This is a genomic window from Streptococcus sp., assembly GCF_041802885.1.
In the GTDB taxonomy this organism is placed as follows: domain Bacteria; phylum Bacillota; class Bacilli; order Lactobacillales; family Streptococcaceae; genus Streptococcus.
In genome coordinates this window covers 1-47,944 of sequence record NZ_JBHCHN010000036.1, presented here as the reverse complement: position 1 = coordinate 47,944, position 47,944 = coordinate 1, and the positions used below count along the sequence as shown (strand labels likewise).

The 47,944-nt window shown below is 45.3% G+C and carries 37 protein-coding genes and 4 pseudogenes; 8 read left to right on the top strand and 33 right to left on the bottom strand.

All coding sequences use genetic code 11. The features are described 5' to 3' along the window. The 4 genes and pseudogenes from ACEYCN_RS05100 to ACEYCN_RS05085 all read right to left on the bottom strand — a co-directional run. Positions 1-569, bottom strand: a pseudogene (locus tag ACEYCN_RS05100) (DNA recombination/repair protein RecA); the annotation flags it as partial. 50 nt (positions 570-619) lie between these two features. Further along, positions 620-1,879 (bottom strand): competence/damage-inducible protein A, encoded by a 1,260-nt coding sequence (locus ACEYCN_RS05095; RefSeq protein ID WP_373713216.1) that lies wholly within the window; start codon positions 1,877-1,879, stop codon positions 620-622. Positions 1,880-1,978: 99 nt separating this feature from the next. Next, on the bottom strand, positions 1,979-3,049 hold the full coding sequence (locus tag ACEYCN_RS05090) for a hypothetical protein (RefSeq protein ID WP_373713215.1): 1,071 nt from the start codon (positions 3,047-3,049) through the stop codon (positions 1,979-1,981). Positions 3,050-3,066: 17 nt separating this feature from the next. Next, positions 3,067-3,606: a YiiX/YebB-like N1pC/P60 family cysteine hydrolase gene (locus tag ACEYCN_RS05085; RefSeq protein ID WP_373713214.1), complete on the bottom strand. Its 540-nt coding sequence runs from the start codon at positions 3,604-3,606 to the stop codon at positions 3,067-3,069. A 348-nt stretch (positions 3,607-3,954) separates the two neighbouring features. On the opposite strand from ACEYCN_RS05085, the gene ACEYCN_RS05080 reads away from it, so the two are divergent. Further along, entirely contained in the window at positions 3,955-4,872 is a 918-nt protein-coding gene (locus ACEYCN_RS05080; protein WP_373713213.1) for a DNA-binding protein, read from the top strand. Between the two features lie 19 nt (positions 4,873-4,891). Here the strand turns inward: ACEYCN_RS05080 and ACEYCN_RS05075 are convergent, their stop codons facing one another. From ACEYCN_RS05075 to argR, 8 genes and pseudogenes are all read right to left on the bottom strand, one after another. After that, complete coding sequence (locus ACEYCN_RS05075) at positions 4,892-5,455, bottom strand: DNA-3-methyladenine glycosylase I (RefSeq protein ID WP_373713212.1); 564 nt, start codon at positions 5,453-5,455, stop codon at positions 4,892-4,894. 406 nt (positions 5,456-5,861) lie between these two features. Beyond that, positions 5,862-6,453 (bottom strand): annotated as a pseudogene (gene ruvA / locus ACEYCN_RS05070) (Holliday junction branch migration protein RuvA). A gap of 15 nt (positions 6,454-6,468) precedes the next feature. After that, a complete protein-coding gene (gene mutL / locus ACEYCN_RS05065) occupies positions 6,469-8,406 on the bottom strand; it encodes a DNA mismatch repair endonuclease MutL (protein ID WP_373713211.1) in 1,938 nt (645 codons plus the stop codon). A gap of 33 nt (positions 8,407-8,439) precedes the next feature. Then, positions 8,440-8,616 carry a hypothetical protein gene (locus tag ACEYCN_RS05060; RefSeq protein ID WP_373713210.1) on the bottom strand — a complete coding sequence of 59 codons (177 nt, stop codon included), beginning with the start codon at positions 8,614-8,616 and terminating at the stop codon, positions 8,440-8,442. Between the two features lie 132 nt (positions 8,617-8,748). Then, complete coding sequence (locus ACEYCN_RS05055) at positions 8,749-11,394, bottom strand: Spy0128 family protein (protein WP_373713209.1); 2,646 nt, start codon at positions 11,392-11,394, stop codon at positions 8,749-8,751. Between the two features lie 186 nt (positions 11,395-11,580). Beyond that, positions 11,581-13,326, bottom strand: a complete 1,746-nt coding sequence (locus tag ACEYCN_RS05050) for an Ig-like domain-containing protein (RefSeq protein ID WP_373713208.1) — start codon at positions 13,324-13,326, stop codon at positions 11,581-11,583. 296 nt (positions 13,327-13,622) lie between these two features. Further along, positions 13,623-16,154, bottom strand: a complete 2,532-nt coding sequence (gene mutS / locus ACEYCN_RS05045) for a DNA mismatch repair protein MutS (protein WP_373713207.1) — start codon at positions 16,152-16,154, stop codon at positions 13,623-13,625. 8 nt (positions 16,155-16,162) lie between these two features. After that, positions 16,163-16,606 (bottom strand): arginine repressor, encoded by a 444-nt coding sequence (argR, locus tag ACEYCN_RS05040; RefSeq protein ID WP_373713206.1) that lies wholly within the window; start codon positions 16,604-16,606, stop codon positions 16,163-16,165. 110 nt (positions 16,607-16,716) lie between these two features. On the opposite strand from argR, the gene argS reads away from it, so the two are divergent. After that, positions 16,717-18,405, top strand: coding sequence for an arginine--tRNA ligase (gene argS, locus ACEYCN_RS05035; RefSeq protein ID WP_373713205.1), 1,689 nt, complete (start codon positions 16,717-16,719; stop codon positions 18,403-18,405). Between the two features lie 286 nt (positions 18,406-18,691). On the opposite strand, the gene ACEYCN_RS05030 is transcribed toward argS, so the two are convergent. The 6 genes from ACEYCN_RS05030 to ACEYCN_RS05005 all read right to left on the bottom strand — a co-directional run bounded on the left by ACEYCN_RS05030 (position 18,692) and on the right by ACEYCN_RS05005 (position 27,042). After that, positions 18,692-19,213: a hypothetical protein gene (locus ACEYCN_RS05030; protein ID WP_373713204.1), complete on the bottom strand. Its 522-nt coding sequence runs from the start codon at positions 19,211-19,213 to the stop codon at positions 18,692-18,694. A 134-nt stretch (positions 19,214-19,347) separates the two neighbouring features. Then, positions 19,348-21,606: a glycogen/starch/alpha-glucan phosphorylase gene (locus ACEYCN_RS05025; RefSeq protein ID WP_373713203.1), complete on the bottom strand. Its 2,259-nt coding sequence runs from the start codon at positions 21,604-21,606 to the stop codon at positions 19,348-19,350. A 30-nt stretch (positions 21,607-21,636) separates the two neighbouring features. Next, on the bottom strand, positions 21,637-23,154 hold the full coding sequence (malQ, locus tag ACEYCN_RS05020) for a 4-alpha-glucanotransferase (protein ID WP_373713202.1): 1,518 nt from the start codon (positions 23,152-23,154) through the stop codon (positions 21,637-21,639). Positions 23,155-23,437: 283 nt separating this feature from the next. Beyond that, the gene (locus ACEYCN_RS05015) at positions 23,438-24,274 is read right to left on the bottom strand and encodes a sugar ABC transporter permease (protein ID WP_373713201.1); all 837 of its coding nucleotides are present in this window, start codon (positions 24,272-24,274) and stop codon (positions 23,438-23,440) included. Continuing rightward, positions 24,274-25,632: a carbohydrate ABC transporter permease gene (locus ACEYCN_RS05010; RefSeq protein ID WP_373713200.1), complete on the bottom strand. Its 1,359-nt coding sequence runs from the start codon at positions 25,630-25,632 to the stop codon at positions 24,274-24,276. The genes ACEYCN_RS05015 and ACEYCN_RS05010 overlap by 1 nt, the downstream gene beginning before the upstream one ends. A gap of 162 nt (positions 25,633-25,794) precedes the next feature. Then, complete coding sequence (locus ACEYCN_RS05005; RefSeq protein WP_373713199.1) at positions 25,795-27,042, bottom strand: extracellular solute-binding protein; 1,248 nt, start codon at positions 27,040-27,042, stop codon at positions 25,795-25,797. A 265-nt stretch (positions 27,043-27,307) separates the two neighbouring features. Between ACEYCN_RS05005 and ACEYCN_RS05000 the strand changes: the two genes are divergently transcribed. From ACEYCN_RS05000 to ACEYCN_RS04990, 3 genes are all read left to right on the top strand, one after another. After that, positions 27,308-28,294 (top strand): LacI family DNA-binding transcriptional regulator, encoded by a 987-nt coding sequence (locus tag ACEYCN_RS05000; protein WP_373713198.1) that lies wholly within the window; start codon positions 27,308-27,310, stop codon positions 28,292-28,294. Between the two features lie 19 nt (positions 28,295-28,313). Next, positions 28,314-30,392, top strand: a complete 2,079-nt coding sequence (gene pulA / locus ACEYCN_RS04995; RefSeq protein ID WP_373713197.1) for a type I pullulanase — start codon at positions 28,314-28,316, stop codon at positions 30,390-30,392. 99 nt (positions 30,393-30,491) lie between these two features. Continuing rightward, positions 30,492-32,231: a GBS Bsp-like repeat-containing protein gene (locus tag ACEYCN_RS04990; RefSeq protein ID WP_373713196.1), complete on the top strand. Its 1,740-nt coding sequence runs from the start codon at positions 30,492-30,494 to the stop codon at positions 32,229-32,231. Positions 32,232-32,258: 27 nt separating this feature from the next. Here the strand turns inward: ACEYCN_RS04990 and nrdI are convergent, their stop codons facing one another. From nrdI to aspS, 4 genes and pseudogenes are all read right to left on the bottom strand, one after another. Further along, positions 32,259-32,717, bottom strand: coding sequence for a class Ib ribonucleoside-diphosphate reductase assembly flavoprotein NrdI (gene nrdI, locus ACEYCN_RS04985; protein WP_373713195.1), 459 nt, complete (start codon positions 32,715-32,717; stop codon positions 32,259-32,261). A gap of 8 nt (positions 32,718-32,725) precedes the next feature. Beyond that, entirely contained in the window at positions 32,726-33,604 is an 879-nt protein-coding gene (locus ACEYCN_RS04980) for a YitT family protein (RefSeq protein WP_373713194.1), read from the bottom strand. Positions 33,605-33,627: 23 nt separating this feature from the next. Next, entirely contained in the window at positions 33,628-34,569 is a 942-nt protein-coding gene (locus ACEYCN_RS04975) for a YitT family protein (RefSeq protein WP_373713193.1), read from the bottom strand. Continuing rightward, positions 34,562-36,310: pseudogene (gene aspS / locus ACEYCN_RS04970) on the bottom strand (aspartate--tRNA ligase). The gene ACEYCN_RS04975 and the pseudogene aspS overlap by 8 nt, the downstream one beginning before the upstream one ends. A gap of 295 nt (positions 36,311-36,605) precedes the next feature. Here aspS and ACEYCN_RS04965 point away from each other — a divergent pair. Beyond that, complete coding sequence (locus ACEYCN_RS04965; protein WP_373713217.1) at positions 36,606-37,013, top strand: helix-turn-helix domain-containing protein; 408 nt, start codon at positions 36,606-36,608, stop codon at positions 37,011-37,013. A gap of 12 nt (positions 37,014-37,025) precedes the next feature. Continuing rightward, complete coding sequence (locus tag ACEYCN_RS04960; RefSeq protein ID WP_373713192.1) at positions 37,026-37,352, top strand: hypothetical protein; 327 nt, start codon at positions 37,026-37,028, stop codon at positions 37,350-37,352. 225 nt (positions 37,353-37,577) lie between these two features. On the opposite strand, the gene ACEYCN_RS04955 is transcribed toward ACEYCN_RS04960, so the two are convergent. The 11 genes and pseudogenes from ACEYCN_RS04955 to ACEYCN_RS04905 form a co-directional block, all read right to left on the bottom strand. Beyond that, on the bottom strand, positions 37,578-37,940 hold the full coding sequence (locus ACEYCN_RS04955; RefSeq protein WP_373713191.1) for a hypothetical protein: 363 nt from the start codon (positions 37,938-37,940) through the stop codon (positions 37,578-37,580). Further along, positions 37,937-38,851: an aldo/keto reductase family oxidoreductase gene (locus ACEYCN_RS04950; RefSeq protein ID WP_373713190.1), complete on the bottom strand. Its 915-nt coding sequence runs from the start codon at positions 38,849-38,851 to the stop codon at positions 37,937-37,939. Before ACEYCN_RS04950 ends, ACEYCN_RS04955 begins: the two co-directional genes overlap by 4 nt. A gap of 134 nt (positions 38,852-38,985) precedes the next feature. Further along, positions 38,986-40,683 (bottom strand): sensor histidine kinase, encoded by a 1,698-nt coding sequence (locus ACEYCN_RS04945; RefSeq protein WP_373713189.1) that lies wholly within the window; start codon positions 40,681-40,683, stop codon positions 38,986-38,988. After that, the gene (locus tag ACEYCN_RS04940; RefSeq protein WP_373713188.1) at positions 40,680-41,417 is read right to left on the bottom strand and encodes a response regulator; all 738 of its coding nucleotides are present in this window, start codon (positions 41,415-41,417) and stop codon (positions 40,680-40,682) included. Before ACEYCN_RS04940 ends, ACEYCN_RS04945 begins: the two co-directional genes overlap by 4 nt. Before the next feature lie 47 nt (positions 41,418-41,464). Next, positions 41,465-42,394: pseudogene (gene msrB, locus ACEYCN_RS04935) on the bottom strand (peptide-methionine (R)-S-oxide reductase MsrB); the annotation flags it as partial. A gap of 188 nt (positions 42,395-42,582) precedes the next feature. Further along, on the bottom strand, positions 42,583-43,215 hold the full coding sequence (locus ACEYCN_RS04930) for a TlpA family protein disulfide reductase (protein WP_373713187.1): 633 nt from the start codon (positions 43,213-43,215) through the stop codon (positions 42,583-42,585). A 21-nt stretch (positions 43,216-43,236) separates the two neighbouring features. Beyond that, positions 43,237-43,470 carry a hypothetical protein gene (locus tag ACEYCN_RS04925; protein WP_373713186.1) on the bottom strand — a complete coding sequence of 78 codons (234 nt, stop codon included), beginning with the start codon at positions 43,468-43,470 and terminating at the stop codon, positions 43,237-43,239. 24 nt (positions 43,471-43,494) lie between these two features. Then, positions 43,495-44,220 (bottom strand): thiol-disulfide oxidoreductase-associated membrane protein CcdA2, encoded by a 726-nt coding sequence (gene ccdA2 / locus ACEYCN_RS04920; RefSeq protein WP_373713185.1) that lies wholly within the window; start codon positions 44,218-44,220, stop codon positions 43,495-43,497. Positions 44,221-44,403: 183 nt separating this feature from the next. Continuing rightward, positions 44,404-45,198: a formate/nitrite transporter family protein gene (locus ACEYCN_RS04915; RefSeq protein ID WP_373713184.1), complete on the bottom strand. Its 795-nt coding sequence runs from the start codon at positions 45,196-45,198 to the stop codon at positions 44,404-44,406. An 85-nt stretch (positions 45,199-45,283) separates the two neighbouring features. Continuing rightward, positions 45,284-46,519 (bottom strand): NAD(P)H-dependent oxidoreductase, encoded by a 1,236-nt coding sequence (locus ACEYCN_RS04910; protein ID WP_373713183.1) that lies wholly within the window; start codon positions 46,517-46,519, stop codon positions 45,284-45,286. 13 nt (positions 46,520-46,532) lie between these two features. Then, positions 46,533-47,138, bottom strand: coding sequence for an NADPH-dependent FMN reductase (locus ACEYCN_RS04905; RefSeq protein ID WP_373713182.1), 606 nt, complete (start codon positions 47,136-47,138; stop codon positions 46,533-46,535). A gap of 156 nt (positions 47,139-47,294) precedes the next feature. Between ACEYCN_RS04905 and ACEYCN_RS04900 the strand changes: the two genes are divergently transcribed. Then, positions 47,295-47,654, top strand: a complete 360-nt coding sequence (locus ACEYCN_RS04900; RefSeq protein ID WP_373713181.1) for a YbaN family protein — start codon at positions 47,295-47,297, stop codon at positions 47,652-47,654. Positions 47,655-47,944 lie beyond the last annotated feature (290 nt).

Genomic DNA, 47,944 nt, shown 5'->3' with positions numbered 1-47,944 from the left:
TTGCGCATGGCCTGGCTCATCATACGAGCCTGCAACCCTACGTGGCTGTCACCGATGTCACCATCGATTTCGGCACGGGGTACCAGGGCTGCTACAGAGTCGACGACAATGAGGTCAACTGCTCCTGAGTCAATCAGCTTGCTGGCGATTTCCAAACCTTGCTCACCAGAATCTGGTTGGGAGAGAAGGAGTTCGTCAATGTTGACACCCAAGGCCGCTGCATAGGCTGGATCCAAAGCGTGCTCAGCGTCAATAAAGGCTGCGATGCCGCCTTCTTTTTGCGCTTGCGCTACGGCATGGAGGGCTACGGTTGTTTTACCAGAAGACTCTGGTCCGTAGATTTCGATAATCCGGCCCTTTGGATACCCGCCAGCACCCAGAGCAATATCCAGAGCCAGGGAACCTGAACTCATGACTTGCACTTTCTGCTCGGCGCGCTCGCCCAGGCGCATGACTGCACCCTTACCAAAATCTTTTTCAATGTTCTTTAGCGCATCATCTAGCGCTTTGCGGCGTTCATCACCAAATTTTTGAGTGATTTCTTCAGTTTTCTTTGCTTTTTTTGCCAAAATAATTTCCTTTCTCAACGTGAGATATAGCTTATCTATTATATCAGATTTTAGCTTTTTAATAAAGCCCTGCGCACCAAGTTAAAGGCGTGGAGGGTTGCAATATAGCGGACGTCCGAACGGCTACGGCCGCCGATGACGATGCGGATAGAATGGGTTCCTTCCTTGGTAGCCAAGCCAATGAAGACAGTTCCTGCTGGCTGACCTTCTAGCTCCTCTGGGCCAGCAACGCCAGTCAAGCCAATTCCCAAGTCTGAGCCTATCAGGAGTCTGGCCTGCTCAGCCATTTTTTCAGCTGTAAAGGCACTGACGACACCCTCTTCCAGCAAATCTTCCAAAGGCATCTGCAGCATCTTAGCCTTTTCTTCTATTGAATAGGTGACAAAGCCGCCCTTGAAGACCTGGGATGCGCCTGGAAAATCCGCTAGACTGGATTGGAAGAGACCTGCGGTGAGACTTTCAGCGGCGGTGAGGGTCTGGCCCTTGTCTTTCAAGAGTTGGAAGACGACATTGGCCAAACTATTGTCCTCTCCATAACCATAAATCAAGTCCCCCAAGGGTTGGCCTTCGATGGTGGGGATAGCTGCAATGTGGGCTTCCAGCATATCCAGCTTAACATCTGCCGCTTCCTGGCTCTTGGCCTTGGTCGACAGGCGCAGGGTGACTTCACCTGTCTTGGCATAAGGAGCTAGGGTCGGGTCCGTCTGACCCTCAATCAGGTCCTTGAGAACCGTCACCAATTGGCTTTCCCCGATACCAAAGAAGCGCAGAACCCGCGAGTATAATTTGGTGTGGTTGGTGGAGAGGAGAGGGACTAGGTTTTCATTGACCATAGGCTTGAGTTCGCTGGGGGGTCCTGGCAAGACCACATAGGTCACTCCGTCTACTTCCTGCAAGCCACCGACAGCCAGGCCTGTGATGTTTTGAATGGCGGTAAACCCCTCTATGATTTGGGCCTGGCGCTCATTGTTGGGAGTTCTGGCATACTGAGGGCGGGTAGCAAAAAAGTCATCCAGCCGTTGACTGGCCTCTTGATCAAAAACCAGTTCACGATTCAAAAACTTGGCCAGGGTTTGCTTGGTCAGGTCATCTTCGGTTGGGCCCAATCCACCGCACAAGACCACCAGATTGCTGCGCTGGCGGGCGGTTTCCAAGACAGACAGGAGCCGCTCTTCATTGTCTCCCACGGCGGTATGGAAAAAGACATCAATCCCCAGCTCCGCGAATTTTTCGGACAAGAATTGGGCATTGGTATTGACAATCTGCCCCGTCAAAATCTCTGTCCCTACTGCTATCAACTCCGCTCTCATAGAACCTCCTACTTCATCTGTTCGGATTTTTTCTTTCATTGTAACAGAAAAAGGGAAAGAAGGGATAGAAAAAGAAGTTGATTCACTCAACTTCCACATTTATTTTTCAAAGACAAGGACGGAGGCATTTTCGATACCATATTGTTTCAAATCGTATTCTGTCTTTTTGTCATTGTCGTAGTTGTACTTGACTAATTTATTTTTAAAGAGGAAATAATAGTCTCCATTGTGCTGGGTAAAGGACGCGTCTTGATCAAAACCCTCTGCTAAGGAAATGGTTCGTTGACTATTGTCATCCAAGTTAACAAAGGTCCATTTGGCATCTTTGACATAGAGGGTATAGTGGTAGATGACTAAAAGGTTTCGCTCCTCGTCGTAGAAAATATCATGAGGGTAAGGTGTATCAACCTTAATTTGGCCTAACTCTCTGCTTTCTATATCATAGGTCACAATCGTATTTCCTGGACCTGGTTCACCATCATCCCGAAGACCTCTGCTTGGCTCTACGATATAAAGCTTGTGACCAACATTGACCATTCTAAGGAAACCTCCCCTATCTTGATCGGTATAGTCAATAGCAATGTCTTCTAATTTATTTAAGTTTTTGTCCAAAATCCAAAGACGATTCTCGTGTTGACCACTGTCTTTGTCCACACTCCCGATTAAAACATAGAGTTTATCGCCGATAGGAAGAATGCCATTCGTGAGTGTAAGTGCTGTTTCTGCCGAGAATTCTTTTTTCAGGACCTCTTTAAGGAGCTCATCATGCTTATAAAAGACGACCTTATCCGTAAATACATCCGTTCGATATAGAAATTCTCCATCAAAACCCATCGCATAAGCATCCCCATCATCAATCGTCTTAAATGAATGCTTCGTTTTATCATAACGATAAATTAAAGGAGAGCCCGGGTGGCTTGTTTCTGTTGTTTTCCCATAAACAGCCTCATCAGTCTCCTTTACATAGTCCCAACGGGGAACCCTATCATCCTTTAATTCAGTAGCTTCACCAATCTCCTTCAGTTTATCACCGTAAAAAGAGAAGGCAACGGATTTTTGCCGATTAAAGATAACAAAATCAGCACCTTTTGGAGATTCGGTTTGTTGACAACCAAATAAGAATAGTAGTGATAGACCCAGAATAGATTTTTGGATAATTTTTCCCGACATACAAAGGTTCTCCTCTATTAGTATTTGCGGTAAATGAGGGCTGTGTTTGGATGGTCTCGCAATTCAAATGGATGGATAGCTGCACCATAGGAATTGAGACTAATATCGGCACTAGGACCTGCGGTGTCTCGGTAAGCTGCCCAAACCAGTTGAGAACAATAGAATTTACTTCGTGTCCATACGTTATAGAATTCCCTATTATAAGGCTTCCCTATCTGTCTAGCTGCCCACTGAGCTGCCTTTTGGTCTTGTGCAACAGATGTTGATTTAACTCCTACTTGCCAAACCTGACCAGAAAACCTTGACACCCAACTTCCATAGTGTGGTTTCACGCCTGTTCCTGGATTCGCTTCAATAACTGCATAATAGTATGGTGCTGCAGCCACAATGCCCGCATGTCCATGATTGATAATTCCAGAAAGCTTTGCATCCGTGATACAGATTACACCATCCCTCCATGACCAACTGCCGACTCTAGCTTCATTTGCTGCTCCAGCATTCTCAACCTTCCAATCTCCAACAACAGGTTTTGGAACTTCAGCGTTCCAGGCCGTCACTTACTCAGGCGAGTATTGCGATTCAAGAGTCGAAATACCTATGTCTATTGACGGTCCTTCTGCGTAAACAGTATATAGAGGCAACGCCCCCAGGAAGCCAAGCGCGATACACTTTACAATATTTATCTTTTTCATAATAAAAGTCCTTTCTATACTCGTAAATAATTATTATCAACAATCAAAAACTGTTTAATCCATCGAACTCATCTCCTTTCTACGATGACTATTGCCACTATGGCCAAGGGAACCCCCACGGCCAGCCCATTGATGTGATATAGAGCAAAACTGCTAGATAAAATAGAATTATTTTATTGTCTTTCATGACAACCTCCTCCTTTTTGTAAATCTATGGTACAATACTTTGAAAGGTTATTCACAAAACATAAACAATATTCAACTTTTTTGGAGGTTCGTATGTTTACATGGAATTTTGGAAGTGTTTATAAAACTATTCGGCGTTCTAAAGGACTGACTCAAAAAATGGTTTGCGGGGGATTTCTATCAACAACAACTCTTTCAAAAATCGAGAATCATCATGTTGTGCCCAGTGTTGAGCATATGATTTTTTTGCTGGATCAGATAAACATGTCGGTCGAAGAATTTCATTACATCTGCAATTTCTATCAGCCAAGTGAACGCCAAAAAATTTTTTCTCAATATCGAAAAGTCGCTCAAAAGCCAAAAATTGATGAAATTCAGCGTTTAATTGTTAGTTGTGACAATTATCTAAGCAAACAACATGATGTTCCTGTTGAGCATCTACGAAGTATCCTAAAAATTGTTCTATTTATGCGACAACATGGCCCTAATAAAAAAGATAGGGATTTTGGGCATTTGACTGAAAAAATTTATCACTATTTGGATAAGCAAGATACTTGGTATATGAGTGACCTAAGACTCTTACAAACTATTTTGTATGCTTTTCCTGTGGAAAATCTGCCACAGTTGACAAAACGTATTTTTGAAAGTTTAGAAAAATACAAAGATTTTCAAAATATCAAAGAAGCTCAAATAAATATACTTACAAATATATCAACCATCTACTTCTACAATCAGTTAAAAAATGAATGTGAAGAAGTGACTTTGAAGATTTTGGACTTAGCCAAAGAGTTGAAACGTTATGATTCCCTTGGTTTTGCTCAGGTCCGCCTCGGTATCTGCCGTGGGGATGAGGCCTTGATTGAGAATGGTTTGGCCCTCTTGCGCTTGACGGATGAGCAGGACTTGCTGACCATGTTGGAAGAGGAAGTCAAAAAATACCGCTGAGAGAACTCAGCGGTATTTGTTAGTGAGGGCTGTGAAAATCACAGGTCCGTTCATGATCATTGACCAGGCCTGCGGCTTGGAGGAAGGAATAGACAGCGACGGGGCCGACAAATTTGAAGCCTCGTTTTTTCATATCCTTGGAAATCAGCTCCGACAAGGCTGTCTTGGCTGGGGCCTGTTTGTAATCCAGCAGGTCATTTTGAATGGTTTTGCCATCGACAAAGGACCAGATATAGTGATCAAAGCTGCCAAAATCTTGCTGAATCTGGAGAAAGGCTTGGGCATTGGCTCTGGTCGCAAAGATTTTCAGGCGGTTGCGGACAACGGCTGGATTTTGCAGGATTTCCTCCAAGTCCTCATCGGTCATTTTTGCTACCTGATGGTAATCATAGTGATGAAAGGCTTGCTGGAAGGCGGTCCGTTTGTTGAGAATGGTTTCCCAAGAAAGGCCTGCCTGATAGGTTTCAAGGCAGAGCAATTCAAAGAGGGCCTGCTCATCATGGAGAGGGCGCCCCCACTCTTCATCATGGTAAGCAACATAGAGGGGGTTGGTCATTTTGACCCAGCCACAACGTTTGGTCATAGGAACTCCTTTCAGTGTTAAAGGGGGAATAAGAATAGAAGATGCTAGGGGTGTAGCTTTTGTGACGTGAGAACCTAAAATCGATTTTATTTTAGGTTCGAGCTAATAAGTCGCTTACGCCTTTGTATCTTCTTGAATTGAACTCGCCCTAAACTCTGTGTAAAAAAGATACACAACTATTTCTGCTTTAGCAGAATTACAGGTGTGGATACCTTAGGCATAAACTTATCCTAGACGCAAGCGTCTTCGTCAAGTTTCCTTTTTTTACTTTGAGTGTGACGGGCTCTGTATCTTCTTGAATTGAACACGGCCTAAATGCTGTGTCAAAAAGATAGATTGCCTTGTGTGTTTGCACACTGCAACAATCTCCTATTTTGACTTTGCATTTTACGGCCTTTGTATCTTGCTATTTCATCAGCATTTTGAGGGCAGATTTGATGTAATTTTCTGCGCTTTCGCTGGTGCCTTCAAAGAAGGTGCGGATTTTCTTGATTTCATTGGCCTTGTAGCCTAGGGCTAGGAGGGCTTCCATGGCTTCATCTAGGGCCTGATTGTTGGCTACAGCCGTTTGGCTGACGGCGTCTGACTGAACACTGGTATCCACAAATGTACCTGCCAGGTCCAGCACCATCTGCTGGGCCGTTTTTTTTACCGATTTTGGGGAATTTGGTCAGGTAGGTGATGTTCTGCTGGTCAATGGCTCGGACCAGACCTTCGTTGTCATCTACGGCGATAATGGCCAGAGCTGTGGTTGGGCCGATGCCGGAGACGGAAATGAGACGGAGGAAGACATCTTTTTCACTTTCGGTGGCAAAACCGTACAGAAGATGGGCATCTTCACGAATGACCTGGTGGGTGTAGATGGTGATGTCCTGCTGGATAGCATCGCTGTAACGATAGGGGTTGGCAACGTGGAGAACATAGCCGATACCAGCCACCTCCACAACGATGTATTTGGCAGTGATTTTGGTCAAGCGACCTTTGAGATATTCAAACATAATTTTTCTTTCTTCTTAATATTTCCCCAATTCCCGCAAGCTGGTGTGGTTTTCCTGGATGCGGCGGAACATTTTTTCCATGTCGGACTTACTAAAGTGAACCAAGACTGGCCGCCCGTGAGGGCAGTTATAGGGATTTTTACACTGGGCTAATTGACGCAGCAAGTCACGCGCTGAAGCCTCATCCAGGGCATGATTGGCCTTGATGCTGCGTTTACAAGACATCATGATGGCCAGCTCTGCTCGGTATTTTTTGATGGAGACTTCATTGGTCAGGAGCAACATGTCGCAGATTTCATAGATTCCTGCCTCAATCTCCTCCTCCTTCATCCAAATGGGATGCTCCCGCAGGATAAACTGGTTGACACCATACTCCTCCAGGTTGACACCAACTTGACACAAGAGGTCCATCTTCTGGGACAGAATCAGGGCATCATTGGCCGGAAATTCAAAGATGTAGGGCACTAGGAGCTGCTGGGCTGAGCTGTCAACTTGACCGATTTTTTCCCGATAATACTCATACTTAACCCGCTCCTGGGCCGCATGCTGGTCGATGATAAAGAGCCCCTCCCTACCTTGGGCAAAAAGGTAGGTCCCGTGCATCTGACCAAAATATTCCAACTCAGGGAAGGTCGAAGCCTCCTCCTGGTCCAGCCTGTCAACCAACTTGACAAGCTCCTTTTGACTCAGATCCGGATGGTCAAGGTTGTCCGAATGACTTTCCTTTCGCTGGGTAAATTGTACGCTAGCTGACTTTGGACTGACTTGCTTATCCTCTAAAGGTTTAATCGGCTCGGCCACCGTCTCCGGCTTGAGGTAGAAATCCTGTTTGACCCTATCGTAGTAGAGATTGGTCTCCCGCAGGGGGAGGACGGTCTGTTCAGCCTGGGGCTTTGTTCGGGTGCTGGACTTGGCCAGGTTTTCTAGGGCATCTGGAATCAAATCCTGCTCCCGCAGGGCTTGTGCAATGGCCTGGGAAATGAGCAGCATCAGCTCCTTTTCCTTGGAAATGCGAACTTCCTGCTTGGTCGGATGGACATTGACATCTGCCAGATAGGGGTCCAGCTGGATGTCGATGACCGCGATGGGGAAGCGCCCCACCATAAGCTTGCTACCGTAACCATCGAGAATGGCCCGGTTGAGCAAAAAGTTTTTGATATAGCGGCCATTGATGAGGATAGTGATGTAGTTGCGGTTGGCCCTGGTCAGCTCGGGCAGGCTGACATAGCCAGAGACCTGAAAATCCAGGTCTTCTGCGTGGATTTCCACCATCTTCTTGGCCGTCCCAATACCATAGACTCCAGCGATGGCCTGGCGAAGGTTGCCAGCTCCTGCTGTCTGCATCAGGGTCCGGTCCTCGTTAATCAGGTGAAAGGCGATTTCTGGATGGGCCAGGCTGAAGCGGTTGACCAAGTCGATGATATGGGAAAGCTCGGCCTGCTGGCTCTTGATGTATTTGAGGCGGGCAGGCGTGTTGTAAAAGAGATTTTCTACCATTATCTGGGTTCCCACCGGCAGACTGACGGCTTTTTCCTCTACGACTTCCCCCCCATGGGCCAGTAAGAACCAACCATGGGTGGCTTCTGCTGTGGCTGTCTGGATAGTGAGGTGGCTGACGGAGGCGATGGAAGGCAGGGCCTCACCACGAAAACCTAGAGTCCGAATCCGAAAGAGGTCGGCCTGGGTCTTGATTTTGCTGGTTGCATGACGACGCAGGGCCAGCAGGACCTCATCCGGGGCAATTCCAGCCCCGTTGTCCCTGACCTCAATGGTTTTCAGGCCTGCCTCCTCAATACGGATGGTAATCTGGCTAGAACCTGCATCGATGGCATTTTCCACCAGCTCCTTGACCACACTGGCGGGCCGCTCAATCACCTCACCAGCAGCAATCTGGTTGGCCAGCACTTCTGGCAATTCGATAATCTGACTTGTTTTTTTCTTCTCGTTCTTCATAGCTCCTATTATACCATAAAGAACCAGCAGCCCTTATTTGGACTGCTGGCCTTCTTTGAGGAGGGAGCGGAGAGTGAGTCCGCTAAAAAGGGCGAATACAAAAGGAAGCAAGGCCTTTGACCAGTCAAAGCCTGTAGCCAGATTGTAGAGGATGTAAATGGTATTAAATACTAGAAAGAATCCGAAAAATATCAGTTGAAATGTCCTCATAGGGTCTCCTCATCATTTGCTTTTCTCCATTGTAGCAGATTTACTTTGTTTTTTCCAAAGGAGGATAGAGTTTTATGATTGTCAGATTACAAAAAAGAGAGAATGCATTCTCTCTTTATAATCTATTTTAGGTTAAACCTTTTTTGATTTACGGTACAATACACCAGCCACACCGGCAATGCTCATCAAAGCAAATCCAACAAGACTGGTAGTCAAACCGCTCTCTTCACCAGTTTTTGGCAAAGTTTTACCTTTTTTACCACCTGCTGGTGGAGGAGTCACGCCTATTGTTCCTGGAACAGTTGCTGTTGTTGTTGTCATTGCTGTTATGGTAGTCGGTTGCACTGTTGTAGTTGGCTCTACTGTTGTTTTAGTGGCTGACACAGTCGTTGTCGGTTCTACGGTTGTTGTAGTGGCTGACACAGTCGTTGTCGGTTCTACGGTTGTTGTAATGGCTGACACAGTCGTTGTCGGTTCTACGGTTGTTGTAATGGCTGACACAGTCGTTGTCGGTTCTACGGTTGTGGTAGTCGTTGCCGCTGTAGTCGTTGGTTCCACGGTTGTAGTAATCGCTGCCGCTGTAGTCGTCGGTTCTACGGTTGTGGTAGTCGTTGCCGCTGTAGTTGTTGGTTCTACTGTCGTAGTTGTCGCTGCCATGGTAGTCGTTGGTTCTACGGTTGTGGTAGTCGCTGCCGCTGTAGTCGTTGGTTCCACGGTTGTGGTAGTCGTTGTACTTGTTGTTTCTTCAGTTGTTGTGCTTGTCGTAGTGGTGGTAGTAGTCGTTGTTGTAGTGGTGGTGGTAGGTACCACATACTGATTGTTGAATTCAGTATCTTGTGGATACTCAACTGTTGCAACGAATTTACCGCTACCATCATCTGTAATGGTTACTTTTACTTTGACTTCAAGCTCATCATAAGTCACATTGGCCTGACCATCATTCAGCTCAATAATGGTGTAGGTGTGAGTCCCTTCTTGATTAAATGACATTTCTGGGAATGTCACTTTACCATCTTGCGTATTTTGAACTGTTTCAAGGACTTGACCACTGTCGTCTTTCAGTACAAAGGTGAACTCCCCATTTTTCAATGAACGACCACTCAATGCTTTTGTTACTTCGAGTGTGGCTTTGGCTGGTGTTGGTGTGTATTTGTTAGCAAATTTCACCACTGACTCATCCTTATCAACAGTTGCTACAAGCTGCCCATTGCCATTATCTGTTACGGTAACGGTGACATCATATTCAACACCATCGTATTGAATACCTTCGGCAGTCCCGATGACTTCTTTCACTGTATAAGTATAGGTACCTGGAGCTGTAAATGTTAATTCCTTGAAGTTAACCAGACCTGCCGCATCATTTTTAACAGTATCGATTACTTCAAATTTAGCCTTGTCAATCAGTCTAAATTCAAACTCCTGATCTGCTAGCGCTCGACCTTCTAAGGTCTTGGTTGCTTTCAAAACAACCTTAGCTGGTTCTGCCTTGTAGGTGTTTGTAAAGGCAGATCGGTCATAAGTAGTAGTAGCCGTTTTTACGCCAGCACTTTCCGTTACCTTAACGGTTACCTTAATGTCTGAATCTGCATCATCAGTAATTCCTGCTAGGTTGCTAGTCAGCTCACGAATCGTATAAGTAAATTCACCTACTGTTGAAAACTTTAATTTTCCAAAGGTCACACTTCCATCTGCAGCATTTTTTGCAGTTTGCAGAATCTGACCAGTCTCATCGTTTATCAATTCAAAGGTAAACTCATCTGCCTCTAGGTTCCGACCATTCAAAATCTTGTGAACAGTAAATTTCGCTTCATCTGAGCGGACGCCAGAACCAACACCATCGACAATTGAAATTGGGGCAAATGGTCGAGAAACCAATTTTTCCATTGGAGTACCGTTTGAAGTGACCGTGATATCGTTATAAACCTTTTTATCAACTTTATCAACCGGTGCCGTCAAAAATGTTTTGTAAATAATATAGATTCCACGGTTACTCAGATCACCAGCATTGATTGTAAAGTTGTTTGAATCTGTAATGGTGATAATTGACGGGTCATTGGCTTTAAAGGATGTTCTTGGTCCATTATCCCAGTTTGCAAAGTAATATCCTGTGATTGGACTAGCCAATTCTTGACCTTCAGGGATGATATCTGAAATCACCACTTGACCCAGATTGTTGATGTCGCGATTGATGCGGATACGCCAGTTGACATAGTTCGGGTCCGCCGAATCCTGAACACCCCATTTGGAATACCCTTGGGGCTCTTGATCCACCTTGATTCGTGTCAAAGTATAAGTTGGTGCACCTAAGAAGCTGAAGGTTTGTGGCACGTTGTAAGGTGTTGAATCATTCCAAACAACTGTCATTAAAAAGGAAAGCTGTTTATTTTCATTTAAGCGTGCAAAATAATCCTCATTGGTAATTGTTACTGTTGCCTTGCTACTTGTCGGATCCATAACCAGCTGCGCGATGACTTCGCCACCAGGTGCAACAATATTTTGAGTCATAGCCCTTTCCAGCTTGAAGACAGAAGGAACTGGGTAAACAAGGGTATCCCCATTCTTCAAGACAGTAGCATCGTCAAAAGTGAAGGTCGGATTCACATAAAACTTTCCTTCTCCGTAAGAAGCATTGTTCACCAGGGGATTGTTATTGATGGTTAAAACAGTATTCACTGTATAACCGGTTGTCAATTCATTTGCAAAAAGAGGAGCAGACCAAGCCGAAAATACTAGAAGCAAAGCTAAGAATATACTCATCAGCCTCTTTAAAATAATCATCCTATTTTCCTCCGTTACTTATTATCCACTCACTATCTCCCTTATTATACCATCTTAGCTCTTCACTATTCAAGTCATTTTGCCACTTTGAGTTTCTTTAACAGAGTTTTTGCCAATCTATCCTTGGAATCACATTAAGAATACAAAAAAGAGAGAAATCATTCTCTCTTTAGAATCCATTTTAGGTTAAGCCTTCTTAGATTTACGATACAGCATGACTGCTACACCTGCAACAGTCAGAAGACCCAAGCCAAGCAAGCTTGTCACCAGACCATTCTCCTCACCAGTCTTCGGTAAAGTTTTACCTTTTTTAGCTGATGGCGGAGGAGTTTGTTTAGTGGTTGTTGGAACAACTACAGTAGTGGTAGTAGCTTCTTGAACGGTGGTTGTTGGAGCTACTGTTGTGGTAGCTTCTTGAACAGTGGTTGTTGGAGCTACTGTTGTGGTCGTTTCTTGAATGGTTGTCGTTGGTGCTACTGTCGTTGTCGTTGCCGCCGCTGTTGTGGTAGCTTCTTGGACAGTTGTCGTTGCTGCTACTGTCGTAGTGGCTTCTTGAACGGTAGTAGTCGGAACAACAGCTGTGGTTGTTGCTTCTTGAACAGTAGTAGTCGGAACAACAGTGGTGGTGGTTGCTTCAGTTGTCGTTGTGGTAGTGGTTGTAGTTGTGGTCACCTTCTTGTTGACAACTGTCTTACTAGCAAGAAGCAAGGTTGAGTCAAAATCATCCGGAGTAACTTTTACTTCTCCAGAAGCAATGTAACCAGCTGGCGCCTCTGTTTCTTTGATTGTATAGTTATCCTTCAAGAGATTGCCTACTTCAGCAAGTCCGTTTTCGTCAGTTTCCAACTGTCCAACGACAACACCTGAACGGTCTCTAATGACATCAAACTTCGCACCTTTTAACACATTGCCTTCTTCGTCTGTCTTTTTGATCTGAATCTTGAAGACATAACCTTGTGCTTTACCAGCACCACGGTAAAAAGTGTAACCTGAATTATGTGTTTGATCAATACCATTGGTAGTTGTCAATGTTGCTGAATTTCTAAATCCTTCTCCATCTGAAGGTTCATAAGGAAGATCAACTGTGTAGGCAATGCGTACGCCCTCATCTGGATTTAAATCAGGCAGATTTACGGAGAAGGAGGTCTCTGTAAAAACAACAGGTGCTTGGTCAGTAATATTAACTGCATTATCTAGATGCCAATCTCCATCACGGAAGTTCCAAACCCCCTTGTAAACACGGAAAGTATCTTGTCTGTAGCGAACTCCTGGAGTTGCCAAAATATCTACTACCTTCACACCAGTCATATACTTGCTGGTCCGGTTGATGGCAATAGAGTAATAACCAACTTTCGGATCAGTTGAATCTTGCCAACCTACCTTATTGATATCTTCCTTAGTTGGTTGACCAATTCCTTGGAAATTAACTTTTCCAGCTGGGAAGATTTTGCCGTCTACAGTGATATCAATCGGTACTTCTTTTGGTTCTTTAACGACATCATGGTCCATACGAACGTAGAAATACAAGGTTCCTTTTACATCCGAATGGGTTTCAACGTAAGGTTCATAAGTTACAGTTACCTTTTTCGTTGTCGGATCAATGGTTGTCTTAGCAACAACATTTCCATCTTTATCCAACAAATCAAAGGCAACACCTGACGGGAATGCGACTACATCTGGTAATTGTAGGACTGTTGTATCCCCTGCTTTTACCTCGTTGTTATGCAGATTAAAGTCCACATTGATACGGAACTGTTGCCACTGACGGATATCTTGAGCTGGGAGCTCATTTCCATCCTTATCGGTAAAGTACATCTTCGTGATGACATCCGCATGTTCGGTTGCGTGGATCGTAGCTTCTTGGACTAAGAAGAAAGCCAACAAGACGGTCAAAGGAAACAAAAGTAATCCTATGATTTTTTTCTTCATCATATATTCTCCTGTAATAAGTTTAATGTTATAGTAATTCAACCTGACGTTTTATTACTACATTTGGTGCAGTCTTAATAATATTATAATTCAAACTACCATATCTAGTATACCATCCCACTCCAAAATTGCAAGTTTTTTGTTAGGTTTTTGTAAGAAAAATGTAACACTATGGTAAATTATCGCTTGAAATATAAATAAAACAACTCCGAAGAGTTGCTTTATGCTAGTTTATCAGTCCGTAAGCTCGCAGATGTGAAGATTTTTCTGTCATCTTTTGAGATTTTGAGTCATCATTGTTACAACTCCTTCTGCAGGTCAGAAAGGAGTATCAAGGCTTCCATGGGGGTCATCTGATTGAGGTCAATCTGGCCTAATTTTTCCAATACAGGGTGTTCTGGGGCAAAGAGGTCCAGTTGACCAGACGCAGCTGAATCGGGCACCACTCTATCGGTAGAAACCTGGGCTGCTTGATTTTCCAGTTTTTGTAAAATCTTATCCGCCCGTCTCAGCAAGACAGTTGGTAAACCGGCAATCTTGGCCACATGGATCCCATAGGACTTGTCGGCAGGACCTGCTGCAATCTTGTGCAAGAAGGTCACCTGTCCATCTTGTTCCAGGGTAGAGACATGGACATTTTCCAGGTGAGTCAGGTCCCGCTCCAGGTCTGTCAGTTCGTGATAATGGGTGGCAAAGAGGGTCTTGGCCCCAATCTGGTCATGGATATGCTCGATAATGGCCTGGGCCAGAGCCATCCCATCATAGGTAGCCGTTCCCCGGCCCAGCTCGTCAAAGAGGATGAGGGAATCCTTACTGGCCAGACGGACTGCCTTGTTGGCCTCCATCATCTCCACCATAAAGGTGGACTGGCCGCTGACCAAGTCATCCGCTGCCCCGATGCGGGTAAAGATGGCATCGAAAATCGGCAGTTCAGCCCTGTCAGCTGGAACGTAGGAACCCATCTGGGCCATGACGACGATAATGGCCAGCTGACGCATATAGGTGGACTTTCCGCTCATGTTGGGGCCAGTAATCAGCTGCATATTGGTCTGGCTGTCTAGATAGATGGAGTTGGGAATGTAAGACTGAGCCCCCATGACCTTCTCCACTACCGCATGGCGGCCCTTTTCAATGGCGATGGTCTGACTATCGGTGAAGCTTGGTCGCACCAGATGCTGGGTTTCGGCTACCACTGCGAAGGCTTGGAGGACATCGACAGTCGCGAGGGCCTTGGCCAGCGACTGGAGCCGGCCGATGTATTTTTCCACCTCTTGGCGGATGCGCATGAAGATTTCGTATTCCAGATTGGAGGATTTATCCCGCGCTTCCAGCATTTGGCCCTCAATTTTGGCCAATTCTTCCGTGCCATAGCGTTCTGAATTTTTCAGGGTAGCCTTGCGGAAGAAGTGATCTGGGACCTGGCCGAGATTGGAATTGGTCACGTGGAAATAGTAACCGTCTTTTTTATTGTAATCAATTTTGAGATTGTTGATGCCTGAATGAGCCCGCTCCTTGGCCTCGATTTCGGCAATCCATCCTGTTCCCTCTCGCATAACGAGGCGATACTGGTCCAGGGTCTCGTCAAAACCGGCCTTGATAATATTGCCCTCGGTGATGGTCCCTTGAGCGTCTGGGTCAATGGCTGCGCTGATGAGGGCATGGAGTTCTGGAATGGGGTCCAGCTGGCCAATCAAGAGATCTAGGGCTGGGTGGCCAATCTGCTGCAAGATGCCCTTGATAGCAGGGACATTGCTGAGGGTTTGGGCCAATTGAAGCAGGTCCTTGGGCAGGGTTTTTCCAAAGGAAACTCGACTGGCCAGGCGTTCGATATCATAGACGCCCTTGAGGCTTTCAGTCACATCACTCCGCTCAAAGAAGGAGTCAAGGAAAACCTGAACGATCTCCTGCCGCTCCATAATCCTTTCCTTATCCACCAAGGGGCGGTCAATCCAGGAACGCAGAAGCCGCATGCCCATGGCTGTCTTGGTCTCATCCAGGAGCCAGTAGAGGCTGCCGTGTTTTTTGCCTGTGCGCCCATTTTCCAGCAGGTCCAGGCTGGATTTGGTGGCGTAGTCCATCTGCAAATAGTCCTTGATTTCATAGCGCTGGGCCTTTTGCAAATGGGACAATTCCCGCAGCTGGGTCCGCTGGACATAGCTGAGTAACTTACCCGCCACAGCCTTTTCTAAGGCAGACAGGGAGTTATCGATGAGTCCTGTATCCTCCACCGCTTCTCTTTCCTGAGAGAGCAGGAGGTTCATCTGGTTGCTGAGAATCTGCTCTTGGTGCTCCGTCAACTCAAAGCTCAGGACCAACTCACGAGCTCTCAGGTTGCGGACCTCTCCGCAGACAGAAGCAAAATCGGTTAGGCTGGTCACAAAAAACTGCCCCGTGGCCAGATCCATATAGGCCAAGGCATAGGATGCTCCCTCCTGATCGAGGGCCACTAGGAAATTGCTTTCCGCATCTGGTTTGGCCGAGTCAACCACCGTTCCTGGCGTGATAATTTGCACCACAGCCCGCTTGACGACACCGACCGCTGTTTTAGGGTCTTCCATCTGCTCAGCAATGGCCACCTTGTGGCCCAATTCGACTAAGGTATCGATGTACTGCTGGGCGGCATGGTAGGGTACGCCTGCCATGGGGATGGGGTTTTCAGCATTTTTGTTGCGGCTGGTCAAGGTCAGCTCCAAAATCTGAGCCGCCTCTACTGCGTCCTCGTAAAATAATTCGTAGAAGTCTCCCATGCGAAAGAGTAAAAAAGCATCTGGATGTTGAGCTTTAATATCCAGATACTGCTGCATTCCAGGAGAAATTTTTTCCTTTGTCATGAACCGTCCTATTCCTGTAAAAAGCGATTGATTTCTTCTTCCACCGCTTGGGCGGCTGCCTCATCACGGCAGATAACCAAGAGCGTGTCCGCTCCAGCAACGGTGCCCAAGATGGTCTCCGGCTTTTCCGCATCGATAATATTGGCCATCAGGGCTGCCTCACCCAAGTCTGAGTGCAGGACCAAAATAAAGCTGGCCCGCTGGACCTTGTAGGCATAGTCTGCCAAGAGTTGGGTAAAGGAGCGCTCCCCCTCTTCCTCAGCCAAGGCATAGAAGGATTTGCCGTTTTCATAAACCTTGACCAGGCCAATCTCCCTCAGGTCCCTGGACAGGGTTGTCTGGGTCACAAAAATGCCTCTTTCCTCTAAGTTTCTTTGAATATCCGCTTGACGACCAATCTTCTGTTCCTGAATCATATTCTTGATTAGGTCCTGTCTTTCTGCTTTATTCATCTTTCACCTCGTAATGTATAATTATCAATAGTATACCAAATTTTGGAGTTTTTTTCATTTTTTGTCGCTAAATTGTGGTAGAATAGAACTAAGAAATCTGGAGGTATACCATGGATCACAAAACACTTGTTGCGCAAAGACTGGCTGCTGTTATTCCCAGTTTAGAAGCAGACCAAATCTTTGCCCTTTTAGAAAAACCAAAATCATCAGAGATGGGGGACATCGCCTTCCCTGCTTTTTCATTAGCAAAAGTAGAGCGTAAGGCCCCTCAAGCCATCGCTAGCGAGATTGCCGAAAAAATCGACACCGCTGGCTTTGAAAAAGTCGTAGCTACCGGTCCCTATATCAACTTCTTCTTGGACAAGGCGGCTATTTCTAACGACATCCTTAGGGCTGTTATTTCTGAAAAGGCTGACTATGGCCAGCAAGACATCGGTCACGGGCAAAATGTCACCTTAGACATGTCCAGCCCCAACATCGCAAAACCCTTCTCCGTTGGGCATTTGCGCTCCACTGTTATCGCCGATGCTCTCGGCCACATCTACTCCAAACTGGGCTACAAGGCCATCCGGATCAATCACCTAGGAGACTGGGGCAAGCAGTTTGGCATGCTGATTGTTGCCTATAAACTCTGGGGCGACAAGGAAGCCATTGAAGCCAACCCAATCGACGAACTCCTCAAACTCTATGTCCGCATCAATGCAGAAGCTGATGAAAATCCTGAATTGGACGAACAAGCCCGCCAATGGTTCAAGAAACTAGAAGACGGTGACCAAGAGGCCCTAGACCTATGGCAATGGTTCCGCGATGAAAGCTTGGTTGAGTTCAACCGCATCTATGATAAGCTGGATGTTTCCTTCGATTACTTCCATGGCGAAGCCTTCTACAATGACAAGATGGACGAAGGCATCCAAATCTTGGAGGATAAAAACCTCCTCCAGGAATCCAAAGGGGCTCAAATCGTCAATCTTGAGAAATACGATTTACCACCTGCCTTGATTAAGAAATCAGACGGTGCTACCCTCTACATCACCCGTGATATGGCCACCGCCATGTACCGCCACCGCACCTTCAACTTTGCCAAAAACATCTACGTGGTCGGCCAGGAACAATCCCACCACTTCAAGCAACTCAAGGCAGTTTTGAAGGAAATGGGCTTTGACTGGTCAGACGACATGATTCATGTCAGCTTTGGTCTGGTCACTAAGAACAAAAAGAAACTGTCCACCCGTAAGGGCAATATCATCCGTTTGGAACCAACCCTAGACGAAGCCGAAGCAAGAGCCTTGACCCAGATCGAAGCCAAAAATCCTGGCCTTGAAAACAAGGAGGCTGTTGCCCACGCAGTCGGTGTCGGGGCTGTTAAGTTCTATGACCTCAAGACCGACCGCGACAATGGTTATGACTTTGACCTGGAGGCCATGGTCTCCTTTGAAGGGGAAACCGGGCCTTACGTCCAATACGCCTACGCCCGCATTCAATCCATCCTGCGCAAGGCTGCATTTGTGCCTGCCAGCGATGCAAACTATGCCCTCAATGATGCTGAAAGCTGGGATATCATCAAGCTCCTGCAAGACTTCCCAAGCATCATCCAACGGGCCGCAGAAAAATACGACCCATCCGTCGTTGCCAAATATGCCATCAACCTGGCTCAATCCTTCAACAAATACTATGCCCACACCCGCATCCTGGATGAGAATCCAGAACGCGACAGCCGCCTGGCCCTGGCCTACGCAACCGGCGTCGTCCTCAAAGAAGCACTCCGCCTCCTCGGCGTCGATGCTCCTGAAAAAATGTAAACTAAAAGAGTTTGAGTCTGGCTCAAACTCTTTTCATGTTCTGTTATTCTGAAACTTCCATCATTTCCAAGAAGGGAGCTCCAGAGGCAGATGAAAGGGCTGTAAAGGTCCGACCTTGCCTACCTCCAACCAGCTCGTAGCTGGTTTTTTAATTTTCTGCCGCATGACCAGACTGTAAGTCCTGCCGGCCTCTAAGTGAAAAGTCATACCGATTCATGGCCTTACCTCCAAAAAAACCTGCCAGAGACTGACAGCTTCCTATCAGCCTTTGAGAAACTGATGAGACTTAAATATCGGTGGATGTTTGTGACACAGTTGGTGTTTCCTTTGGTTTTCTGAATAGGAAGAAGGCCGTCACACCAAAGTAAATAACGAAGAGGGCGATGTTAAATCCATAACCCATTAGGGCACCTGACTTCGTAGCCTCGTAGATGTCAGTGGTTTGATACTGTTTAGAAATCTGAAGGCTACCGATGTAAGCATAGGTGAAGTAAATCAAGGTTCCAAACAGATAGGCAATATAAGCATAAGATGCACGCTCATTAGCTTTCTTGAAGAGGAAAAAAATCGTGGCTGCAAGTAAGATTACCAACAAGATGACTAGTCCCTTATTGATAAGGTTGCTTGTAAAAGCAGCACTATCCTTAGCCATAGCGACTAGGTTGTCTACTCCTTCTACCTCAATTCCTTTAAAGATTTCCCGAGACTTTGCTTCGTCAAATACAGTGAAGAAAGTTCCTTGAATCCTTAAGATACTAGCAATGGTCGATAGGGCAGCAAAAATGTAAAGGTGAATCGGTCTTTTCATATCAATCTCCTTTTGTATTAAATTGTTGATACAATTATATACCTTGGCGTTCGCGTTGTCAATATAAAATGGAAAACGTTTTTCAGCAAAAATGAAGAAAAACCAGCCGAAGCTGGTTTTGAGCTTTAGGAATATTAGGAAAGTTTCCAAATATCTTCATTATACTGGGCGATGGTTCGGTCACTTGAGAAGAAACCTGCCTTAGCAATGTTAACGATGACCTTGTCCAGCCAGCAAGAGCGGTTCTCATAGTCAGCCAACATTTTTTCCTTGGTGGCGATATAGTCTTCCAAGTCCAGAAGAGTCATGAACCAGTCCTTGACAATGAGTTCATTGTGGAGACGCTCCAGGCGTTCTTTATTTCCAAGGGCCAAGAGGTCTTCACTCACGATGAAGTCAACAAGTGGTTGGATGGCTGCTTTTTCGTAGAAGTCACGCGCTACATAAGCATTGTTTGCATAGAGGTCGATAACAGTTTGGCTATCTTGACCGAAGACATAGATGTTGTCATCGCCAACGAGCTCATGGATTTCCACATTGGCTCCATCTTCGGTACCCAGAGTCAGGGCACCATTGAGCATGAATTTCATGTTACCGGTACCTGATGCTTCCTTAGAAGCCAGGGAGATTTGCTCTGAAATATCCGCTGCCGGGATGAGGAAGCTTGCCGCTGTGACATTGTAGTTTTCCACCATGACCACTTGCAAGTGTGGTGCTACTTCTGGATCCTTGGCAATCAATTCAGACAGGCAGAGGATGAGGTGGATGATGTCTTGGGCAATAGTATAGGCAGGTGCCGCCTTACCACCGAAGAAGACAGTCAATGGGCGAGCTGGGATATTACCAGCCTTAATGTCCAAATACTTATGAATAACATAGAGGGCATTCATCTGTTGGCGCTTGTACTCATGCATGCGCTTGATTTGGATATCAAAGATAGAGTCTGGATTGACAGTAACACCCTGATGAGCCTGCAAGTAGCGTTGAAGTTTGCGCTTGTTGTGGGTTTTGATGCTCTCCAACTCTTTCTTAACCAGGCCGCTTTCCTTGACATCTAACAGGGTTTCCAATTCTGCCGCATCATGGTGGTAGCCATGGCCAAGGATTTCATCCAAGAAGCTAGCCAAGCGTGGGTTACAGTGCATGAGCCAGCGGCGGAAGGTGATACCATTGGTCTTGTTGTTGAATTTTTCTGGGTAAAGGTCGTAGAAGGCCTTCAACTCAGATGATTTCAGGATATCAGTGTGCAGGGCTGCAACCCCATTTACTGAGTAGCCATAGTGGATATCCATGTGAGCCATGTGGACACGGCCTGATTCGTCGATGATGTAGGTAGAAGCGTCAGCCACTTCTGCTTTGACACGACGGTCCAATTCTTCAATAATCGGCACTAGGTGCGGTACCACTTCCTGCAAGAAGTCCATTGGCCATTTTTCCAAGGCTTCTGCCAGAATAGTATGGTTGGTGTAAGCAACCATGCCCTTGATAATCTCGATGGCCTCATCTAAGCTGATACCGCGCTCTGTCAGAAGGCGAATCATTTCTGGAATAACCATAGATGGGTGGGTATCGTTGATTTGGATGACTGCATAGTCTGCCAAATCATGAAGGTTGCTGCCCTTTTCAATAGCTTCGTCCAAAATCAGCTGGGCTGCATTGGAGACCATGAAGTATTGTTGGAAAATACGGAGCAATTCCCCTTGACGGTCTGAATCATCTGGGTAGAGGAAGAGGGTCAAGTTTTTCAAGATATCTGTCTTGTCAAAATCAATCCCATCTCGGATGATGCTGCCGTCAACTGAGTCCAAGTCAAAGAGGCGCAGGCGGTTCTTGGTCTCTGTTTTGTAACCTGGCACATCAATGTCATAAAGGGTTGATGTCAGATTGAAGTGAGCAAATGGAACCTGATAGCTTTTGCTAGAGCGGACCAACCAGCTCTCGTCAGTAATCCAGTCATTTGGCTCGGTAAACTGCTGATTATCACGAAAAACCTGTTTGAAGAGACCAAAATGGTAGTTCAAACCGACACCGTCTCCGTTGAGACCAAGAGTAGCAATGGAATCCAGGAAGCAGGCTGCCAGACGGCCCAAACCACCATTCCCAAGAGATGGTTCCATTTCCATGCTTTCGATCTCGATAAGGTCTTTCCCAGCTTCAGCTAATTGGGCCTTCACTTCTTCATAAAGACCAAGGTTGATCAGGTTGTTGGACAAGAGTTTTCCAATCAAAAATTCTGCAGAGATATAGTAAACCTTTTTCTTGCTAGAATTGGTTGGTTTCGCGTTACTAGCCTCTTTGCTCAACTCTAAGAGGGCATAGTAAAGTTCCTCATTGCTGGACTCTTGAATCGTTTTTCCGTACTTGTTCTCCACGAATGCTTGTAAATTTGTCATTGTTCGATTGTGCTCACTTTCTATTTGTTGCTAATGTTTCTTCTCAACTAGCTTTTTATTGGTGCGACGGTAGGTTGTCGTTAAGTCTAGCAGAGTTTCCTCAACTTGAGGGGTTAACTGGTCTTTGGTCATTCGCCATATCCAGTTGCCACCAACGGTATTTGGCAGATTCATCCTTGCCTCATTTCCCAGTTCCAATAAATCCTGCATAGTCGCAATGGCCATGAAGGCTACGGACGAGAAGAGAAGGCGAAGCATGGCCTGGTTAACAGATTCATCTGACTTGCGATTGCTATAAAGATCCAAGAAATCGCGTGCCTCATCTCCCATCTCCTGCTCATACCAGCCCTTGATGGTATGGTTGTCATGAGTACCAGTATAGGCCACTACGTTATTGGTGTGATTGTGGGGTAACTCAATGCTATCTCCATCAGGATCAAAAGCAAATTGGAGTACTTTCATACCAGGGAAGCCGGTTTTATCCCGCAACTGAATAACCTTATCAGTGACAGAACCCAGATCCTCAGCAATGATATTCAAGTCTCCCAACTCAGCCTTGATGGTATCAAAGAGTTCAAAGCCTGGTGCCTCCACACGGTAGCCGTTAACAGCTGTTTCTTCTCCAGCCGGAATTTCCCAGAAGGATGCAAAGCCGATGAAATGATCGATACGGACCATGTCATAAAGCTTAAAGCTCTCACGGAGACGAGCAATCCACCAAGTAAAACCATCTGCTTTCATGGCATCCCAATCATAAATCGGATTGCCCCAGAGCTGGCCGATTGCAGAAAAGTCATCTGGCGGACAGCCAGCCACAACTGCCGGTCGACCCTGTTCATCTGTTTTGAAGAAATGAGGATTGGCCCACATATCTGCCGAATCTGCTGCGATGTAAATGGGCATGTCTCCTACAATCTCGATTCCGTTCTCGTTAGCATAGTTTTTTAACTGTTGCCACTGCTGGAAAAAGAGATATTGGGTCAGACGATGGTAGTCCATCTGATCTGCCAAGCGCTGACGATAATCTTCCAAGGCTTCTGGCCGGCGTAGACGGATATGTTCATCATCCCACTCTGTCCAAGACTTGAGTCCAAAGGATTCCTTGATAGCCATGTATTCAGCAAAGGTGTGGAGCCAGAAGGCATTTTCCTCTGCAAAACGATAGTAGCTTTCCGGCAGGCCCTTAGCTTTCATATTGGCAACTGCTATTTCCAAAACAGGACGACGACCAACGAAAACCTTTGCATAGTCTACTTCTGTAGGGTGACTACCAAAATCTATGCCATCTACATCTTCATGCGAAAGCCATCCTTGCTCGATTAAAGTATCAAAATCAATCAAGTGGGTATTCCCGGCAAAGGCCGAAAAAGACTGATAGGGTGAATCACCATAACTCGTTGGGCCGAGTGGTAAGATTTGCCAGTAGCGCTGTTTGGTCCGAACCAGAAAATCAACAAAGTCAAAGGCTTCTTGACCAAGTGAACCGATGCCGTATTTTCCTGGAAGAGATGAGATATGTAGAAGAACTCCACTTTGACGTTCTTTCATGTTCTTTTCCTCTGTATTTAATTTCCAAATAGCCAACGCAAACGTTTGCGTTGCGTCTATTATACAATGCCTTATCAGATAAATCAAGAACTATTTGTTATTTTTTCTTGTTCAATCCGATATTTCCTACAACATTTATTCCCAAAGTATAGAAAAGACCTGTCATTTCAATACATATCAAAAGTTTTGAAACTTTAGCATTTGTAAGAAAGGAACAGGTCTATCTATCATTTTACTGCCTCACACTAGATCCTATTTCATTTCTATTGGATTGGGTATGAGATTATTTTACAGAACCGCTAGTGATCCCTTCAACATAGTATTTTTGCATATACATAAAGAGAAGAGTAATCGGAATAGCGATGAGAACGGAGCCGGCCGCAAAGGACTTGAACCAAACGTTGATCCGGTCCTGAGCCAGCATAGAGAAGAGACCGATAGCTACTGTGTACTTATCTGTCGCATCTCCAAGAATGACCTTGGCAAAGATAAAGTCCATCCATGGCCCGATAAAGGCTGTTAAAGCGGTATAAACGATAATGGGTTTTGACAAGGGAAGAGTAATTTTAAAGAAGATATCCTTACGAGTTGCACCGTCAATCATGGCAGATTCGTCCAATGAATAGGGCACCGTATCAAAGAATCCCTTGGCAATATAGAAGCCTAGTGCTGCACCTGCTGAGTATACCAAGACCAAGGCAAAGAGGGTCTGGGTCAGATTGAGCGCCTTCAAGATGTAGTAGATGGCAATCATTGACATGAAGCCAGGGAACATATTGAGGACGAGCGCTAATTTCAAGAAGCCATTGCGGAATTTAAACTTGATACGGCTGAGGGAATAAGCCATGACAACCGTGATAAAGGTCGAAACCACACAGGTTGCTGCTGCAACGATGAAGGTGTTCAAAAACCATTTAGCAAATGGAAAGGCTTCGTTGTTGAAGAGTTTGGCATAATTGTCTAAGGTAAAGGTCTTGGGAATAATATAGCCCACAAAGGCAGTGCCTTCACCACGGAAGGAGGTCAAAACCACCCAGGCAATCGGAAAGAGCCAGGCAATGGACAACAGCGTCAAGAGCAAGTAGGTCAGGCTTAATCTAATATGTTTTTTTGACTTCATTATTTCACAGCCCCTTCCTTGTACGAATTGGTTCTTGTATAGGCAATCAAACTAAAGGTTGCTGAAAGCACAAAAATCAAGATCCCGATAACAGATGCTAACTTGTAATCTCGGCTCGATTCAAAGCTCAGTTTGTAGAGCCAGGTTACCAAGAGATCGGTTGAACCCGCTTGATAGAACTCTGGGTTCACAGGACCACCACCTGTCAAGAGATAGATGACATTAAAGTTGTTAATGTTGCCGATAAACTGTTGGATCAGGGTAGGGGTCATAATCAAGAGAATTTGTGGGAAGGTGATACTCTTGAAGATTTGGAACTTGCTCGCTCCATCAATTTCAGCAGCCTCCAATTGCTCCTGCGGTAAGTTCATGATGATGGAGGTCGACACTAGCATGGTGTAGGGAATCCCCACCCACATATTGACGAAGATAATCGAAAACTTGGCCCAGGTTGGGTCTGTCAAGAAAGGAAGGGACTGTTGGATTAGGCCCCAGTTTTTCAAGAGTTCGTTCAATGGTCCATCTGGGTGCAAGAGGTTTCGCATAATCAGGAGCGAGATAAAGAGAGGCACTGCGATGGTGATGACGAAAATCGTCCGCCAGAATTTTTTAAATTTCAAGCCTTTTGTATTGATGACCAGGGCCAAGAGAATACCGAAGAAAAAGTTTGTCACAGTGGCAAAGACCGCCCAAATCAAGGTCCAAGACAAGATGGGGAAGAAACTTCCCGCCATCCGACCAGTAATAATATTGCCAAAGTTTTCAAAACCAACCCAGCTAAAGAGGTTGCCTGGTGGGAAGTGGTCCTTATCAGCATTGGTAAAGGCCAAACAGATGGTCAATATCAAGGGAAGGACGGTAAAGACCAAGACTCCCAAGAGAGGTACCGCCATCATGGTCATGTGGAAGCGGCTATTTGAAAGGGTCGCCAAATCTTCTTTGAAACTTGGTGCTTTCAGTCCCTCTTTTTTGATGACATAGAGGTTTCGGGCACTCTTCAGGTTGCACCAATAGATATAAGCAAATACGGCACAAAAGATGAGCGCAGCTAGACCAAAGAGTAAGAAAAGGAAAGAGTTATCCCCAGAAACCGTGATGGTAATCCCTGTATCTGGATCCACAACCTCTCCTGCCTTTTGTGTTCCTAAAGTAATCAAGCCATGAATGCTTGGAATCACTTGTAGGACAAAGGTGATGAGAAAAAGAATTTCTGAAAGAAGGAAAAGTAAGCCTTTAATGATTTGCTTGTTTGCAAGATTGGCAAATCCCATAAAGAGAGCTGAGAGCTTAATGTCTATGCTCCCCTTTTTGAGCGCTTCTAAGACAGATACCTTTTCATAATATTTAGAGTTATTCATACATCTCCCTCCAAAGGTAAGTCGTTATACAAATAGATACCCACTGCTAAGATTTCCGAAGAAATGAAAATTTTAGTAGAGAATACCTATCTGTTCCCTATTAAAAATCAAGTAAAGGAGCCAAGCTCCTTTACTGATTTAATGAATAATGAATGACGAGGCTTATTTGCTTTCTGCCAAGTCTTTGTCAAATTGTTCCAATTTAGCCATGTAGTCAGCTTCTGCGATTTTACCTGAGTAAGGTCCGCTGAGAAGTGGTGCAGCTGAGTTCCAGAAAGTACCCATTTGGCTGATCTTAGGCATAACGACTGTGTGGTCGCTTGAACCAGTCATTTCAGCAACTGCTTTCGCCAATGGATCTGATGTTACAGCTTCTGAAGCTTGAACATTTTTGTTAGAAGGTACGATTGAGCGCGTTGCGAATTGGTTTTCTTGGCTCTTTTCAGATGTCAAGAATGAAGCCAATTTGTAGGCTGCAATGATGCGTTCTTTGTTGCCTTTTGCTGGTTTTTGGTTGACTGCGTACAATTTAACACCCATGAAGGCTTTTTGTTGTACTTCTTGATCACCAATTTTCACTTTAGGGTAAACTGCAACACCGATCTTATCTTCACCAAGAGCCTTCACTGAATCTGGATAGTTCCAAGGACCTGTTTCGATGGCAGCAACATCACCGTTACCGAATTTAGATACTGCAGCATCATCTGGTACGTTTACAAAACCAGGGTTTGATTTTTGGGCTGCCAACCATTTCATAACAGCAACACCGTTGTCATTTGCCCAGTTGGTACCTTTTGCATCTTCACCATTTTCACCGAAAAGGGTATTGCCAACTGACAGCATCAAAGGTGCAATCGCATAAGCGTTGACAGACTCAAGACTTGCTCCAAATTTATCTTTAGAAGTGATACCTTCATAGGTTTTGACATCTTCTTCAGATAATTTTTCTTTATTGTATAGCAAGACTTGTGATTCTACACCAAATGGGAAGGCATAGGTTTTACCCTTATATTGCGCACCTGCAACAGCGTTTTCTACGTTGTTCTCAGCGATTTCACTCGCGTATTTGTCAGATACTGGTTGGATGATACCTGATTCCACCAAACCACCCAATTGATCGTGTGGCATAGAGAATACATCAGCCGCTGCTTCAGGGTCTTTACTTACCAACTCTTGCGCTTTAGGGTCTTCAGATTCCACTACTTCAACCTTAACGCCTTCGTTTTCTTTTTCGAACTCAGCAATCGTATCCGCATAAGATTTCTTAGATTCTGTTGGAACCCAGAGTTTTAAGGTAACTTCGCCAGATTTTCCTGTATCGGCTTTATCACCACCTGATGAGCAGGCTGCCAATGTAGCAACCGAAAGCAAAGCGACACCGCTTGTGACAAGTTTTGTCCATTTTCTCATGTTTTTGTTTCCTCCTAAAACATAAAAATAAAATTTACTACACTCCTATTATGCAACCGTTTGCAATAAAAGTCAAGCATTTTCTTAAAAATTTTTTAAAAATTTTTAAAAAGCAAAAAATATGAGGTCTTTCTTTGGTTGACATTCTAGGTTAAATCTATTATAGTTATCATTGAAAAGTGGTATGGTAACGCTTGCTTAAATTCTTTTTAACATGCTGTTCCTCTTCTACCTTACCTGATTCAAAATAAGAAAGGGGGTTCCTATGCGTGCTACCATTAAAGATGTTGCTAAATTAGCGGGAGTTTCGCCCTCTACTGTCACGCGCGTCATTCAAAACAGCTCTTCTATCAGCCAAAAAACCAAGGAGACAGTCCACAAGGCCATGGAAGAACTCCAGTACCATCCCAATCTCAATGCCAGAAGTCTGGTCAATTCCTATACCCAGGTGATTGGCCTCATTTTGCCTGAAGACTCAGATATTTTTTATCAAAATCCCTTCTTCCCTCAAGCTTTGCGGGGAATTTCCCAGGCTGCAGCAGATCACAACTATGCCATCCAAATCAGTACTGGTAAAGACGAGAAACAGCGGATGGAAGCTATCTACCAGATGGTTTATGGCAAGCGGGTAGATGGTCTTATCTTCCTCTATTCTATGCCCAGCGACCCCTTGGTCGATTTGGCTATTGAGCGGGAGTTTCCCTTCCTTATCCTCGGTAAGGCTGCATCCCCATTTGTTTCCCTAGTGGACAATGATAATATCCGAGCTGCCTATGAAGCGACGACCTACTTTATTGACAAAGGTTACGAGCATATCGCCTTTATGGCCGGAAACAAGGAGCTGGTCGTATCTCAAGACCGCTACGAAGGCTATAAGCAGGCCCTAAAAGCCCATCAATTACCTCTAGATGAAAGCATGGTCAAGTTCTCTCCTGGTTTCCTCTTGGAAGACAGCAGTTATAAGGTCATGAAAAAATTGACCAAGCAGCCCATTGATGCCATTGTGACCACCGATGCCATGGTGGCCGAAGGTGCTCTTTCTTATTTGAAGGAGCAAGGGCTTCACATTCCGATTATCACCTTTGACTCTGTGAAACCTAAAATTGATATTGAGGCTTACGTGGATATCAATGCTCTGGAACTGGGACGAGAGTCCTTCCGTACCCTTTTGCAAATTATTAGCGATGACAAGGATGGCAAGCAGGTTTGTTACCGTCACGTCATCCCTCATAAAATTACCAAACTCAAGTAAGAAAGGAGCCCTCTGAACCATGGCCCTAAGAACATTCCAAGCCTATCTTGATGATGTGGCAACCATTCGATTGGTAATGGAAAAACGTTTTGATGTGGACTCGATGTCCTTTACTATTGAATCAACAACCTCCACTGCTGAACTCTTTGTCCGCCGTCGGGCGGAGGAAGGGGAAACCATCACCTACCACCTAACCAGCATCTATCCATTCAATTTGGATGAGGACTATATCATCTATGATCAGGACCGTAATCATGCTGAGTTAGCCTATGGGCACATTGTCCGCAGCGGACTGTTTGAACAAACCTTCACCTATTCTGGCAAGGATTTAGGGGCAACCTATCAACCTTCTGAGACTCTCTTCAAACTCTGGGCTCCTATTTCCAAGCAGGTCATCCTCTATCTGGATGGGACTCCTTATCCCATGGAAAAAACCAACCATGGCGTTTGGGAAAGGACTGTTTCAGGCGACTGGGATGGAAAAGCCTACTATTACTTGCACCGTATGAACGGTCAATGGATAGAAGTTCACGATCCTTACACTCTCTCCTCTCTGGCCAATTCTGGTCATAGCGTTGTCATTAACCCAGCAAAGCTACATAAACCCGAGCGGGCCAAATACCAGATTCCAATGGAGCAGGCTATCATCTATGAGATGAGTGTCCGTGATTTTTCTTGGCAAAAAGAAGCTGGTTTCCAACATCCTGGTCAGTACAAAGGCCTGACAGAGTCGCCAATCCTTGACAAGCAGGTTTTGGGACTAGACTATGTCAAAAATCTCGGTGTGACCCATATCCAACTCATGCCCCTCTACGACTTTGGTAGTGTGGACGAACAGCACCCCGAGTTGATTTACAACTGGGGATATGACCCTGTCCAATACAATGTCCCCGAAGGTTCCTTTGCTTCCAATCCAAACGACCCTTATGCCCGTATCCTGGAGTTGCAGGCTGCTATTCAAGCCTATCATGATGCGGATATCAGTGTGATTATGGATGTGGTTTACAACCACGTTTACCATGCTGAAACCTATGCCTTTGAAAAAATTGTTCCTGGTTACTTCTACCGCTACAACGAGCAGGACCAGCGTACAAACGGAACCTTCTGTGGCAACGATGTAGCCAGTGAGCGCAGCATGGTCCGCAATTATATCAAGCAATCTGTCAGACTTTGGGTAGAGCTTTACGGCTTTGATGGTTTCCGCTTTGATTTGATGGGGATTATCGACAGCAAGACCTTGCAAGAAATCCACGATGAGCTCTCCGGCATTTACCCTAATATCTTCCTTTATGGGGAGGGCTGGAAGATGGGGACTGGCTTGTCTGAGCAAAAATTGGCCCACCAGTACAACGCCTACCAACTACCTGACACCAGTTTCTTCAATGATGACTACCGAGATACTTTTAAGAAAATCCTTGTAAATCCATACTATATCTTGGAGCACCAGCAACAAGAGAAGATTGAGGATTTATTGGCCGGCAGTATCAATGGTCACTTTATCAATCCTAAGCAGTCTCTCAACTACTTGGAATGCCACGATAATGCCACCCTCTACGACTATCTGGGCCTACAAAATCCAAACATGTCCCACCATGACCAGAAGCGGGCTGCTAGTTTTGGACTACAGCTTATACTGATTAGTCAGGGTATGGTCTTTATTCAAAGCGGTCAGGAATTTTTCCGAACCAAGGACGGCATTGATAACACCTATAATATCTCTGATGACATCAACCAACTGGATTGGACTAGGGCCCTGCGCTATCAAGTACATACACAATTTATCAGCGAACTAATCAAATTCCGCAAGAACTATCCTATCTTGTCCCAGAAATCCTATTACAGCATTGAAGAGACCTGCAGCTTCTACTGGCTTTCTGAATATGTTCTGCGCTATGAGGTTCGTTCAGAAACAGAAAAGCTCCAGTTCATCATCAACTTCTCTATGCAGGATTATTCCTTTACCAAGGGAGAAGAACAAGATGTTCACTTTGTTTATCCGCCGCCTATGGATCAGTCTCAGCAAACATTTCAGATTGCTGGCCAGAGCATCTGCACCCTCGTGGATCGGAAAAAACCTTCCGAAACCAAGGCTGATTAAGCTCTCTCCAACCCATCATTCCTAACAGTTTGGTGGGTTTTTATTCTTTCTTTGACGTTCTTCCTCCTTTTTACGAACAGTCTAAATAGGAGGTTTTGAATGAAGAAATATTCTACACTATTGTTATCGTCTACACTCTTATTGGCTCATTTGGCCAATGGCCCTCTGGTTGCTGCTCAAAATGATGCACCGACCACCCAGGTCACGGAGACCACCCGGCCTCAAGAAGGTACACAGTCTACTACGATTCCTAAAACGACATCTTCCAACACGACCAAGGTATCGGAGACAACCGCCTCAGAAACCGCACCGATTACTGCTGTGACAGAATCCGCTGCAGCCAGTCAGCTCAACCAAAATATAAGTACCCAACAAAACGGCAACACCCTTTCCATCTTCTATCAACGATCAGCCCTGCAAAAAGGATTGAAAATTGAATACGCCATTTGGTCCCACGAAAATGGTCAGGATGATTTAAAATGGATTCAAGCGCAAGATTACCAGACAGATATCTCTCTGCAAAATTTCAAGGCTGGACAATATGCTATCCATGCCTACATCACCATTGACGCCAAATCCATCTTTCTACAAGGACTAGATGTCAATATTACCAGACCTAAACCAAGCCTAACCACCAATATCAGTGAACAAGGCGTTCTGGATATTGCCATCCAGAACATTGCGCCAGATACCCATGAAGTTTTACTGCCTGTCTGGTCCAATACCAATGGTCAAGATGACATCAAGTGGTACACAGCCCAGCGCCAAGCAGATGGAACCTATACTGCGCGTGTCTTTCTGAAACACCACCAGTTCAATACTGGAACCTATTTCATCCATCTTTATACCAAGGATGCACAAAACCGACAAAGCTTTGTCACTGGCATCACCAGTTCTGTCGCCCAAGAGAATGTTCCTGCCAACCCAAAGCCAGCCCTTGCTATTGAGAATCTTGATGCTGGAAGGGGCAAATATCAGGTGACGATTCAGGAAACAGCTACCAGCAAACCCATCCAATCTATCCAAGTGGCTACCTGGTCTATGGACAAGCAAGAGAATATCAAATGGCGGACAGCCAGCCTGCAAAATGGAACATACCGAGTGGCGGTGGATTTTCAAGAGCACCAAAACCATTCTGGTCTGTACCAAAATCATATTTACGTAACCTATACAGATGGTAGCCGCATCGGCTATACCCTTGACCCCGTTGATTTGTCTTCTGCACGGCTACCATTACTCTTTAACTCAAAACTAGCCACAATTGGCACCATCCAAGCCACCCTATCCAATGTCTATGACCCTCAAGCGGTTCGTTTGGCCGTTTGGTCCGATGAAAACGGCCAGGATGATATCCGGTGGTATGATGCCAGTAAGCTAGCAGAACGTACCCACTCCAGTAATATTCTCCTCAATTATCACAAGGGGATTGGAAAGTACCATGTTCATGCCTATCAAGGAGGGCGTGGTTTGGGGGCCTTTAGCATGGAGGTGACCTATAGCCATCGTTATAGTGGTCCCAACACCTATCCTATCGGCCAATGTACCTGGGGAGCAAAAGAAGCGGCTCCTTGGGTCCAAAATTACTGGGGCAATGCCAACCAATGGGTCAATTCTGCCAGAAGAGTTGGATTCCGCACCGGAACCAGTCCGCAGGTTGGTGCAGTCGCTGTCTGGACAAGTGGTTACTATGGCCACGTGGCGGTCGTGACAGAAGTCAGCAGCCCAACTCGGATCCGTGTCAAGGAATCCAATTATGCCGGCTATATGACTGTCGGCGATTACCGTGGATGGTTCAATCCCGTTGCAGACGGAGTTACAGCCTATATTTATCCTAATTAAGCAAAAAACCACTCAAGTGAGTGGTTTTTACGTTTTTTCTACTAATGCCAAAATTTTCTGGCCGACCCGTTCTAAGTCATTATTGAGGCCCCGGAGTTCGACTTCATCTAGGACTGGGAAACCAAAGCGTTGGGAATACTGCTTGGCCGTTAGGCAGTACTGGTGATTGAAATTACGATTACCAAAGCCAACCACTCCCAAGCAGCGTTTATCATTCTCTCCGTGGGCGATGAAATCTCCTAAGGGATTGGTCAAGATTTCCGTATCCCCATTGTCCACGCCATTGCCACCTTCCAAATAGGTTGGCAAAAAGACTACGCAAAGAGCATCCAGATCAAAAAAGGGAATGTCCTGCTTGACCAAGTCCTTGACGTGGATTTCTTCTACCTCAAGATCAGACTGAAACTGGAGGTAGCTAATCAAGCGACGGACAAAGCTCTGGGTATTGCCACTGAGGCTGATATAAACCAAATAAATCTTTTTCATGCTGACTCCTATCTAATCCGCTTACGGTACTTGCTTCTAGAGGCGATAAATTCTGGACTCTGGACCTCATCGATATTGAAAATGGACACAAAGGCCAGCTGATCAATCTCATGAATCAAGCTCTTGGCTTCGCGGGTATCTTGGGGACTGAGGGCCACATACATGACCTTCTTTTCCTTGCCAGAATAGGCTCCTTCGCCCTTGAGATAGGTCACCCCGCGACCCAACTGCTCCATGATCTGCCTGGAAATTTCCTCTGCCTGATCGGAGATAATCATCATACCCCGCACAGAATAACCACCATTTTGGACCATATTGACCACCTGACTGTAAATGAAGCTTGCAATCAGGGCGTACATCATTTTGGGAATAGAGATGTAGGTCAAGGAGAGGAGCATGACAAATATATCAAAGCCTAGCAGGGCCTGGTTGAGCTGGATGCCAAATTTCTTCTCGATGACACGGGCAATGATATCCGAACCACCGATGGTTCCACCATAACGAAATACAAGCCCCGAGCCCAAACCACCGATACTGCCAGCAATCAGAGATACCACTAGGTAGTCTTGATTCAGATCCACAAAGAAGGGAATCTGCTGAAAAATCCAGACATAGAGATAGAGTGAGGCAATTCCATAAACAGTGTAGACCATGGCTCTTTTCCCAAAGAGATAGGCCCCCAACAGAATGAGCGGGAAGTTGATCAGGTAACCCGAATAGGTTGGATTGATGCCAAAAAGGTTGTGAAGAACCAGGGTCAAGCCCGCAATCCCGCTGGCCGCCACCTGATTGGCCATATAAAAATAAACAAAACCAAAGGCATAGATGGCCGCACCCAGTCCAATTAGGAGAAAATTTTTCAGACGTAAATTGTAATCATGAGACATTGTATGCCACCTCTACATTTAAATTAATCCATATCCACAAAACGTCCCATGACATGGACATCTTCTGCAATCGACACAAAGGCTGACGGGTCTGCCTTAGCCATAAAGTGCTTAAAATCACTGTATTCTTCCCGAGTTATAATGGCCAACAAAACTGCCTTTTTCTCGTGCTGATAAGTCCCTTCGGCATCATTGATACAGGTCACACCCCGATGGAGTTTCTTGTGAATCATCTGAATGACCCGCTCTGGTCGGCTGGTCACAATCAAGGCCTGCATCTTCTTCTGTCGGGTAAAGAGGGCATCTGTCACCCGACTGGAGACAAAGATGGTCACCATCGAATAGAGGGCGTATTGCCAGCCAAAGAGAAGTCCTGCAAAGAGCATGATAATCCCGTTGACCAGCAGGGAAATACTGCCCACACTCCGTCCTGTCATCTTGCGAATGGTCAGGCTGATAACATCGGTTCCGCCGCTGGAAATCCTGGACTTGAGCCCATAGCCGATGCCCGTTCCCATGACCAGGCCCCCAAAAATAGCATTGATGAGGGGATCAGTGGTCAGCGTCACCTGGGGAATCAACTGGATAAAGAGGGAACTCATGGTCACGGTGATAAAGGTAAAAACGGTAAATTTGTGACCAATCTTGTACCAGGCCAAGATTAGGAGGGGCAGATTGATGGCATAAAAAGCTACCGCAACGGGAATGGTAAAGCCCAGATAACGTCCGCTAATAGCCGAAACAACCTGAGAAAGACCGGTCACTCCGCTGGAGTAGACATGGCCCGGTTCAAAGAAAAAATTGACAGCAATGGCTGACATGAGGCCATAAAAGAGAGAAGCCGAAAACTTCTCTGCATATTTTTCTTTGGAAATACCCTTGAGGGTTCGAAAAAGTCCCACCTTTTTAGCCCAGCGATTGATAGTAAATTTTAAGCGTTTGATAAAGGGTGCTTGTTTAGTCATGACTTTCTACTGTTAATGACAGCTCTTCCAGCTGTTTTTGAGCGACTTGGCTCGGAGCCTGGGTCATTGGATCGGATGCCTTATTGTTTTTAGGGAAGGCAATAACTTCACGAATGTTGTCTTTTCCAGCCAAAATCATGACCAGACGGTCCAGGCCGATGGCCAAACCACCATGCGGAGGAAAGCCATAGTCCATAGCCTCCAAAAGGAAGCCAAACTGGTCTTGAGCCTCCTCAGAGGAGAAGCCAAGGGCTGCAAACATGCGTTCCTGCATCTCTCTTTGGTTGATCCGCAGGCTGCCGCCACCCAATTCATAGCCATTGAGGACGATGTCATAGGCCACGGCACGAACCTTGGACAAGTCTCCCTCCAACTCATGGGCGGACTCTTCTGTTGGCAGGGTGAAAGGATGGTGGGCAGACATGTAGCGGCCCTCTTCTTCAGACCATTCAAACATAGGCCAGTCCACAATCCAAAGGAAGTTAAACTGAGTTTGGTCAATCATGTCCAATTCTTTGGCAATACGGACCCGGAGGGCACCAAGAGTGTTGTTGGCAACCTCAAGGTTGTCTGCAACAAAGAGGACCAGGTCATTGTTGTCAAGCTGTAAACTTGCTGTCAAGTCTGATTCGATGGCTGTCAAGAACTTAGCGACTGGTCCGGCAATGGCACCATCTGTCATCTTGACCCAGGCCAAGCCCTTGGCACCATGCTGTTTGGCCACTTCTGTCAACTTGTCAATGTCCTTGCGAGAATACTTGTCTGCCTGGTTCTTGACTACAATAGCCTTGACAACTGGGGCTTCCGAAAAGACCTTAAAATCAACACCCTTTACAAGAGCTGTCAAGTCCTGTAAAAGCATCTCAAAGCGGGTATCTGGCTTGTCGGAACCATAGATGTTCATAGCATGGTCATAGGTCATACGGGGCAGGGGCAGGCTTACATCCAGTCCCTTGGTATCTTTCATGACCTTGGCAACCATGCCCTCGACAATGTCCTGAATTTCCTTCTCATCGAGGAAGGAGGTTTCCAAATCCACCTGGGTAAACTCAGGCTGGCGATCCCCCCGCAAGTCCTCATCGCGGAAACATTTGACGATTTGATAATAACGGTCAAATCCTGCATTCATCAGAAGCTGCTTGGTAATCTGCGGACTTTGAGGCAGGGCATAAAAATGACCTTGACTAACACGGCTTGGCACCAGATAATCACGGGCCCCCTCTGGAGTTGACTTGGTCAGCATGGGCGTTTCCACATCAATAAATTCCAGCTCATCCAGGTAATTCCGAATCGAATGGGTCACCTTGGCCCGCAATTTGAAGTTTTCCAGCATTTCTGGACGGCGCAGATCCAAGTAACGGTAACGCAGGCGGGTATCATCTGCCGCTTCTAAGCCATCCTTGATTTCAAATGGGGTGGTCTTGGCTGTGTTGAGGATGGTCAATTCTTGAAGCTTGAGCTACACAGCACCAGTTGGCAACTTATCATTGGCCTGTTCACGCGAAGGCACCAGACCTGTCACCTCAATGACAAACTCACTGCGGAGGCTCTCCGCCTTGGCCATCACCTCAGCTGATACTTCCTCAGGATTGATGACCAGTTGCATCACTCCCTCGCGGTCCCGAAGGTCAATAAAAATCAAGCCTCCCAAATCACGGCGGCGGCCCACCCATCCCTTGAGGGTCAGTTGATTTCCAATGTGCTCACTACGAACACGGCCAGCATAAATCGAACGTTTCATAAATACTCTTTCAAGCCTTCAAAAGTCTGACACAACTTTTTAGAGGGCTCCCATTCCTTTCGCATCATAAGTTTTTTCATTCCCTCCTATTATAGCAGAAAGCCCCCAAAAACCCCACCCATTGAGAGGAGTTTTTTTCTTTCTTTTGGCCAAATGTCAATTTTCTGCCCCAAAGCTTCTCTTGTCAAAAAATTTTGACAAAAAAATCAGGCCAAGTACAAGAATTTTGATAGACAAGTACCCCTAAATTTTTTAGAATAAGAGTAAGAAAAGAGGGAAAACCATGACAGATTCTATCAATATCGGACAAAAATTACAGGCAGCCAGAAAAGCACAGAACCTCACTCAGGAGCACATAGCAGACAAATTGATGGTCTCCAGACAGACCATTTCTAACTGGGAAAATAATAAATCCTATCCAGATATTCTGAGTTTGATTCAGCTTAGTGACTTTTACGAAGTGAGTCTGGACAGCCTAGTGAAAGGAGATGATGCTATGATCAAGCATTTAGCAAATAGTACAGATGTAGTGGCCAGCAACCATAAGTTGATTTTAGCTGTAGCCTGCAATGTCGTTTTACTGGCCATTTTCCTCATTTATAATGCCTGGATTATCGGAAATCGTTACTTGATTTTGGCTTGTGTTCTAGCCTGGATCATCAGTAGCGGTTTCCTCTTCTATCAAATTATCAACCGGATTTAGGAGGTGATTGACATGTTACTCTTTCTGATTGCAGGAATCTCCCTGGCCATCTTGGCAGGAATCTATCTGAACGTCCAAGTTTATCAAATGGTCAAAATTGATGCCTTCTACCGCGGTATGAACCACCCGAAACTTTGGGCCTTCTTTGCCGGTGCTGGCCAAAGAGGAGATGGGCTCATTCTCTACCTGCTCAAACGCAGAAACTACCCGCGCAACAAGCTATCTGATGAAGACTTTCTGACTTTCCAGACCTGCAAACGCCGGGCCCTAGTTGCTCTTCTCTTCCAGTTGGTGGGCCTTACTATGGCCGTCACTGCCCTTGTCTTGTATCATCAGTAAAATAGAGGTTGGAGTTAAGTCCAACCTCTATTCTCATGATTTGCAATAATATCTCGACGCAGCAAGTGAGTGGATTTTAACAGTTCAGGGGAGTGAAAAGGTCTATCCCCAGCCCCTTTCAACTAGCCACCTTGAAATTGTAAAGTGATTACAATGTGCCCGAGCCTAGGTATGAAGATTTGTTGACGAGCCAAACTTAGAATGTTTGGGTTTCTTGCCTACTCCCTATTTGTCCACTTTTTCAAAAGCAATTGGAACGGTTGTTCCCAAGACTCCATCCGGTGCAATTTGGCGATACTTGATTTCTGTCTGACTAATCTGCTGAATCTCATAAATCATGCCTTTCTCATCTGTCAGAGTGTAAAGGTTGTCCTCAACAGACAAGCTGGCATCTTGGGCAATGACGGTATCGCCATCCTTGATTAGCCATCGGCCATCTTCCTCATCAACGGTAAAGGTTATCTCCCATTCTGCACCATACCAATCCCCCTCAAGCCAGTCTGTTCCTATTTCTGTTTTCTGTTGGCATGCCGCCAACAAGAAAATGGTCAAGGCACTTGTTAATAACACAAACATCTTTTTCATCATGGCAGTACATTTCCTGCGCTTCTGTAGATATGGTACCATTGCTCCCGTGTCAGCTGAACATCAAAGGCCTGGGCAATCTTGGTCAGGCGTTCTGGATTCATGGAACCGACAATGGTCTGAATCTGGGCCGGATGCCGCAAAATCCAGGCCACCACAATAGCTTCTGCCGCAACTCCATAATCATCCGCATAGTGTTGAATGGTGCGATTTAGCTCCTCATAAGCCGGATGGTTGGCAAAAATCCCTTCCTGCAGGCTAATCAGAAATGGAGACCAGGCCTGAGGCGTCACCCTTTTCAACTGGCAATATTCTAAGATGCCGCCATCTCGCATGGTAGCTGCATCATCCTTCATATTGACATGAAAACCAGTATCAATCATGGGGGTGTGGGCTGGAGAAAGCTGCAGCTGATTAACCACCAGAGGCTCATCCAGATAAGACTGCAAAAGTTCCATCTGGTAACGGTTTTGGTTGCTAACACCAAAATGACGCACCTTACCAGATTCTCTCAAAATTCGAAAGGCTTCCGCCACCTCCTCAGCTTCCATCAAGGCATCTGGACGGTGGAGGGCCAAAAGGTCCAGATAATCGCTTTGCAGGCGAGACAGGATGCCATCCACAGAATCTAGGATATGCTCTTTTGAAAAATCAAAGAAGCCTTTCCGAATACCACACTTGGACTGGATGACCAGCTTTTCCCGATCGAGGCCCAACTCTTTCATTGCCTGAGCAAAGCGGACTTCCGACTGACCACCGCCATAAATATCGGCATGATCAAAAAAATGGATGCCATTTTCCAAGCAGGTCTGTAAGATACGGGTCGCATCTGATGGTTCCAAGGCCGCCATCCGCATGCATCCAAGGCCAATACGCGACACCTCTAAACCTGTACTTCCGAGAATTTGTTTCATGGTCACTCCTCCTTTTATCTTTCCTTAGTATAACACAAAAGCAACCGTTTCCCAACAGTTGCTTTCATCTCTTTTCTATCGACCGGATTGGAGGAGCCTAGCTAGCATATCCTTTCCAACAATCGGATTCCTCATTAAGGATTGAGGGGTAAATAGAGTCTGATTTCTGTAAACTGATCAGGCTGACTCTCCCATTCCATATGATAAGCCTCACCGAACTGGAGCTTCAATCGTTTATCTACATTAGATAGGCCAATACCGCCTTGACGGACTAGCTTATCTCTCGCTTGTTCCTTCATGATAGAATCAAAACCTTGACCATTGTCATAAACGCTGATGACTAATTGATTGTCATCTTCGTAAACTCGTAGTCGAATTTCCCCTGGACGACTCACTTCCTTGATGCCATGGTAGATGGCATTTTCAACTAAGGGCTGCAAAATCAATTTGGGCAGCAGATAGTCATCATAACTTGCTAACTCCTCGATACGATAGTTCAACTTATCACCATACCGTTGTTGTTGAATGAACAGATATTGGCGCACATGCTCAATTTCTGATTTTAGCTGGATTTGCTCGTTACCATTATTGAGAGCCAGACGAAAATAGGTCGCTAAAGATTTTGTCACTTCTACAACTCGCTTACTCTCGTTAAATTCTGCCATCCAGACAATGGTGTCCAACGTATTGTATAGGAAGTGCGGATTAATTTGGCTTGCTAAAGCCTGCAACTCATACTGGCGAATGGCTTGTTCATTCTCCTGTACAGAGTAAACCAAGTGATCAATTTGATCCAGCATCAGGTTAAAGTGATGGGCCAGGTCCACCAATTCAACAGATCCTTTTTCTTGAACCCTCAGATGAGTCTCTCCCTGTCCAATCCGAAGGATGATGTTTTGCAAATCCCGTAAGGGTTGCATCCAATAACGAAGGAGGAGGGCAAGGCCGCCAGCTGAGAGGAGAAAGGCCAGAATAGCAATGGCCGACATCGAACGAATGATATTCTGGCGAATGCTCTCTAATTCATCCAGTGAAGCCACCCCGATAATGGTCCATTCACTATGGTTAATGCTGGCTTGTGATACAAAAATTTTCCCCGTCACATAGCCTTGTTCTACTGCTATGTAGGGCTTCATGCTTTCCATATCCGCTTTTGAGGAATAAACTGTTTTCCGGGGATGGTAGACAAATTCATGCTCCTGGTTGATGATAAAGGTGAAACCATTCTTACCCAGATTTAGTTGGTTTAAATAATCAGCCATGGTCCCATAGTCAATATCCAAACGCAAGACTCCTAAGTTTTGTCCCTGTTCATCAACGATTTCTTGCGTAACGGAGATTACCCATTTATCTTGATTGGTCGTATTTTTCCGAGCAGGTGTCAACACAGGCATCCCTTTTTGAGCGATAGCAGCCATGTACCAAGCTTCCTGCATCATATCACTGGAGGTCTGCATGGTCATGCTTTGATCCGTGGATACAATTTCCCCAGTCTTGGTTACCAGTGTAGCAGAAATCAAATCAGAGTTGGTATTTAGCAAGGTTTCCATTAAAGATTTAAGGTTAGCAACCTGACGATCACTAGGAGACTTGGCATAGGTTAAAAGAATGCTATTTTGGGCCAAGCTAGAGCTGACCTGCTCCAATTTCTCAACATAGGATGACACAAATTGGGCACTTTGTTGGATGGTTTCGCTGGTTTTTTTCTCTGTCAAATTCTTGATGGTGGTTGCACTAATCTGATAGTAGGCAAATCCAACCAGGGCCAAAAGAATGACAATGCCTGGGAAAATATAGGTCAGCAGTCGAACAAATAAGGTTTGTTTTTTCACTGATTCCCCTCCCCTTTGCGAAATTGTCTAGGTGTTTGCCCAACCAAGTGTTTGAAGCGTTGGGAAAAATAATTGATATCCTCAAAGCCACAACGCTCCGCAATTTCATAGATTTTCAAATCCGTCGTCAGCAACAACAATTTCGCTTGTTTAATCCGCACCTGCACCAGATAATCCTGAAAAGGAATACCTAGCTCTTTCTTAACCAGTAGGCTGAGGTGATTGGGGCTAAAGCCCAGTTCCTGGGCCAAACTTTTCAAACTAAACTCTGAGTCATCTAAGTGGGCCTCTATTCGCTTGCCGAGCTCTGATGCTTGACTTTCTTGTACCAATTCCTTCAGATGACGAGATTTATGCTCCAAAGAAAGTTTTTTGACTACCTTGGCTATCATTTCTTCCACATCCTCCTTGGAAAAGGGTTTGAGCAAATAATCATCTGCACCTAATTTCAAGGCAGACAAGGCATAGTCGAATTCATCATAGCCCGTTAAAAAAACAATATGGGTATCCGGATAGGCTTCCTTAACCAGACCAGCCAGCTGGATGCCGTTCATCTGGGGCATATTGATGTCGGTCAGCAAGATATCTGGCTGTTCTTTCTGGATCATTTGCCAGGCGATTAACCCATTTTCTGCTTCATTGATTGGACCAACCTGATACCTCTTAAAATCCACTAAAGAACGAATACCTTGGCGCACAAGATATTCGTCCTCGACTATTAAAATTGAAAACATAGGACGTTCCTCTACTCTGTTACCCTTATTATAACAGAGTTTTCGGTTTAGACATAGGGCAACAAGTAACCATAGCCCATTTCTTCCATTTGGGTTTTCGGGATAAACTTGATCGCTAGACTGTTGATACAGTAGCGCAGCCCTCCCTTATCCTTAGGACCGTCAGTAAAGACATGGCCTAGATGAGAATCACCAACTCTACTGCGAACTTCAACACGTTCCATATTGAAGCTAGTGTCTTTTTTGTAAACGGCCACATCTGGACTGATGGGCTTGGTAAAGCTTGGCCAACCGCAGCCAGATTCAAATTTGTCCTTTGATGAAAAGAGCGGCTCACCGGTTACCACATCCACATAGATGCCTTCTTCAAATTGATCCCAGTAACGATTTGAAAAAGCCCGTTCGGTGTCGTTTTTCTGAGTGACCGCATATTCTTCTGCAGTCAACTGTTTCTTGATTTCTTCCTGACTAGGCTTTGGATAACGACTGGCATCAATCACAGGATAGCTGGCTTCATTGACATTGATGTGGCAATAACCATTGGGATGTTTCTGGAGATAGTCTTGATGCTCCTCTTCTGCCAGAACATAGTGCTTCAATTCCTCTTTTTCAACCACCAACGGTTTCTCATACTTTTTAGCTACTTGGTCAAAGACCTGATTGATCGTTGCTAGATCGGATTTGTCCGTATAATAAACACCGGTACGGTACTGGCTGCCGATGTCATTTCCCTGCTTATTCTTACTGGTCGGATCAATGATTCTAAAGTAATGAAGAAGAAGCTCTTTCAAGGATACCTGACTGTTATCGTATACGATATGAACTGTTTCAGCATGACCAGTTTGACCAATAAGTTGATAGTTAGTGGTATCGCCCTTTCCATTGGCATAGCCTGATGTGACATCCTCTACCCCTTTGACACGAGAGAAATATTCTTCCACACCCCAAAAGCAACCACCAGCCAAATAAATTTCTTTACGGTTTTCTGCTGACATCGGTTTCACCTCCTTCTGATTAGAAACTGCCTCCCATTTCACCTGATCTTTCAACTGTGCTGGATCTTGTTCGCCCATTCTATTGCGAACCAAAACAAATACACCTAGAATCATTATAAAGAGAACCATAAAACCAATCAGATACTTCTTATTCATTCCTTTGCTTCTTTCTACTTAATATTCTGCAGGTTTGTTTTAATATCTTCCTTGGACATAAAACCAACATGTGTTTTGACGAGGACCCCGTCACTGCCAATGAAGGCTGACGTTGGATAGGAGCGCACTCCGTATGCTTTTAAGAGATTGCCACTTGCATCAAGCGCAACTGGTAAGTGTTTGTAGTCGAGACCGGCATACCAAGATTTGAAATCTGCTTCTGATTTTTCGCCATTTTGGTTTGGAGATACGACAGACAAGACCTGCACATCCTCTCCAACTTCTGATGCCAGCTGATCTGCATCTCCTAAAGTAGAAAGACAGATAGAGCACCAGGAAGCCCAGAATTTTAGATAGACTTTTTTGCCCTTTAAATCAGATAACCGGTATGTCTTACCATCCAATCCTTGCAGGGTAAAATCGGGTGCCATTTCCCCTTGATTCATCTTTTGGGTCTCCATTTTTTGTTCATTCATCATCTTGCTAGTTTCCGCAACGGTTGTGGCAGAGGACTTGTCCATCTTTTGTTCTGTCGTGGTTGTCTTTGCTTCTGACATTTTGTCTTTATCTGCAGATGCAGTCGAACAAGCCGCCAACAGGCTCAAGCTGGTTAGGGCCGCCATGGTTAAAGCAGTTGCTTTTTTCATTGGAGGATTCTCCTTCGCTGTTTATTTTTTACCATCCATCATTTTTTCTTCTATGGTAGAACTCTTATCCATAGACTTTGTATCATCCATCTTCTGATCCTTATCCATGGATTTTTTATCATCCATTTTTTGATCGTCCATCATGGATGTGGTGTCCTCCATCTTCTGGTCCTTATTTGTAGAAGTGGTCGAACAAGCTGCCAACAGGCTCAAACCAGTCAAGGCTGTCATCATTAAAAGTGCTGTTTTTTTCATTGTGTTACTCCTTTATTATCTATTCTATAAGTGAAATATATTTTCAAAAAATGCTGTAATCGCATTGACATGATTGGTTAACACCAATATTCCCATGAAGATGATGAGAACACCACCAATTTTCTTCATAAGAGGAATATAGGGTTTGATTTTGTTAAAGCTGTGCATGACCACCGAAGAAGTCAGAGCTAATAACAAGAAGGGAAGGGCTAGACCAAGTGTGTAAAATATCATATAAACACCACCTGCCAAGGCACCATCACCGCCCGAAGCTGCCAGACCAAGGACTGAACTAAGCACTGGCCCGACACAAGGCGTCCAGCCAAATGAGAAGGTTAAGCCTAGCAAATAAGCATTGAAGAGGGCACCACGTCCTTTCTTTTCTTTGTAGCTAAAACTTTTCTGCATTTGCAGCTTGGAAATGTTGATAATCTCCATCTGATGAATTCCGAGCAGGATAATGAGCGACCCCATCACATATCGGAAGCCATCAGTATAAAGAACTTTTCCAAGAAAGCCAGCTCCATATCCAAGGGTAATGAACACTGTTGAGAGACCTGCTATAAAAGCTAGAGTCTTAACCAGCCCATACCAGTTTATCTTTCTGCCAAACAAGGTACCTGTATGCTTCTCGTCCTGCCCCAACAATATGCCCAAATAGACAGGCAGCAAGGGAAAAATGCAGGGTGAGAAAAAAGATAAAAGACCTGCTACAAACACCGTCAGCAAAAATACCAGTGAAATGGCCATATTAACCTCCTTTCTATATTTTGTAATCCTAGTATAGCTCCCACTCACCTAAAAATACATAGAACCTCATCTTGAAAAACATGAAATTGATACGAATATGGGATTTCTCCCTACTGAAGACAAAAAAGCATCGGCTAACTTCAAATGTGAGCCGACGCTTGGTTAATTTATAGAAAAAACAGATTAGCCTTCCACATGCTTGGTCTTGGTCTGATTGAGCCAGGCATAGGCGATACCGATAAAGAGCCCACCACCCAGCCAGTTGGCAAAGAAGACCACTGTCCACTGGCGCAAGATATTCATGAGCGTGAAGGTTTCAACATTTTCCTTGGCATGGTTAAAGGCCAGGAGCATAAAGGCAGCAAAGTTGGCCACCAAGTGTTCGTTGATGAGGAAAACAAACATAAAGATGGCAGAAATGGCTACGAAAATCTTGGCTGATTCTTCCTTGAGCAGCATATAGCCCATGATAGCCATATTCACAAACATATTGGCAGTGATACCTTCGATAAAGTTGCCCCAATCGGACTTGCCCAGCTTGATGGTAGCTGCCGTCACCACAAAACTATCATCCTTGAGATTGAGAAAAGAGAAGGATTGATTGAAGAGGTAGGCCAAAATAACCGCCCCAACCAGGTTGAAGAAGGTACAGTAGAGCAAAATCTTGGTTGCCTTTGCCCAAGATATCTTCTTATAATAGGCACCAGTTGTCAGATAGAGCATGTTGGAAGTCGCCAGCTCCCCATTAAAGACCAAGACATAAATCAAACCGATGGCAAAGATAAAGGTGAAGGTAAAGCGGGCCAGAGCTGGGAACTGACTGGAAATAACATCCGCTCCGATAATCCCCACTGCTGTGGACATGGTCAAATAAGCCCCTGCAAACATGGAGCGCAGAGCATAGCGGCTGAGACTCTCATCAAAGAGGGCTTCCTTTTTGGCACAGGCCGCCGTGACTTTTTCTTCAAATAAGGACATGGTATTCTCCTAGATTTTTTCATTTTAAAAAGAAAGACGGGAGCTGGCTCCCGCCTGGGACATTTTATTTGCTACTCCTTGAGTATTACGATTCAGAAGCACCCGAAGTGGCGTCTGCTGCTGGGGCAGCACCGCCTCCAGCATCTGAGGCACCTGAGGTCGCATCCGCATGGCTAGCCGCCGCAGGAACTGCTGGTCCACTTCCACCAACCAGGCGTTGTCCAGTTGCTTCTAAATACCAGTCCAGCCAATGTTTGAAGTTGAAGATAATTTCATTGATACCTGCATAGGAACCATCTGGATAATACATGGCTTGGTAGTTATGGGTATTGATGATTTCAGGAGGAGTCCCTGGAACGATGGTCCGAACATACTCCTGATTGCCATTGCGCAGGGTGCCGATAACCCACTCTACATTCTTCATCCGAGCAGGAGGCAGGGTGCCGTGAACCGTAGACATCCGGTTTCCGACCTGTTCCAAGACCCGTTTGCCCAACATGGTATTTGGTTCCTGGTGCTTATTGTTGTAATAGAGGAATTGGTTGTTGTCATCTGCATAGGTCAACTCAAAAGGCATAGCATTGAGGAACATATTGAGTTGGTCAACAGTAAGGAGACCATTGTCCAATTTCACATAGGTATTTCCCTCAACGGCATTGACCTGTTTGGCAGCTTTTTCCAACCAGTCTGGATCATCTGGATCGATGCCGTGAATGGTAGTGGCGATTGGTCTACCACAGTCCAAATCTTCTGGTTCAATCGGTCTTGGTTTACGCAATTTTGATACCACCTCCACATACTTGATAAAGTTATCCAGGCAGCTTTCCAGGAATTTGATGGTGCCTTCATTGCTGATGTTGCCATTCAAATCAAAGGCTTCCTTGGCCTTGCCAAGCAGAAACTCATTGCCTGGCAGAGTATAGGCATTGACACCTGGTGCTTCCAAGATTTTGCGCAAATGAACCTGGGCTCTTGATGTCCCTTGGTCATAGTAAGAAGCACCCACAATCATAACAGGCTTGTTTTCCAGCGGATGGAGCTTGAAGGACAACCATTCCAGAGTGCTCTTGAGGGCTGGGGTGATGGTGTGGTTGTGCTCAGGAGTTGCGATAATGACCCCATCTGCACGGGTAATCTTGTTGTTGAGGTAGCGGATGGCAAAGCAGTCAGACTGGTCCTCATCCTGATTGAACATCGGAACATCCTTGATTTCAAGAAGTTCGATTTCACATTTGATTTTAAAGTGGCGCTGCATAAATTGCAGGAGCATACGGTTATAGGATTGGTCCGCATTGGAGCCAACGATTGCAACAAATTTCATAGTATTTCCTCCCTTAGTCTAGGTTTTCCCAATCAAAATTTTCAGCTTCTTTTTTCAAGAGAGCCTTGGCATTGGATAATTTCTCCGTCATCTTGACAAAGAGGCGGAAATCATCAAAGATAGCATCCAATTTTTGGCTGGTTTCCAAGTCATTTAGTTCGCCTGCCGTATTGAAGGCCTGAAGGGAGTGGGAAAGAAGAAACTCATCCGGCAAAACAGTTGCCTTGAGCTCAGGAGCATTGAGGATTTGGCGCAACTGAAGTTGTGCCCGTGAGGAACCTAGAGTTCCGTAAGAAGCTCCTGTAATCATGACAGGTTTGTTAAGCATGGGATAAACGCCATAAGAAACCCAGGCCAAGGCATTCATCAAAACTGCTGGAATAGAATGGTCATACTCTGGTGTCCCAATGATAACACCATCTGCCGCCTCCAGTTTTGCGACCAAAACTTGGACATCCTCTGGCAGAGTGCGGTCTGCGGGCTTGTTAAAGGTTGGTAAATCCTTAATTTCTACCAATTCAATCTCCGCCTTGTCAGCAAAGTGACTTTGCATATACTGCAAGAGTTGGCGGTTGGTTGATTTTGCCGAGTTGGTCCCAACAATTCCAATGAGTTTCATAGCATGCGCTCCTTTTTTGTATTTCACGACACAAAGTACGTACATATTCATGTTACCAGATTCACAAGTTTTTGTCAAGCGCTTTCATGGTGTTTCGTTTCTTATTTTGGGAAAATCTGATACAATGGAACAAGAAGTTTCAAAGGAGGAAAAAAAGTGCATCGACTATTCTTTTTGACAGGGGGCTTTATCAGCCTTACTGTCGGCCTAATTGGCATTATCCTCCCCATCATTCCGACAACCCCCTTCCTCCTCTTATCTGGTTTTTGCTTTGCCAAAAGTTCCACCCGTTTTGAAACCTGGCTTCACAAAACCAAGGTCTATCAATTTTATGTGGCTGATTATGCTGAGACCAAGAGTATTTCTGCCAGCCGCAAGAAAAAAATTATCTGGCAAATCTATCTCCTGATGGGGATTTCCATCTGGCTAGCCCCTCTCATCTGGATTAAAATTGGCCTCTTCCTCCTCACCATCTTCATCACCTATTACCTCTTCAAGGTTATCCCTAATAAATAAAGCAACCATCGGCAGCGATGGTTTTTTGAATTAAAAAAAGTTTGGGACAAAAGAAGTTCCAAACTCATTTTTTGTTTTAGATACTAATGGCGCAGTGGTTGAGTGGGTTTTAACAGTCTGGAGGGCTGTTAAAGATTGGAGATGAAACAAACGGAGTTTGTGTCAAAATACGCTGATAATTCAGCTTTTATAGCCCTATACGATTGATGCGAACCGAGTTCGCCTTATCTCCAACCTCAAACTGTCTCCCAGACAGTTTGAGCTATGCGGAGGTGGGACTAAAACGGTCT

Coding starts and splice junctions, on each gene's coding strand:
- ACEYCN_RS05075 (WP_373713212.1), bottom strand. CDS start 5,455: ATGACCAAACGTTGTGGCTGGGTCAAAATGACCAACCCCCTCTATGTT.
- argR (WP_373713206.1), bottom strand. CDS start 16,606: ATGAATAAAGCAGAAAGACAGGACCTAATCAAGAATATGATTCAGGAA.
- ACEYCN_RS05000 (WP_373713198.1), top strand. CDS start 27,308: ATGCGTGCTACCATTAAAGATGTTGCTAAATTAGCGGGAGTTTCGCCC.
- ACEYCN_RS04980 (WP_373713194.1), bottom strand. CDS start 33,604: ATGTCTCATGATTACAATTTACGTCTGAAAAATTTTCTCCTAATTGGA.
- ACEYCN_RS05060 (WP_373713210.1), bottom strand. CDS start 8,616: ATGAGGACATTTCAACTGATATTTTTCGGATTCTTTCTAGTATTTAAT.
- ACEYCN_RS04915 (WP_373713184.1), bottom strand. CDS start 45,198: ATGTCCTTATTTGAAGAAAAAGTCACGGCGGCCTGTGCCAAAAAGGAA.
- ACEYCN_RS05080 (WP_373713213.1), top strand. CDS start 3,955: ATGGTACAATACTTTGAAAGGTTATTCACAAAACATAAACAATATTCA.
- malQ (WP_373713202.1), bottom strand. CDS start 23,154: ATGAAAGAACGTCAAAGTGGAGTTCTTCTACATATCTCATCTCTTCCA.
- ACEYCN_RS04905 (WP_373713182.1), bottom strand. CDS start 47,138: ATGAAACTCATTGGAATTGTTGGGACCAACTCGGCAAAATCAACCAAC.
- ACEYCN_RS05025 (WP_373713203.1), bottom strand. CDS start 21,606: ATGACAAATTTACAAGCATTCGTGGAGAACAAGTACGGAAAAACGATT.
- ACEYCN_RS04925 (WP_373713186.1), bottom strand. CDS start 43,470: ATGAAAAAAACAGCACTTTTAATGATGACAGCCTTGACTGGTTTGAGC.
- nrdI (WP_373713195.1), bottom strand. CDS start 32,717: ATGAAAAAGATTTATTTGGTTTATATCAGCCTCAGTGGCAATACCCAG.
- mutL (WP_373713211.1), bottom strand. CDS start 8,406: ATGAAGAACGAGAAGAAAAAAACAAGTCAGATTATCGAATTGCCAGAA.
- ACEYCN_RS04975 (WP_373713193.1), bottom strand. CDS start 34,569: ATGACTAAACAAGCACCCTTTATCAAACGCTTAAAATTTACTATCAAT.
- ACEYCN_RS04910 (WP_373713183.1), bottom strand. CDS start 46,519: ATGAAATTTGTTGCAATCGTTGGCTCCAATGCGGACCAATCCTATAAC.
- ACEYCN_RS04940 (WP_373713188.1), bottom strand. CDS start 41,417: ATGTTTTCAATTTTAATAGTCGAGGACGAATATCTTGTGCGCCAAGGT.
- argS (WP_373713205.1), top strand. CDS start 16,717: ATGGATCACAAAACACTTGTTGCGCAAAGACTGGCTGCTGTTATTCCC.
- ACEYCN_RS04950 (WP_373713190.1), bottom strand. CDS start 38,851: ATGAAACAAATTCTCGGAAGTACAGGTTTAGAGGTGTCGCGTATTGGC.
- ACEYCN_RS05050 (WP_373713208.1), bottom strand. CDS start 13,326: ATGATGAAGAAAAAAATCATAGGATTACTTTTGTTTCCTTTGACCGTC.
- ACEYCN_RS04990 (WP_373713196.1), top strand. CDS start 30,492: ATGAAGAAATATTCTACACTATTGTTATCGTCTACACTCTTATTGGCT.
- ACEYCN_RS04930 (WP_373713187.1), bottom strand. CDS start 43,215: ATGAAAAAAGCAACTGCTTTAACCATGGCGGCCCTAACCAGCTTGAGC.
- ACEYCN_RS04960 (WP_373713192.1), top strand. CDS start 37,026: ATGTTACTCTTTCTGATTGCAGGAATCTCCCTGGCCATCTTGGCAGGA.
- ACEYCN_RS05010 (WP_373713200.1), bottom strand. CDS start 25,632: ATGAATAACTCTAAATATTATGAAAAGGTATCTGTCTTAGAAGCGCTC.
- pulA (WP_373713197.1), top strand. CDS start 28,314: ATGGCCCTAAGAACATTCCAAGCCTATCTTGATGATGTGGCAACCATT.
- ACEYCN_RS05030 (WP_373713204.1), bottom strand. CDS start 19,213: ATGAAAAGACCGATTCACCTTTACATTTTTGCTGCCCTATCGACCATT.
- ACEYCN_RS05015 (WP_373713201.1), bottom strand. CDS start 24,274: ATGAAGTCAAAAAAACATATTAGATTAAGCCTGACCTACTTGCTCTTG.
- ACEYCN_RS05095 (WP_373713216.1), bottom strand. CDS start 1,879: ATGAGAGCGGAGTTGATAGCAGTAGGGACAGAGATTTTGACGGGGCAG.
- ACEYCN_RS04955 (WP_373713191.1), bottom strand. CDS start 37,940: ATGATGAAAAAGATGTTTGTGTTATTAACAAGTGCCTTGACCATTTTC.
- mutS (WP_373713207.1), bottom strand. CDS start 16,154: ATGACAAAGGAAAAAATTTCTCCTGGAATGCAGCAGTATCTGGATATT.
- ACEYCN_RS05090 (WP_373713215.1), bottom strand. CDS start 3,049: ATGTCGGGAAAAATTATCCAAAAATCTATTCTGGGTCTATCACTACTA.
- ccdA2 (WP_373713185.1), bottom strand. CDS start 44,220: ATGGCCATTTCACTGGTATTTTTGCTGACGGTGTTTGTAGCAGGTCTT.
- ACEYCN_RS05055 (WP_373713209.1), bottom strand. CDS start 11,394: ATGATTATTTTAAAGAGGCTGATGAGTATATTCTTAGCTTTGCTTCTA.
- ACEYCN_RS05005 (WP_373713199.1), bottom strand. CDS start 27,042: ATGAGAAAATGGACAAAACTTGTCACAAGCGGTGTCGCTTTGCTTTCG.